Source organism: Rhodocyclaceae bacterium, assembly GCA_020248265.1.
In the GTDB taxonomy this organism is placed as follows: Bacteria; Pseudomonadota; Gammaproteobacteria; order Burkholderiales; family CAIKXV01; genus CAIKXV01.
In genome coordinates this window covers 172,401-226,589 of record JADCHX010000005.1, presented here as the reverse complement: position 1 = coordinate 226,589, position 54,189 = coordinate 172,401, and the positions used below count along the sequence as shown (strand labels likewise).

Annotated in this window: 62 protein-coding genes and 1 pseudogene (1 of these 63 cut by a window edge); 54 read left to right on the top strand and 9 right to left on the bottom strand. The window is 66.3% G+C overall.

Translation table 11 applies throughout. The annotated features are described in order from the left end of the window. The 30 genes from tuf to rplQ form a co-directional block, all read left to right on the top strand. Positions 1-154: elongation factor Tu (tuf, locus tag ING98_08350; GenBank protein ID MCA3101869.1), on the top strand; the 154-nt coding region annotated here is incomplete at its 5' end. A gap of 19 nt (positions 155-173) precedes the next feature. Beyond that, positions 174-482, top strand: a complete 309-nt coding sequence (rpsJ, locus tag ING98_08345; protein MCA3101868.1) for a 30S ribosomal protein S10 — start codon at positions 174-176, stop codon at positions 480-482. Positions 483-603: 121 nt separating this feature from the next. Next, positions 604-1,248 (top strand): 50S ribosomal protein L3, encoded by a 645-nt coding sequence (gene rplC / locus ING98_08340; GenBank protein ID MCA3101867.1) that lies wholly within the window; start codon positions 604-606, stop codon positions 1,246-1,248. Further along, positions 1,248-1,868 (top strand): 50S ribosomal protein L4, encoded by a 621-nt coding sequence (rplD, locus tag ING98_08335; GenBank protein MCA3101866.1) that lies wholly within the window; start codon positions 1,248-1,250, stop codon positions 1,866-1,868. The genes rplC and rplD overlap by 1 nt, the downstream gene beginning before the upstream one ends. Before the next feature lie 29 nt (positions 1,869-1,897). Next, on the top strand, positions 1,898-2,197 hold the full coding sequence (gene rplW, locus ING98_08330; protein ID MCA3101865.1) for a 50S ribosomal protein L23: 300 nt from the start codon (positions 1,898-1,900) through the stop codon (positions 2,195-2,197). Position 2,198: 1 nt separating this feature from the next. Then, complete coding sequence (gene rplB / locus ING98_08325; protein ID MCA3101864.1) at positions 2,199-3,029, top strand: 50S ribosomal protein L2; 831 nt, start codon at positions 2,199-2,201, stop codon at positions 3,027-3,029. Between the two features lie 6 nt (positions 3,030-3,035). Continuing rightward, positions 3,036-3,323, top strand: a complete 288-nt coding sequence (gene rpsS / locus ING98_08320) for a 30S ribosomal protein S19 (protein ID MCA3101863.1) — start codon at positions 3,036-3,038, stop codon at positions 3,321-3,323. A gap of 11 nt (positions 3,324-3,334) precedes the next feature. Beyond that, on the top strand, positions 3,335-3,670 hold the full coding sequence (gene rplV, locus ING98_08315; GenBank protein ID MCA3101862.1) for a 50S ribosomal protein L22: 336 nt from the start codon (positions 3,335-3,337) through the stop codon (positions 3,668-3,670). Positions 3,671-3,717: 47 nt separating this feature from the next. Then, complete coding sequence (gene rpsC / locus ING98_08310; protein MCA3101861.1) at positions 3,718-4,443, top strand: 30S ribosomal protein S3; 726 nt, start codon at positions 3,718-3,720, stop codon at positions 4,441-4,443. Next, on the top strand, positions 4,427-4,843 hold the full coding sequence (gene rplP, locus ING98_08305) for a 50S ribosomal protein L16 (GenBank protein MCA3101860.1): 417 nt from the start codon (positions 4,427-4,429) through the stop codon (positions 4,841-4,843). The genes rpsC and rplP overlap by 17 nt, the downstream gene beginning before the upstream one ends. 1 nt (position 4,844) lies before the next feature. Further along, complete coding sequence (gene rpmC / locus ING98_08300) at positions 4,845-5,066, top strand: 50S ribosomal protein L29 (GenBank protein MCA3101859.1); 222 nt, start codon at positions 4,845-4,847, stop codon at positions 5,064-5,066. A 23-nt stretch (positions 5,067-5,089) separates the two neighbouring features. After that, positions 5,090-5,359 (top strand): 30S ribosomal protein S17, encoded by a 270-nt coding sequence (gene rpsQ, locus ING98_08295; GenBank protein MCA3101858.1) that lies wholly within the window; start codon positions 5,090-5,092, stop codon positions 5,357-5,359. Positions 5,360-5,830: 471 nt separating this feature from the next. Further along, positions 5,831-6,199, top strand: coding sequence for a 50S ribosomal protein L14 (gene rplN / locus ING98_08290; GenBank protein MCA3101857.1), 369 nt, complete (start codon positions 5,831-5,833; stop codon positions 6,197-6,199). A gap of 24 nt (positions 6,200-6,223) precedes the next feature. Then, the gene (gene rplX, locus ING98_08285; protein MCA3101856.1) at positions 6,224-6,538 is read left to right on the top strand and encodes a 50S ribosomal protein L24; all 315 of its coding nucleotides are present in this window, start codon (positions 6,224-6,226) and stop codon (positions 6,536-6,538) included. Between the two features lie 62 nt (positions 6,539-6,600). Continuing rightward, complete coding sequence (rplE, locus tag ING98_08280; protein ID MCA3101855.1) at positions 6,601-7,140, top strand: 50S ribosomal protein L5; 540 nt, start codon at positions 6,601-6,603, stop codon at positions 7,138-7,140. Between the two features lie 10 nt (positions 7,141-7,150). Further along, positions 7,151-7,456 carry a 30S ribosomal protein S14 gene (rpsN, locus tag ING98_08275; GenBank protein MCA3101854.1) on the top strand — a complete coding sequence of 102 codons (306 nt, stop codon included), beginning with the start codon at positions 7,151-7,153 and terminating at the stop codon, positions 7,454-7,456. A gap of 10 nt (positions 7,457-7,466) precedes the next feature. Beyond that, positions 7,467-7,862 carry a 30S ribosomal protein S8 gene (rpsH, locus tag ING98_08270; GenBank protein MCA3101853.1) on the top strand — a complete coding sequence of 132 codons (396 nt, stop codon included), beginning with the start codon at positions 7,467-7,469 and terminating at the stop codon, positions 7,860-7,862. Positions 7,863-7,889: 27 nt separating this feature from the next. After that, entirely contained in the window at positions 7,890-8,423 is a 534-nt protein-coding gene (gene rplF, locus ING98_08265; GenBank protein ID MCA3101852.1) for a 50S ribosomal protein L6, read from the top strand. Positions 8,424-8,438: 15 nt separating this feature from the next. Beyond that, a complete protein-coding gene (gene rplR / locus ING98_08260; GenBank protein ID MCA3101851.1) occupies positions 8,439-8,795 on the top strand; it encodes a 50S ribosomal protein L18 in 357 nt (118 codons plus the stop codon). A 62-nt stretch (positions 8,796-8,857) separates the two neighbouring features. Then, positions 8,858-9,394 (top strand): 30S ribosomal protein S5, encoded by a 537-nt coding sequence (gene rpsE / locus ING98_08255; protein MCA3101850.1) that lies wholly within the window; start codon positions 8,858-8,860, stop codon positions 9,392-9,394. 14 nt (positions 9,395-9,408) lie between these two features. Continuing rightward, the gene (gene rpmD / locus ING98_08250) at positions 9,409-9,597 is read left to right on the top strand and encodes a 50S ribosomal protein L30 (protein MCA3101849.1); all 189 of its coding nucleotides are present in this window, start codon (positions 9,409-9,411) and stop codon (positions 9,595-9,597) included. Between the two features lie 4 nt (positions 9,598-9,601). Continuing rightward, on the top strand, positions 9,602-10,057 hold the full coding sequence (gene rplO, locus ING98_08245) for a 50S ribosomal protein L15 (protein ID MCA3101848.1): 456 nt from the start codon (positions 9,602-9,604) through the stop codon (positions 10,055-10,057). Positions 10,058-10,152: 95 nt separating this feature from the next. Then, positions 10,153-11,445, top strand: a complete 1,293-nt coding sequence (gene secY / locus ING98_08240; GenBank protein ID MCA3101847.1) for a preprotein translocase subunit SecY — start codon at positions 10,153-10,155, stop codon at positions 11,443-11,445. Positions 11,446-11,488: 43 nt separating this feature from the next. Beyond that, positions 11,489-11,707, top strand: coding sequence for a translation initiation factor IF-1 (gene infA, locus ING98_08235; protein MCA3101846.1), 219 nt, complete (start codon positions 11,489-11,491; stop codon positions 11,705-11,707). A 96-nt stretch (positions 11,708-11,803) separates the two neighbouring features. Further along, positions 11,804-11,917 (top strand): 50S ribosomal protein L36, encoded by a 114-nt coding sequence (gene rpmJ, locus ING98_08230; GenBank protein ID MCA3101845.1) that lies wholly within the window; start codon positions 11,804-11,806, stop codon positions 11,915-11,917. Positions 11,918-12,031: 114 nt separating this feature from the next. After that, on the top strand, positions 12,032-12,406 hold the full coding sequence (gene rpsM / locus ING98_08225) for a 30S ribosomal protein S13 (GenBank protein ID MCA3101844.1): 375 nt from the start codon (positions 12,032-12,034) through the stop codon (positions 12,404-12,406). A gap of 15 nt (positions 12,407-12,421) precedes the next feature. After that, positions 12,422-12,811 carry a 30S ribosomal protein S11 gene (gene rpsK, locus ING98_08220; GenBank protein MCA3101843.1) on the top strand — a complete coding sequence of 130 codons (390 nt, stop codon included), beginning with the start codon at positions 12,422-12,424 and terminating at the stop codon, positions 12,809-12,811. A gap of 15 nt (positions 12,812-12,826) precedes the next feature. After that, complete coding sequence (gene rpsD / locus ING98_08215) at positions 12,827-13,453, top strand: 30S ribosomal protein S4 (GenBank protein ID MCA3101842.1); 627 nt, start codon at positions 12,827-12,829, stop codon at positions 13,451-13,453. Positions 13,454-13,619: 166 nt separating this feature from the next. After that, positions 13,620-14,603 (top strand): DNA-directed RNA polymerase subunit alpha, encoded by a 984-nt coding sequence (gene rpoA, locus ING98_08210; GenBank protein MCA3101841.1) that lies wholly within the window; start codon positions 13,620-13,622, stop codon positions 14,601-14,603. Positions 14,604-14,708: 105 nt separating this feature from the next. Next, complete coding sequence (gene rplQ, locus ING98_08205) at positions 14,709-15,092, top strand: 50S ribosomal protein L17 (GenBank protein ID MCA3101840.1); 384 nt, start codon at positions 14,709-14,711, stop codon at positions 15,090-15,092. A 48-nt stretch (positions 15,093-15,140) separates the two neighbouring features. Here the strand turns inward: rplQ and uvrA are convergent, their stop codons facing one another. Then, on the bottom strand, positions 15,141-18,089 hold the full coding sequence (gene uvrA / locus ING98_08200; GenBank protein ID MCA3101839.1) for an excinuclease ABC subunit UvrA: 2,949 nt from the start codon (positions 18,087-18,089) through the stop codon (positions 15,141-15,143). A gap of 149 nt (positions 18,090-18,238) precedes the next feature. Here uvrA and ING98_08195 point away from each other — a divergent pair, with 149 nt between their 5' ends. The 4 genes from ING98_08195 (at position 18,239) to ING98_08180 (ending at position 22,359) form a co-directional block, all read left to right on the top strand. Next, positions 18,239-19,534, top strand: coding sequence for an MFS transporter (locus ING98_08195; GenBank protein ID MCA3101838.1), 1,296 nt, complete (start codon positions 18,239-18,241; stop codon positions 19,532-19,534). Between the two features lie 34 nt (positions 19,535-19,568). Further along, positions 19,569-20,081, top strand: coding sequence for a single-stranded DNA-binding protein (ssb, locus tag ING98_08190; GenBank protein ID MCA3101837.1), 513 nt, complete (start codon positions 19,569-19,571; stop codon positions 20,079-20,081). Positions 20,082-20,160: 79 nt separating this feature from the next. Then, entirely contained in the window at positions 20,161-21,123 is a 963-nt protein-coding gene (locus ING98_08185; protein MCA3101836.1) for a tripartite tricarboxylate transporter substrate binding protein, read from the top strand. 189 nt (positions 21,124-21,312) lie between these two features. Further along, a complete protein-coding gene (locus tag ING98_08180; protein ID MCA3101835.1) occupies positions 21,313-22,359 on the top strand; it encodes an ABC transporter substrate-binding protein in 1,047 nt (348 codons plus the stop codon). A 9-nt stretch (positions 22,360-22,368) separates the two neighbouring features. On the opposite strand, the gene ING98_08175 is transcribed toward ING98_08180, so the two are convergent. The 3 genes from ING98_08175 to ING98_08165 form a co-directional block, all read right to left on the bottom strand. Next, positions 22,369-22,818 carry a DUF2721 domain-containing protein gene (locus ING98_08175; GenBank protein MCA3101834.1) on the bottom strand — a complete coding sequence of 150 codons (450 nt, stop codon included), beginning with the start codon at positions 22,816-22,818 and terminating at the stop codon, positions 22,369-22,371. 44 nt (positions 22,819-22,862) lie between these two features. Beyond that, on the bottom strand, positions 22,863-24,116 hold the full coding sequence (locus tag ING98_08170) for a lytic murein transglycosylase (protein MCA3101833.1): 1,254 nt from the start codon (positions 24,114-24,116) through the stop codon (positions 22,863-22,865). Positions 24,117-24,301: 185 nt separating this feature from the next. Continuing rightward, positions 24,302-25,735, bottom strand: coding sequence for a UbiD family decarboxylase (locus tag ING98_08165; protein ID MCA3101832.1), 1,434 nt, complete (start codon positions 25,733-25,735; stop codon positions 24,302-24,304). A 153-nt stretch (positions 25,736-25,888) separates the two neighbouring features. Between ING98_08165 and ING98_08160 the strand changes: the two genes are divergently transcribed. Both ING98_08160 and ING98_08155 read left to right on the top strand, forming a co-directional pair. Next, positions 25,889-27,355 (top strand): UbiD family decarboxylase, encoded by a 1,467-nt coding sequence (locus tag ING98_08160; protein MCA3101831.1) that lies wholly within the window; start codon positions 25,889-25,891, stop codon positions 27,353-27,355. An 82-nt stretch (positions 27,356-27,437) separates the two neighbouring features. Beyond that, positions 27,438-28,418 carry a tripartite tricarboxylate transporter substrate binding protein gene (locus ING98_08155; GenBank protein ID MCA3101830.1) on the top strand — a complete coding sequence of 327 codons (981 nt, stop codon included), beginning with the start codon at positions 27,438-27,440 and terminating at the stop codon, positions 28,416-28,418. Between the two features lie 45 nt (positions 28,419-28,463). Here the strand turns inward: ING98_08155 and ING98_08150 are convergent, their stop codons facing one another. Further along, complete coding sequence (locus ING98_08150) at positions 28,464-29,450, bottom strand: tripartite tricarboxylate transporter substrate binding protein (GenBank protein ID MCA3101829.1); 987 nt, start codon at positions 29,448-29,450, stop codon at positions 28,464-28,466. A gap of 104 nt (positions 29,451-29,554) precedes the next feature. Between ING98_08150 and ING98_08145 the strand changes: the two genes are divergently transcribed. The 13 genes and pseudogenes from ING98_08145 to ING98_08085 all read left to right on the top strand — a co-directional run bounded on the left by ING98_08145 (position 29,555) and on the right by ING98_08085 (position 44,821). Then, positions 29,555-30,436 (top strand): helix-turn-helix transcriptional regulator, encoded by an 882-nt coding sequence (locus tag ING98_08145; GenBank protein ID MCA3101828.1) that lies wholly within the window; start codon positions 29,555-29,557, stop codon positions 30,434-30,436. Between the two features lie 127 nt (positions 30,437-30,563). Beyond that, positions 30,564-31,418, top strand: coding sequence for a dihydroorotate dehydrogenase electron transfer subunit (locus ING98_08140; GenBank protein MCA3101827.1), 855 nt, complete (start codon positions 30,564-30,566; stop codon positions 31,416-31,418). After that, positions 31,412-32,359 (top strand): dihydroorotate dehydrogenase, encoded by a 948-nt coding sequence (locus tag ING98_08135; protein ID MCA3101826.1) that lies wholly within the window; start codon positions 31,412-31,414, stop codon positions 32,357-32,359. The genes ING98_08140 and ING98_08135 overlap by 7 nt, the downstream gene beginning before the upstream one ends. 13 nt (positions 32,360-32,372) lie before the next feature. After that, positions 32,373-33,449, top strand: coding sequence for a dihydroorotase (gene pyrC / locus ING98_08130; protein ID MCA3101825.1), 1,077 nt, complete (start codon positions 32,373-32,375; stop codon positions 33,447-33,449). A 58-nt stretch (positions 33,450-33,507) separates the two neighbouring features. Next, entirely contained in the window at positions 33,508-34,143 is a 636-nt protein-coding gene (locus tag ING98_08125) for an SRPBCC family protein (GenBank protein MCA3101824.1), read from the top strand. Further along, entirely contained in the window at positions 34,140-34,997 is an 858-nt protein-coding gene (locus tag ING98_08120; GenBank protein ID MCA3101823.1) for an FAD binding domain-containing protein, read from the top strand. Before ING98_08125 ends, ING98_08120 begins: the two co-directional genes overlap by 4 nt. 4 nt (positions 34,998-35,001) lie before the next feature. Then, positions 35,002-35,499: a (2Fe-2S)-binding protein gene (locus ING98_08115; GenBank protein ID MCA3101822.1), complete on the top strand. Its 498-nt coding sequence runs from the start codon at positions 35,002-35,004 to the stop codon at positions 35,497-35,499. A gap of 20 nt (positions 35,500-35,519) precedes the next feature. Beyond that, entirely contained in the window at positions 35,520-37,871 is a 2,352-nt protein-coding gene (locus ING98_08110; GenBank protein ID MCA3101821.1) for a xanthine dehydrogenase family protein molybdopterin-binding subunit, read from the top strand. A 74-nt stretch (positions 37,872-37,945) separates the two neighbouring features. Then, positions 37,946-38,935 carry a tripartite tricarboxylate transporter substrate binding protein gene (locus ING98_08105; GenBank protein ID MCA3101820.1) on the top strand — a complete coding sequence of 330 codons (990 nt, stop codon included), beginning with the start codon at positions 37,946-37,948 and terminating at the stop codon, positions 38,933-38,935. Then, a complete protein-coding gene (locus ING98_08100; GenBank protein MCA3101819.1) occupies positions 38,932-39,987 on the top strand; it encodes a tripartite tricarboxylate transporter substrate binding protein in 1,056 nt (351 codons plus the stop codon). Before ING98_08105 ends, ING98_08100 begins: the two co-directional genes overlap by 4 nt. A 21-nt stretch (positions 39,988-40,008) precedes the next feature. Continuing rightward, positions 40,009-41,427: pseudogene (locus ING98_08095) on the top strand (FAD binding domain-containing protein). Continuing rightward, on the top strand, positions 41,424-43,817 hold the full coding sequence (locus tag ING98_08090) for a xanthine dehydrogenase family protein molybdopterin-binding subunit (protein MCA3101818.1): 2,394 nt from the start codon (positions 41,424-41,426) through the stop codon (positions 43,815-43,817). The pseudogene ING98_08095 and the gene ING98_08090 overlap by 4 nt, the downstream one beginning before the upstream one ends. Next, positions 43,814-44,821, top strand: a complete 1,008-nt coding sequence (locus ING98_08085; GenBank protein MCA3101817.1) for a tripartite tricarboxylate transporter substrate binding protein — start codon at positions 43,814-43,816, stop codon at positions 44,819-44,821. The genes ING98_08090 and ING98_08085 overlap by 4 nt, the downstream gene beginning before the upstream one ends. 18 nt (positions 44,822-44,839) lie before the next feature. Here ING98_08085 and ING98_08080 read toward each other — a convergent pair whose 3' ends face one another. Beyond that, positions 44,840-45,706: an amidohydrolase family protein gene (locus tag ING98_08080; GenBank protein MCA3101816.1), complete on the bottom strand. Its 867-nt coding sequence runs from the start codon at positions 45,704-45,706 to the stop codon at positions 44,840-44,842. An 89-nt stretch (positions 45,707-45,795) separates the two neighbouring features. Here ING98_08080 and ING98_08075 point away from each other — a divergent pair, with 89 nt between their 5' ends. From ING98_08075 to ING98_08060, 4 genes are all read left to right on the top strand, one after another. Beyond that, positions 45,796-46,368: a carboxymuconolactone decarboxylase family protein gene (locus ING98_08075; GenBank protein ID MCA3101815.1), complete on the top strand. Its 573-nt coding sequence runs from the start codon at positions 45,796-45,798 to the stop codon at positions 46,366-46,368. Between the two features lie 8 nt (positions 46,369-46,376). Continuing rightward, on the top strand, positions 46,377-47,477 hold the full coding sequence (locus ING98_08070; protein MCA3101814.1) for a hypothetical protein: 1,101 nt from the start codon (positions 46,377-46,379) through the stop codon (positions 47,475-47,477). 27 nt (positions 47,478-47,504) lie between these two features. Beyond that, a complete protein-coding gene (locus ING98_08065) occupies positions 47,505-48,512 on the top strand; it encodes a tripartite tricarboxylate transporter substrate binding protein (protein ID MCA3101813.1) in 1,008 nt (335 codons plus the stop codon). Between the two features lie 112 nt (positions 48,513-48,624). Then, positions 48,625-49,431, top strand: a complete 807-nt coding sequence (locus ING98_08060; protein ID MCA3101812.1) for a class II aldolase/adducin family protein — start codon at positions 48,625-48,627, stop codon at positions 49,429-49,431. A gap of 53 nt (positions 49,432-49,484) precedes the next feature. Here ING98_08060 and ING98_08055 read toward each other — a convergent pair whose 3' ends face one another. The 3 genes from ING98_08055 to ING98_08045 form a co-directional block, all read right to left on the bottom strand. After that, positions 49,485-50,639 (bottom strand): 4-oxalomesaconate tautomerase, encoded by a 1,155-nt coding sequence (locus ING98_08055; protein MCA3101811.1) that lies wholly within the window; start codon positions 50,637-50,639, stop codon positions 49,485-49,487. 87 nt (positions 50,640-50,726) lie between these two features. Beyond that, positions 50,727-51,692, bottom strand: coding sequence for a tripartite tricarboxylate transporter substrate binding protein (locus ING98_08050; protein MCA3101810.1), 966 nt, complete (start codon positions 51,690-51,692; stop codon positions 50,727-50,729). Positions 51,693-51,787: 95 nt separating this feature from the next. Next, on the bottom strand, positions 51,788-52,804 hold the full coding sequence (locus ING98_08045) for a tripartite tricarboxylate transporter substrate binding protein (protein MCA3101809.1): 1,017 nt from the start codon (positions 52,802-52,804) through the stop codon (positions 51,788-51,790). 93 nt (positions 52,805-52,897) lie between these two features. Here ING98_08045 and ING98_08040 point away from each other — a divergent pair, with 93 nt between their 5' ends. Next, positions 52,898-54,189 carry the 5' portion of an MmgE/PrpD family protein gene (locus ING98_08040; protein MCA3101808.1) on the top strand. It continues 49 nt past the right edge of the window, so the window shows 1,292 of its 1,341 coding nt (coding positions 1-1,292); its start codon is at positions 52,898-52,900; its stop codon lies beyond the right edge, outside the window.

The window sequence follows — 54,189 nt, the reverse complement described above, 5'->3', positions numbered from 1 at the left end:
GCCGGAAGGCACCGAGATGGTGATGCCGGGGGACAACATTTCGATCACGGTCACGCTGATCCAGCCGATCGCGATGGAAGAGGGGCTGCGCTTCGCGATCCGCGAAGGTGGCAAGACCGTTGGCGCGGGTGTCGTCGCCAAAGTGATCGCGTAAGACTTCGAGCAGGCGAGAAATGTCAAATCAGAAAATCAGGATCCGCCTCAAGGCGTTCGACTACCGGCTGATCGACCAGTCGGCAATCGAGATCGTGGACACCGCCAAGCGCACCGGCGCGGTGGTCAAGGGCCCGGTGCCACTGCCCACCCGCATCGAGCGCTTTGACGTACTGCGTTCGCCGCATGTCAACAAGACCTCGCGCGACCAGTTCGAGATCCGTACCCACCTGCGCCTGATGGACATCATCGACCCGACCGACAAGACGGTCGACGCGCTGATGAAGCTGGATCTTCCGGCTGGCGTGGACGTCGAAATCAAGCTCTGATTGCAGGACGGTCCGCTCTGGCGGACCGAGCAGCGGCACCGCAGTTGCAGCAATGGTGGCACCGGTAGCAGCTACACCAAACCTTCGCTGGTCAATCGTAACCGGCATACGGAGAAACAAGATGAGCATCGGACTCGTCGGCCGCAAGGTCGGCATGACTCGCATCTTCACCGATGACGGAGATTCTGTGCCCGTCACGGTGGTCGATGTTTCCAACAACCGTGTCGCGCAGGTGAAGTCGGTCGAGAACGACGGCTACTCGGCGGTGCAGGTTGCCTTCGGCTCGCGCCGCGCCAGCCGTGTGATCAAGCCGGCTGCCGGCCATTTCGCGAAGGCCGGCGTGCAGGCCGGGACCGCGCTGAAAGAGTTCCGCCTGGCAGCGCCGGTCGCCGACGATATCAAGCCCGGTTCCGTGATCGACGTCGATCTGTTCAAGGTCGGCCAGCTCGTCGACGTGTCAGGCACGACGCACGGCAAGGGTTTTGCCGGCGCGATCAAGCGCCATCACTTCTCGTCGAACCGTGCCAGCCACGGCAACTCGGTTTCGCACAACAGCCCGGGTTCGATCGGCCAGAACCAGGATCCGGGTCGTGTGTTCCCCGGCAAGCGGATGGCCGGCCACCTCGGCGATGTCCGCCGTACGGTGCAGAACCTCGAGATCGTGCGCATCGACGCCGAGCGCAAGCTGCTGCTGCTCAAGGGTGCCGTCCCCGGTGCCAAGGGTGGCCATCTGATCGTCCGCGCCGCGGTCAAGGCAGGTGCCTGATGGAACTGAAACTCATCGATTCGCAGGGTAATTCGAGCTCGACGCTGGCGGCCAGCGACCAGCTGTTCGCGCGCGAGTTCAACGAGGCACTGGTACACCAGGTTGTGGTGGCCTACCAGGCCAACGCGCGCCAGGGTACCCGTGCCCAGAAAGAACGCAGTCAGGTCAACAAGAGCACCAAGAAGCCGTGGCGCCAGAAAGGTACTGGCCGTGCGCGTGCAGGCCGTGCCTCCAGCCCGCTGTGGCGTGGCGGCGGCAAGGTGTTCGCATCGCAGACCGACGAGAACTTCACCCAGAAGGTGAACCGCAAGATGTACCGCGCCGGCGTGGCTGCGATCCTCTCGCAGCTCGCACGTGAAGACCGCCTGTGCGTGGTCGACGCGTTCACCGTCGACTCGCCGAAGACCAAGATGCTGGCCGACAAGGTCAAGGGCATGGGCTTCGACGACGTGCTGATCGTGACCGACCAGCTCGACGAGAACCTGTTCCTGTCCTCGCGCAACCTTTCGTATGTGGGTGTGTTGCGCGTCGAGCAGACCGACCCGCTTTCGCTGTTGCAGTTCGACAAGGTGCTCTTCACCCGGAACGCAATTGCCCGCCTCGAGGAGATCCTCAAGTGAGCCTTCCCGCTACCCGCGAAGAGCGGTTGATGCAGATCCTCCTGGCGCCGCTGGTGTCGGAGAAGAGCACGATGGTTGCCGACAAGCACAACCAGATCGTGTTCGAAGTGGTGAAGAACGCGACCAAGCCGGAAATCAAGGCCGCAGTCGAGATGATGTTCAGCACCAAGGACAAGAAGATCGAAGTCGTATCGGTGCGTACCCTGAACTACGACGGCAAGGAGAAGCGCTTCGGCCGCTTCGTCGGTCGTCGTCGGAGCTGGAAGAAGGCCTACGTGCAGATCAAGGAAGGCCAGGAAATCGTGTTTGCTGGCCTGGAGGCGCGCTGAAATGCTGGTCAAGGTAAAACCCACATCCGCCGGCCGACGCGCCGTCGTCAAGGTCGTCAATCCCGAGTTGCACAAGGGCGAGCCTTTCGCGCCCCTGCTCGAGAAGCAGATCCAGAACGCCGGCCGCAACAGCAAGGGCCACATCACCACCCGGCACAAGGGCGGTGGGCACAAACACCACTACCGCGTGATCGATTTCAAGCGCAACAAGGACGGCATCGAGGCGAAGGTCGAGCGGCTCGAGTACGACCCGAACCGCAGCGCGAACATCGCGCTGCTGTGCTACGCCGACGGCGAGCGTCGCTACATCATTGCGCCGAACGGCGTGGCGGTCGGGGCGAAGCTGGTGAGCGGTTCTGAGGCGCCGATCAAGGCTGGCAACACCCTGCCGATCCGCAACATCCCGGTTGGAACGACGATCCACTGCATCGAGATGCAGCCTGGCAAGGGTGCGCAGATGGCGCGTTCGGCAGGCGCCTCGGTCCAGTTGCTGGCGCGCGAAAGCAGCTACGCCCAGCTGCGGCTGCGTTCCGGCGAGATCCGCAAGGTGCACGTCGATTGTCGAGCCACCATCGGTGAGGTCGGCAATGCCGAGCACAACCTGCGCTCGATCGGCAAGGCGGGTGCCATGCGCTGGCGCGGCGTGCGCCCGACGGTACGCGGCGTGGCGATGAACCCGGTCGATCACCCGCACGGTGGCGGCGAGGGCAAGACGGCCGCCGGCCGTCACCCGGTGAGCCCGTGGGGTCAGCTGACCAAGGGCTACAAGACCCGCAAGAACAAGCGCACGAGCAGCATGATCGTGCGGCGGCGCAACTCGACCAAGGGGTAAAACGAGATGGCACGTTCAGTAAAGAAAGGCCCCTTCGTCGATCATCACCTGTTCGGCAAGGTGGAAAAAGCGCGTTCGAACAACGACAAGCGTCCCATCAAGACCTGGTCGCGGCGTTCCACGATCCTCCCGGATTTCGTCGGGTTGACGATCGCGGTGCACAACGGGCGCCAGCATATCCCGGTGTTCGTTTCCGAGAACATGGTCGGGCACAAGCTGGGCGAGTTCGCGCATACGCGCACGTTCAAGGGGCACTCTGGCGACCGCAAGGCCGCCAAGGGCCCGGGCAGGTAAGGAGCATACTCATGCAGACCAAGGCCACATTGCGTGGTGTACGCCTCTCGGCACAGAAGGGTCGCCTGGTTGCAGACCAGATTCGCGGCCTGCCGGTCGAGCGTGCGCTCAACCTGCTCACGTTCAGCCCGAAGCGTGGCGCTGTCATCATCAAGAAGGTGCTCGAGTCGGCGATCGCAAACGCCGAGCACAACGATGCGGCAGACATCGACGAGTTGAAGGTCACGCTGATCCACGTCGAGCGTGGCACCAGCCTCAAGCGTTTCATGCCGCGCGCCAAGGGGCGTGCGTCCAGCATCACCAAACCGACCTGCCACGTCTATCTGGCAGTGGGCGACGGCAAGTAGCCGCCGCTTCCATGGACTGAACGACAGACGGGGCAAAGAGGGCACATATGGGACAGAAGATCCATCCGATCGGCTTTCGGCTCGCAGTCCAGCGCAACTGGACTTCGCGCTGGTATGCCAATCACAAGAATTTCGCCGGGATGCTGGCGGAAGACATCAAGGTTCGCGACTTCCTCAAGCAGAAGCTCGCACACGCTGCGGTAGGCCGCGTCCTGATCGAGCGTCCCGCGCGCGATGCGAAGATCACCATCTTCAGCGCGCGCCCGGGCGTGGTCATCGGCAAGAAGGGTGAGGACATCGAGGCGCTGCGCAGCGCGTTGCGCAAGTTCATGGGCGTGCAGAACGTCCATGTGAACATCGAAGAGATCCGCAAGCCGGAACTCGACGCGCAACTGATCGCCGACTCGATCTCCTCCCAGCTCGAGAAGCGCATCATGTTCCGCCGCGCGATGAAACGCGCGATGCAGAACGCGATGCGGCTGGGCGCCCAGGGCATCAAGATCATGAGCTCGGGTCGCCTGAACGGCATCGAGATCGCCCGTCGCGAATGGTATCGCGAGGGTCGTGTTCCGCTGCACACGCTGCGCGCCAACATCGAGTACGGCGTGTCGGAAGCCAAGACGACCTATGGTGTCATCGGCATCAAGGTCTGGGTCTACAAGGGCGATGTCCTTGGCAAGAACGAAGTGGCGCCGGAAGTTGCACCGGCGCCCGCGGTCGAGCCGGAACGCAAGCCGCGCAAGTCCGGAGTGAGAAATGCTGCAGCCAGCTAGAAGAAAATACCGTAAAGAGCAGAAGGGCCGCAATCGTGGCATCGCCACCCGTGGCAACAAGGTGAGCTTCGGCGAGTTCGGCCTGAAGGCTCTGGATCGTGGACGTCTGACGGCCCGCCAGATCGAAGCCGCCCGCCGCGCGATGACGCGCCACATCAAGCGCGGTGGCCGTATCTGGATCCGGATCTTCCCGGACAAGCCGATCTCGCAGAAACCCGCCGAGGTGCGGATGGGTAACGGCAAGGGTAACCCCGAGTACTACGTCGCCGAGATCCAGCCCGGAAAGATGCTGTACGAGATGGACGGGGTCGACGAGACGCTGGCCCGCGAGGCGTTCCGTCTGGCATCGGCCAAGTTGCCGCTGCGCACTGCCTTCGTCGCACGCCAGGTGGGAGGTTGAGATGAAATCCAAGGAACTCCGTGAACGTACGCAGGCTGAACTGGGCGACGAGGTGAAGAGCCTGTTGCGTGCCCAGTTCGGGCTTCGCATGCAGCACGCAACCCAGCAACTGGGCAAGACGAGCGAGCTGCGCAAGGTGAAGCGGGACATCGCCCGCGTGCGCACCATCGCAACTGAACTCGCCAACGCCGCGCCGGCTGCCACGCCGTCCGGCAAGGCCTGAAACCAATTCCAGGGACAGTCCCCATGACCGAAGCCGAAACGTCGTCTGCGCGCGTCCTCACGGGCCGCGTGGTCAGCGACAAGATGGACAAGACGGTCACCGTGCTGGTCGAGCGCAAGGTCAAGCACCCGCTCTACGGCAAGGTGATGGTCCGTTCGAAGAAGTATCACGCCCACGACGAGACCAATGAAATCGCCGAGGGCGACCTGGTCGAGATCGCGGAGACCCGGCCGATTTCGAAGACCAAGGCGTGGAAGGTTGCAAGGCTGGTCGAGAAGGCGCGTACGGCCTGATCATCGGTTCCGCTGAATTAGTGCTTGGCATCGAAGCGGTTAACGTGCATAATTTAAGGCTATCCTGATTTCAGGCGCTTTGCCTGGCATCGGGGACCGGCAGCGGCGTGGCATCTCGCGCGCCGCGGTACAGGAGGCGGTGGTCGCATCAGCGCGAGCGCCGGCTTCGGAAGCCGGGTGGCACTCCCTGCGTTGGCAGGGTCCAAGACTGACCGTGAGGCGGCGTGCACGGGCCCGGCGAAAGCCGGTCGGTGCAGCGGCAGTCGGCGCAAGCTGACGAAGCCCGCGGTAAAAGTTGGAACGCGTTTCACGGATCGGCCGCGCGTCGATCCGGTCGATCAGCGGCATGGAAGGGGCGGTGCCTGAGGGTGCCGGCGCTTCGACAGACAGATTCGGCCTGCCCGGAAACGTTCGGTCAGGCCTGGCGATTCCCCGGCCGCACCATGCGGCCCGGTCGGACAGGAGAAGAAGATGATCCAGATGCAGTCGGTCCTCGACGTGGCCGACAACACCGGTGCACGGTCGGTCATGTGCATCAAGGTGCTCGGCGGCTCGAAGCGGCGCTATGCCGGCATCGGCGACGTGATCAAGGTCAGCATCAAGGATGCGGCCCCGCGTGGGCGTGTGAAGAAGGGCGAGGTCTACAGCGCCGTGGTCGTGCGTACCGCCCATGGCGTGCGCCGCCAGGATGGTTCGCGCGTGCGCTTCGACAAGAATGCCGCCGTGCTGCTGAATGCGAAGCTGGAGCCGATCGGCACCCGCATCTTCGGACCGGTCACCCGCGAACTGCGCACCGAGCGATTCATGAAGATCGTCTCGCTTGCGCCGGAAGTCATCTAGGACGTTCGGTCAGGAGACCCAGCGATGAACAAGATCAAGAAAGGCGACGACGTCATTGTGCTAACGGGCCGCGATCGCGGCAAGCGGGGCACGGTGCTCAAGGTACTTGCCGAGCACGTCGTGGTCGAAGGCATCAATCGTGTCAAGAAGCACCAGAAGCCGAATCCCATGAAGGGGACCACCGGCGGCATCGTCGAGAAGGAAATGCCGATCAACGCTTCGAATGTGGCGGTTTTCAATCCCGCGACCAAGAAGGCGGATCGCGTCGGTTTCCGCGTGCTGGAAGACGGCCGCAAGGTTCGGTTCTACAAGTCCAACGGCGAACTGGTAAGCGCCTGATCCACGGGATCCACGGGCGCCCGCGCCCGCCGTGATCCGTCCCCGAAGAGGTTTTGCGAAAAATGGCCCGGCTCAAAGAACACTACCGCGAGAAAGTAGTCCCCGACCTGACTGCGAAGTTCGGCTACAAGACGCAGATGCAGGTCCCGCGGATCCTCAAGATCACGCTGAACATGGGCGTGGGCGAAGCCGTCGCGGACAAGAAAGTCCTCGAGAACGCGATCGGCGACATGCAGAAGATCGCTGGCCAGAAGCCGGTCGCGACCAAGTCGCGCAAGTCGATTGCCGGCTTCAAGATCCGCGAGGGCTATCCGATCGGTTGCATGGTTACCCTGCGCGGTGAGCGCATGTATGAATTCCTGGATCGCCTCGTTTCGATCGCGATGCCGCGTATCCGCGATTTCCGCGGCATTTCCGGCAAGGCATTCGACGGGCGCGGCAACTACAACATGGGCGTGCGTGAACAGATCATCTTCCCCGAGATCGACTACGACAAGGTCGATGCAGTGCGCGGGATGAACATCACGATCACCACCACGGCACGCACTGACGAGGAAGGGCGCGCGCTGCTGGCTGCCTTCCAATTCCCGTTCCGGAACTGAGGACCCACAGATGGCAAAGCAGTCCCTCATCAATCGCAACCAGAAGCGGATCGAGACGGTCGCGAAGTTCGCGGCCAAGCGCAAGGAACTGATGGCGCAGGCGCGCGACCCGCAGTTGTCCGATGAAGAGCGCATGGCGGCGCGGGAAAAGCTGCAACGCCTTCCGCGCGATGCATCGCCGGTGCGCGTGCGCAACCGGTGTTCGCTCACCGGACGTCCGCGCGGCGTGTACAGCAAGTTCGGCCTCGGCCGCAACAAGCTTCGTGAAATCGCCATGCGCGGAGAAGTTCCGGGCGTGACCAAGGCAAGCTGGTAGGAGCTTTCGTATGAGCATGAGTGATCCGATCGCCGACATGCTGACGCGCATTCGCAACGCGCAGATGGCGGAGAAGACGTCCGTTGAGATGCCGTCGAGCAAGCTCAAGGTTTCGATTGCCAAGGTGTTGAAGGACGAAGGCTATATCGACGACTTTGCGGTGCGCCCGAACGACGGCAAGCCGGTGCTGGACATCGCGCTGCGTTACTACGCAGGCGAGCCGGTCATCGAGAAGATCGAGCGCGTGAGCCGTCCGGGGCTGCGCGTGTACCGCGGCACGCATGACCTGCCGCGCGTGATGAACAACCTCGGGGTTGCGATCGTGTCCACGTCCAAGGGCGTGATGACCGACCGCCAGGCGCGCCAGCACGGTATTGGCGGCGAAGTCCTGTGCGTTGTGCACTGACCCTGATAGATCGGACGGAGTCGGCAAATGTCTCGAATCGGTAAGTCTCCTGTCGCGGTGCCCGCTGGCGTCGAAGTCGCCATCGCCCCTGACTCGATCAGCATCAAGGGCCCGTTGGGTACCGCTCAGCAGGCGGTGACCGGCGGCGTGGCGGTGGAGAAGGAGGGCAGCGAGCTTCGGATCAAGGTGCTCGACGGTTCCACCCAGGCCGCTGCCATGTCCGGAACGTTGCGTGCACTGGTCAGCAACATGGTGACCGGCGTCACCAAGGGGTTCGAGCGCAAGCTTCAGCTCGTCGGCGTCGGGTATCGCGCACAAGCGCAGGGCGACAAGCTCAACCTGACGCTCGGCTTCTCGCATCCCGTCGTGCATCAGATGCCCAAGGGCATCACGGTTGCCACCCCGACGCAGACCGAGATCCTCATCAAGGGGATCGACAAGCAGGTGGTCGGGCAGGTCGCGGCCGAAGTGCGCAGCTACCGTCCGCCGGAGCCTTACAAGGGCAAGGGCGTACGCTACTCCGACGAAGTCGTCGTGATCAAAGAAACGAAGAAGAAATAAGGCGAGGCCGACACCATGTTCGATCGCAAACTCTCCCGCCTGCGCAGGTCGAAGCAGACCCGCCGCAAGGTCGCGCTTTCGCGTGCAGTACGCCTCGCGGTGCACCGTTCAAACAACCACATCTATGCCCAGGTGATTGCCGCTTCCGGCGATCGCGTGCTGGCGACCGCGTCGACGCTCGACGAGTCGATCCGCAGCGCCAATCCGAAGACGGCAACCATCGCTGCAGCCAGCCTCGTAGGCAAGGCTATTGCCGAAAAGGCGAAGGGCCTGGGAATCGAGGCTGTCGCGTTCGACCGTTCGGGTTTCCGCTATCACGGCCGGGTCAAGGCCGTGGCCGAAGCCGCACGCGAAGCCGGCTTGAAGTTCTGACCGGTCGTCCTGACCGCAGCCACTGAAACACTGACCGACTCAAGACCAAGCGAGAGACTCGAATGGCGCAAAACAGTAACCGGCGCGACAACCGCCGGCAGGAAAAGCAGGACGACTCCGAGGGAATGCGCGAGAAGATGATCGCGATCAACCGCGTGACCAAGGTGGTCAAGGGTGGTCGGATCCTCGGTTTTGCGGCACTCACGGTGGTGGGTGATGGTGACGGCGGCATCGGCATGGGCAAGGGCAAGGCACGCGAAGTGCCGGTTGCCGTGCAGAAAGCCATGGACGAGGCTCGTCGCAAACTTGTCAAGGTGAACCTCAAGAACGGCACGCTGCAGCATTCGGTGGTGGGACGCCACGGCGCGTCGGTCGTATTGATGCTGCCCGCGTCCGATGGTACCGGCATCATCGCTGGTGGCCCGATGCGTGCGATCTTCGAAGTGATGGGCGTGACCAACGTGCTTGCAAAGTGCCTTGGTTCGACCAATCCATACAACGTCGTACGCGCCACGCTCAACGGCCTTGCGTCGATGAATACCCCGGCCGAGATCGCCGCCAAGCGCGGCAAGACGGTCGCCGAAGTCACCGGCGCCTGAGAGAAAGTACTGCCATGTCGACGACAGCAAAGAAACTGAAGGTCACGCTGGTGAAGAGCGTGATCGGCACGCGCGAGTCGCATCGTGCCTGCGTTCGCGGGCTCGGCCTGAAGCGCCGGGAGCACACGGTCGAGGTCGAGGACACCCCGGCAGTGCGCGGGATGATCAACAAGGTGTCCTATCTTCTGAAGTGCGAGGGCTGAGACCATGCGGCTGAATCAACTGAGCCCGGGAATCGGGTCGAAAAGCGAACGCAAGCGCGTTGGACGAGGGATCGGCAGCGGCACAGGCAAGACCGGTGGCCGTGGGCACAAGGGTCAGAAGTCGCGTTCGGGGGGCTTCCACAAGGTCGGTTTCGAGGGCGGGCAGATGCCGTTTCAGCGGCGCCTTCCGAAGCGTGGTTTCACGCCACTCCAGCCCAACGCGGTGGCGCAGGTGCGCCTGGGCGACCTGGCGCTGGTCGAGGCCGAGGTGATCGACTTTGCGGCGCTGGTGGCGGCGAGACTGGTGCCGTCGTCCGCGAGGCGCGCCAAGGTGTTCCTGTGCGGCAAGCTCGAGAAGAAAGTTGCTGTATCCGGGCTGGGCGTGACCAAGGGCGCGAAAAGTGCGATCGAAGCACTGGGCGGTTCGGTGACGATGCCGGAAGCGCCGGTTTCGGCCTGACGTTGGCTGGCAGGTTGTGCGATATCGGCCGTTTACGGCCGGTCTACAAGGGATAGCGCGTGGCTACAGCAGCATCGGCAATCGGCGGGAGCAAGATGGGGGACCTGAAGCGGCGTCTCCTGTTTCTGCTTGGCGCGTTGGTCGTGTATCGGATCGGTACGCACGTGCCGGTACCGGGTATCGACCCCGACCAGCTGGCCCAGCTGTTCAACCAGCAGCGCGGCGGCATCCTCGACATGTTCAACATGTTTTCGGGTGGCGCGCTGTCGCGGTTCTCGATCTTCGCGCTCGGCATCATGCCGTACATCTCCGCCTCGATCATCATGCAGCTGATGACCGTGGTCTCTCCGCACCTCGAAGCCCTCAAGAAGGAAGGCGAGGCGGGGCGCCGCAAGATCACTCAGTACACCCGCTATGGCACTGCAGTGCTGGCCTTGTTTCAGGCGATGGGTATCTCGGTTGCCCTGCAGGCACAGCCCGGACTGGTGATTGCGCCTGGCGCGATGTTCATGTTCGTGACCGTGGTCACGCTGGTCGCCGGCACCATGTTCCTGATGTGGCTTGGCGAGCAGATCACCGAGCGCGGCATCGGCAACGGTATTTCGCTGATCATCTTCGCGGGCATCGTCGCAGGACTGCCCCAGGCCATCGGCGGCACGCTGGAACTGGCGCGCACCGGGTCTTTCTCGATCGCGTTCGTGGTCATCCTGTTGATTCTCGCGATTGGCATTACCTGCTTCGTGGTGTTCGTGGAGCGCGGACAGCGCAAGATCCTCGTCAACTACGCGAAGCGCCAGGTCGGACGCAAAGTCTACGGGGGCCAGAGTTCGCACCTGCCCCTGAAGCTGAACATGGCCGGGGTGATCCCACCGATCTTCGCTTCCTCGATCATCCTTTTCCCGGCGACTATCTCCGGCTGGTTCGGGGCGGGAGAGGGGATGAACTGGCTGAAAGACCTTTCGGGGATGCTCCATCCCGGGCAACCCGTCTACGTGATGCTGTACGCCGCAGCGATCATCTTCTTCTGTTTCTTCTACACCGCGTTGATGTACAACCCGAAGGAAACTGCGGACAACCTGAAGAAGAGCGGTGCCTTCGTACCGGGCATCCGTCCCGGCGACCAGACTGCGAAGTACATCGGTGACATCACTACACGTCTGACGCTCATCGGCGCGATCTACATCACGGTGGTCTGCCTGATCCCTGAATTCCTGATCGTGCGGTTCAACGTGCCGTTCTACTTCGGAGGTACCAGCCTGCTGATCATCGTCGTGGTGACGATGGACTTCATGCAGCAGGTGCAGGCCTACATGATGACCCATCAGTATGAGAGTCTCCTGAAGAAGGCGAACCTCAAGGGCGGCGGGATGTTCCCGACGCGCCAGTAACTGCTGCATACCACCGCAATTCCCAGACAGGCGCTCCGACCGGATGGCGAAGGAAGAAACAATTCAGATGCAGGGCGAGGTCCTCGAGACGCTGCCCAACGCGACGTTCCGCGTGAAGCTCGAGAACGGGCACGTGGTCCTGTCGCACATCTCCGGGAAGATGCGGATGCATTACATCCGTATCCTCCCGGGCGACAAGGTGACGGTGGAGGTCAGTCCGTACGATCTCTCCCGCGCGCGGATCACGTTCCGCGCACGCTGAGTCGGGCAGGCGCCGGCTTCAACGCAACAATCCTAACGATCAGCAGAAGGTCGCCCGGGCGGCCTGCAGTCCAGACAGCTCTCTCCAGGGGTCAACATGAAAGTACAGGCTTCCGTAAAGAAGATTTGCCGCAAGTGCAAGGTGATCCGGCGCCACGGTGTGGTTCGGGTGATCTGCACGGATCCGCGGCACAAGCAGCGCCAGGGTTGATCCGGGCTTCAACGGCTCGACCCTCCGGCCCGTCCGGAGCATCAGGCATCCTCAGGTTGCTACAGATGCTTCCGGCGGATATAATCAGCGGTTTTTCGTTCTGAGCACAATCGCATGGCTCGTATTGCTGGCGTAAACATTCCCAACCATCAGCACGTGGTGGTGGCCCTGACTTCGATCTATGGCATCGGCCCCTCCCGGTCGAAGGCCATCTGCGAAGCTTCGGGGATCAAGCCGACCACGAAGATGAAGGAACTCACCGACGCGGAAATGGACAAGCTCCGTGACCACGTCGGGCGGTTCACCGTCGAGGGCGATCTGCGCCGCGAGGTGAACATGAGCATCAAGCGGCTGATGGACCTCGGCTGCTACCGTGGCTTGCGGCATCGCCGCGGCCTGCCGGTTCGCGGGCAGCGTACCCGTACCAACGCACGTACCCGCAAGGGGCCGCGCAAGGCAATCCGGGCGACGTCCGGCAAGCCGGGTTAAAAGGATTCGATAGACATGGCTAAGACCGCAACGCGGACTCGCAAGAAGGTCAAGAAGAACATCGCCGAGGGTGTTGCACACATCCACGCGTCGTTCAACAACACGATCGTGACGATCACCGACCGGCAGGGCAATGCGCTGTCTTGGGCGTCCACCGGAAGCTCCGGCTTCAAGGGCTCGCGCAAGAGCACTCCGTTTGCTGCGCAGATCGCCGCCGAGCAGGCTGGGCGGGCCGCGCAGGAGTGCGGGGTCAAGAACCTCGAAGTCCGCATCAAGGGCCCGGGACCGGGCCGCGAGTCGGCCGTACGTGCGCTCAACGCCGTCGGCTTCAAGATTCTCAGCATCTCGGACGTGACTCCGGTGCCGCACAACGGTTGCCGCCCGCCCAAGCGCCGTCGCGTCTGACCAGGAGACATTACCGTGGCTCGCAATACCGATCCGAAATGCCGCCAGTGCCGTCGCGAAGGCGAAAAGCTCTTCCTGAAGGGCGAGAAGTGCTTTACCGACAAGTGCTCGATCGAGCGCCGCACTAATCCCCCGGGCCAGCACGGCCAGAAACAGAACCGCATGTCCGACTATGCACTCCAGCTGCGTGAAAAGCAGAAGGTGCGCCGGATCTACGGCATCCTCGAGCGTCAGTTCCGTCGCACCTACGCGGAAGCCGATCGGCGCAAGGGCATCACGGGCCAGAATCTGCTCGCGCTGCTCGAGTGCCGCCTCGATAACGTAGCGTTCCGCATGGGCTTTGGTGCTTCGCGCAGCGAAGCACGGCAGGTCGTGCGCCACAACGGCGTCACGGTGAACGGCCGCCGCGTGAACATTCCTTCGTTCCAGGTCCGTCCGGGCGACGTGATCGGGCTGTCCGCCGGTGCACGTGAGCAGTTGCGAGTCAAGGCGGCGATGGAAGCCGTCGAACAGCGTGGCGTGCCCGAGTGGCTGTCGGTTGACGGCAAGGAAGGCAAGGGCGTGTTCAAGAGCATTCCGTCCCGTACCGACCTGCCCAGCACGATCAACGAATCGTTGATCGTCGAGCTCTACTCCAAGTAATCGACCCGCGCGCGTGGCGGGCCGGGAAGCGCTCCCGCCCCCCTCGCGCGCTGTTGTCCCTGCAGTACTGCAGTACCGTACACCCAAGCTCCAGTTCGCGGCCCGGTTTCTGCGTGCGACACGCAGGTGCCCGCGCCGCCATCTTTCCCGGTCGAGAGGTCAATTCATGCAAAGCAGCTTCCTGAAGCCGCGCATCATCGATGTACAACCGGTGTCGGCCGTGCAGGCGAAGATCACGATGGAGCCGTTCGAGCGGGGCTACGGCCACACGCTTGGCCACGCGCTGCGCCGCGTGCTGCTGTCGAGCATGCCCGGCTTCGCCGCCACTGAAGTCCACATCACCGGCGTGCTGCACGAATACTCGGCGCTCGACGGTGTGCAGGAAGACCTGGTCGACATCCTGCTGAACCTCAAGGGAATCGTGTTCAAGCTGCACGACCGCGACGATGTCACACTGACGCTCAACAAGACTGGCGCAGGCGCGGTGACGGCCGGTGACATCGCAGTCGGCCATGACGTCGAAGTGATCAACCCCCAGCACGTGATTGCGCACCTGACGCCTGGTGGCAAGCTCGAGATGACCATCAAGGTCGAGAAGGGCCGTGGCTATGTGCCGGCGTCGTCGCGGCCGGCTGCGCGTGAAGGCCGCGCGATCGGCAGCATCCTGCTCGACGCGTCATTCAGCCCGGTGCATCGCGTCAGCTATGCGGTCGAGAGCGCCCGCGTCGAGCAGCGCACCGACCTCGACAAGCTGATCATCGACATCGAGACCAATGGTGTTATCGAGCCAGAAGAGGCGATCCGCTACGCGGCACGCGTGCTGGTCGATCAGCTCGCGGTGTTCGCAGACCTGCAGGGTACCCCGGGTGCGCGCGACGATCGTAAGGAGCCGGCGGTCGATCCGGTCCTGCTCCGCCCGGTCGACGACCTCGAGCTCACGGTCCGTTCGGCCAACTGCCTGAAGGCCGAGAACATCTATTACATCGGTGACCTGATCCAGCGCACAGAGACCGAGCTGCTGAAGACGCCGAACCTGGGGCGCAAGTCGCTGAACGAGATCAAGGAAGTTCTTGCTTCGCGTGGCCTCATGCTCGGCATGAAGCTCGAGAACTGGCCGCCGGTCGGGCTCGAGAAAGTTGCCGGGCACTGAGTCGACGGGCGTCGACTCGCCGACCACTGACTCGCCGGACACTGGACTCGCCGGACGCTCCCCCGGCTTCGAAACGAACATCATCTGCCGTACTGAGGTATCGCCATGCGTCACCGCCAAGGCCTGCGAAAACTGAACCGCACCACCAGCCACCGGCTGGCGATGCTGCGTAACATGACCAACTCGCTGCTCAAGCACGAGACGATCCAGACGACCCTGCCGAAGGCCAAGGAACTGCGCCGCGTGGCGGAGCCCCTGATCACCCTCGCCAAGACCGCGACCGTCGCCAACCGCCGGCTTGCGTTCAATCGCTTGCGTGATCGCGACATGGTGGTCAAGCTGTTCGATGAACTCGGGCCGCGCTACGCCACCCGCAATGGCGGCTATCTGCGCATCCTGAAGGCCGGTTTCCGCCAGGGCGACAATGCGCCGATGGCGCTGGTCATGTTGATGGACCAGCCGGAAGCGTCGGTTAGCGACGCGCAGTAAGCGCATCGAGCAGCCGCCGGCAGCTGCCGGCGGCTGGTGGTCGCTGGATCACCCCGTGGCGGCAATCAGTCCGGCACTGGGCGCAAGCGGTTGCGAGCGGTTTGCGATCTCTAGCAGCGGCGCGAGGTAGCGGCCAGTCTGGCTCGCTGCAGTTGCAGCGATCGTTTCTGGCGTACCCGTGGCGACGATCTGTCCGCCGCCCGAGCCGCCTTCCGGACCAAGGTCCACGACCCAGTCGGCGGTCTTGATCACATCGAGGTTGTGTTCGATCACCACGACGGTATTGCCGTGGTTGCGTAGTCGATGCAGTACCTTCAGCAGCAGGTCGACGTCGTGGAAGTGCAGGCCGGTGGTCGGTTCGTCCAGGATGTAGAGGGTGCGCCCGGTATCCCGCTTGGACAGTTCGAGCGCAAGCTTCACCCGCTGCGCTTCGCCGCCCGACAACGTGGTCGCGCTCTGGCCCAGGCCAATGTAGCCGAGCCCGACATCGGCGAGCGTGCGCAGCTTGCGAGCGATCATCGGTACTGCGCTGAAGAAGCTGGCAGCCTGCTCGACCGTCATCGCGAGGACATCGCTCACGCTGGCACCCTTGTAGCGGATCTCGAGCGTTTCGCGGTTGTAGCGGCTGCCATGGCAGACATCGCAAGGCACGTAGATGTCGGCCAGGAAGTGCATCTCGACCTTGATCACGCCATCGCCCTGGCAGGCCTCGCAGCGGCCACCCTTGACGTTGAACGAGAAGCGTCCGGGACCGTAGCCTCGGGCCCGTGATTCCGGGACTCCGGCGAACAGGTCGCGGATCGGTGCGAACAGGCCGGTATACGTGGCGGGATTCGAGCGCGGTGTACGACCGATCGGGCTCTGGTCGACGTTCACCACCTTGTCGAACAGGTGCAGCCCGTCGATCGTGTCGAATGGCGCCGGCTCGGCGCCAGTGCCGGGCGGCAAGTGGTTCACATGCTGGTTGACTGCTGGGTAAAGCGTATCGTTCACCAGCGTCGACTTGCCTGAACCCGAGACGCCGGTGATGCAGACGAACAGTCCGGCCGGCAGTTCCAGCGTCACGGCCTGCAGGTTGTTGCCGCGCGCGCCGGACAGGGTAAGCCACTGGCCGCGCTGCGGCTGGTTGCGTCGGACCGGGACCGCGATGGCGCGCCGTCCGGACAGGTAGAGTCCGGTCACCGAGTCGGGGTTGGCCTTCACCTGCGCCGGCGTGCCTTCGGCCACCACCAGGCCGCCGTGCACCCCGGCGCCGGGGCCCATATCGACCACGTAGTCGGCCGACAGGATCGCGTCCTGGTCGTGCTCGACGACGATCACCGAGTTACCGATGTCGCGCAGGTGCGCGAGGGTGCCGAGCAGCCGCTCGTTGTCGCGCTGGTGCAGCCCGATCGACGGTTCGTCGAGCACGTACATGACGCCGGTCAGGCCCGATCCGACCTGGCTGGCCAGGCGGATGCGCTGGGCCTCGCCGCCGGACAGGGTGTCGGCGGAACGGTCGAGCGACAGGTAGTCGAGACCGACGTTGACCAGGAACCCCAGCCGGTTGCCGATCTCGCGGTTGATGCGCTCGGCGATCGCCTGCCGCGCACCCTCCAGTTCAAGCGTGTTGAAGAACTCCACCGCCTCGCGCAGGGGCATGTGTCCGATATCGTAGATCGCGCGCCCGGCGATGCGCACGCAGCGCGCCTCCTTGCGCAACCGGGTGCCGCCGCAGTCTGGGCAGGCGCGCACGCTCTGGTACTGGGCGAGCTCGTCGCGGACCACCGGCGACTCGGTCTCGCGGTACCGGCGCTCGAGGTTGGGCACGATCCCCTCGAATGGATGCTCGCGGTGCTGCTTCGCGCCTTTTTCGGCCGGGTAGTGGAAGCGGATCGCCTCCTCGCCCGACCCGAACAGGATCTTCGTCCGCACGTCCTCGGGCAGCGAGTCGAACGGCGCCTCGAGGTCGAACGCGTAGTGCCTGGCCAGGCTCTGCAGCATCTGGAAGAAGAACGCGTTACGCCGGTCCCAGCCCTTGATCGCGCCCGAGGCCAGTGAGAGTTCGGGGAAGGCGACTACCCGGCGCGGGTCGAAGAAGGGCTCGGTGCCCAGGCCGGTGCAGCGGGTGCATGCGCCGACCGGGTTGTTGAACGAGAACAGCCTCGGTTCGAGTTCCGGGATGGACCAGCCGCAGACCGGGCATGCGAAGCGCGCCGAAAAGAGGTGCGCGCGGCCGGAGTCGATCTCGAGCGCGATCGCGCGGCCATCGGCATGGCGCAGCGCCATTTCGAACGATTCCGCCAGCCGCTGGCGCTGGTCTTCCCGCACCTTGAGCCGGTCCACCACGATGTCCACCGTATGCTTGCGGTTCCTGGCGAGCCTCGGCGCTTCATCGAGATCGAACACCTCGCCGTCGATGCGCACCCGCACGAACCCCTGCGCCCGCAGTTCGGACAGCAGTTCGCGCTGCTCGCCCTTGCGATCGGCCAGCAGCGGGGCGAGGATCATCAGTCCGGTCTCGGCCGGCAGCGCCAGCACATGGTCGACCATCTGCGCCACGCTCAGCGCAGCCAGCGGCGCATCGTGCTCCGGGCAGAACGGCTGGCCCGCCCGGGCATAGAGCAGGCGCAGGTAGTCGTGGATCTCGGTGATCGTGCCGACGGTCGAGCGCGGGTTGTGGCTACCCGATTTCTGTTCGATCGAGATCGCGGGCGACAGGCCCTCGATCAGGTCGACGTCGGGCTTTTCCATCACCTGCAGGAACTGGCGGGCGTAGGCCGAGAGCGACTCGACATAGCGCCGCTGGCCTTCGGCGTAGAGCGTGTCGAACGCGAGCGACGACTTGCCCGAGCCCGACAGCCCGGTGATGACGACCAGCCGGTTGCGCGGCAGGTCGAGGCTCACGTTCCTGAGGTTGTGCGTGCGTGCCCCGCGGATGCGGATGAAGTCAGTGCCCGACGTTCTGGTTCCCGACGTTCTGGTTCCCGACGTTCTGGTACCCGACGTTCCGGTCATTCGCGCACTTCCGGTGTTGGTTTCGCCTGCCATGCCACCCCTGTCCGCAACGCCGTATGAAAAAGGCAACCTGTTACTATAACCGAGTCATCACGCTGTCCGTACCCATTGACCGTCAACGTCTGCTCAACCGTCCCTCCGGACTGCCGATGAATGCCCTCGAATGGCGCGCGAGCCTGGCCCTGTCCACGCTATACGGGCTTCGCATGCTCGGCCTGTTCATCATCCTTCCGGTGTTCGCCGTGCATGCCGAGCATCTCCACGGGGGCGACAACCGGATCCTGATCGGCATCGCGATTGGCATCTATGGCCTGACGCAGGCGATCCTGCAGATCCCGTTCGGCTGGGCGTCCGACCGCTACGGCCGCAAGCCGGTCATGTATGCCGGGCTAGCGCTGTTCGCGCTCGGCAGCTTCGTCGCGGCCTCGGCGTCCGGCATATGGCTGGTAATCCTCGGCCGCACGCTGCAGGGGGCCGGCGCGATCTCGGCGGTGGTGATCGCGCTGACCGCCGACCTCACCCGGGACTCGCAGCGATCGAAGGCGATGGCGATCATCGGATCGACGATCGGCATCGCCTTCGCTGCATCGTTGATCGCCGGGCCGCTGCTCAATGCCGCGATCGGCGTCAGCGGCATCTTCGCGATGACCGGGGTGCTGGCGCTGCTCGCGGTCGGGGTCGTGCGCTGGCTGGTGCCCGATCCGTCCGAGATGCCGGTCGATGCCGGCACCGCCACGGATGCCGATGCCCGGCGGCCGGTGCGCGGCCGCTTCTGGACTGACCTGTGCGCGGTCTTCGCCAACCCCGATCTGCGCCGGCTCAACTTCGGCGTGCTGGTGCTCCATGCGCTGCTGACCGCACTGTTCCTCGTGGTTCCGGTGTCGTTGCGCGATGCCGGCATGCCAGTGGCCGCACACTGGCATGTCTACTGGCCGGCGATGCTGGCCAGCTTTGCCGTACTGGTGCCCGCGATCGGCTACGCCGAGGGCCGCCAGCGCCTGAAACTGGTGTTCCTCGCGAGCGTCGCGCTCATGCTGGCCTCGCTCGGCGGCTTCCTGCTGACGCTCGACTCGGTGTTCGGCACCGGTATCGCGCTGGCTGCTTTCTTCATTGGATTCAATGTGCTGGAGGCGCTGCTGCCGTCGCTGGTCTCCCGACTGGCACCGCGTCCCTTGCGCGGGACGGCAATCGGGGTATACAGCAGTATTCAGTTCCTCGGGATCTTTCTGGGAGGTGCGGTCGGCGGCATCCTTGCGCAGACTGCAGGCTTGTCTGCCGTGCTCTGGTTCGGCACGCTGCTGACCGCCGCATGGCTGGCCGTCGCGCGCGGCATGCATGTGCCGGGCCGCCCGGCCGGCAGTGCTGGCGCGGGCGCCGCGGGCGGCCCGGACGAATCGCACGCGAGCGCCGGCGACATCCGCAACGTCCATCCCAGCAAGGCCTGATCACCCAACACCACGCCCGTAGCGGAGGAATCCAATGGCATCTGTGAACAAGGTAATCCTGGTCGGTAACCTCGGTCGCGACCCCGAAGTGCGATACATGCCCGATGGCAACGCGCTGTGCAACCTGAATCTGGCCACGACCTACTCGTGGAAAGACAAGGCGTCCGGCGACAAGAAGGAAGAGACCGAGTGGCATCGGGTCACGCTGCGCAACCGCCTGGCCGAAGTCGCCGGCGAATACCTGAAGAAGGGTTCGCCGGTCTACATCGAGGGCCGGCTGCGCACGCGCAAGTGGACCGACAAGGAGAACATCGAGCGCTATACGACCGAGATCGTTGCCGACAGCATGCAGTTGCTGGGCAGCCGCGGTGGCTCCGGAGCACCGGGCGGCGACCGGATGGGCGGTGGCGACGCGATGGGCGACGGCGATACGCCGCGCTCATCCGGCGGCGGGGCAGGCAGCTCGCCGCGTGGCAAACCGGCCCCGGCCGCGGGCAAGGGTGGCGGTGCGGGTTTCGACGATTTCGAGGACGACATCCCGTTCTGACCTTTCGGAGGGCACCACCATGCGGCAAGCGAACGAATGCGCAACCAGCCATGCACGCCGCGCGACGAGCGTCGTTCCGATGCTCGCCGTCATGGCCGTGGTCCTGCTGCCGGGTGAGGTGCACGCACAGTCGCGCGCAGCCGAGGCTTACCCGAACCGTCCGATCCGGATGATCGTCGACTTCTCGGCGGGCGGGCTGTCCGACCAGCTGGTCCGGGCAGTGGCGCCGAAGATGAGCGAGGCGCTCGGTCAGCCGATGGTGATGGACAACCGCCCGGGTGCGGCTGGCGCGCTCGCCTACAGCATCGTCGCCAAGGCGGTGCCGGACGGCCATACCCTGGTCACGCTGTCGACCGGGTTCTCGCTGAACCTCAACCTGGTGTCGAAACTGCCGTTCGATACCGATCGCGATTTCATCCCGATCGGCCTGATCGGCACCACGCCCAACGTGCTGGTCACCAGCAGCAAGGGTGCGAAGACCGTGGCGGAACTCGTCGCGCTGGTGCGTTCGAAGCCGAACGCGACCAATGCAGCGTCGACCGGCATCGGCTCCACGCCGCACCTGACGCTCGAACTGTTCAAGAGCGTTGCGAAGATCGATCCGACCCATGTCCCGTTCAACGGCAGCGGCCCGGCGATCGCCGACATGCTCGGCGGCCGGCTCGACTTCATGTTCGTCAACATGCCGGCAAGCCTCGGGCACATCAAGGGCGGACGTATCCAGGCGCTGGCAGTCGGTAGCGAGAAGCGGTCGCCGCAACTGCCCGACGTGCCGACGATGGACGAATCCGGCTACAAGGGCTTCCGCTCGACCAGCTGGGCGGGCATCGGCGGGCCGGCCGGGCTGCCGAAGACGGTCGTTGCCCGGCTGAGCAAGGAGACGATCGCCGCCGTCGAATCCCCCGAGGTACGCGACCGCATCACGGCTGCCGGCGGCGAAGCGCGGTCGTCGACGCCGGAGCAGTTCAGCGCATTCATCAAGGACGAGATCGCAAGGTGGGGCCGCGTGATCAAGGCGGCCGGTGTGCGCGTCGACCGCTGACCCGCCCGACCAGCCGAAGTCTGTCGCCCGCCCTGCGCTCGCCAGTGGCTTTCCGCGCCCGGGCCGGAACTGCACGACCGTGCCGCCCGCGCGCGCAGTTCGGGTACGACGCTTCGGTTCCGGCCAGGTGATAAAGCGTTACGCTTGGGGCCATCCATCAACAGGCGCCAGGCGCCGGACGGAGGAGCCATGACCGAGCGGATGCAACCGACGATCCACAGTGAGCGGCGCAGGACACTCGCGCTTGCAGCGTCCCTTGCCCTGGCGCCCTTCGGTGCCGGGTTTGCAGGGTTGGCCAGAGCGGCCACGCCGCTGCAGCCGATCGAGGTGATCGTGTTCGCCGGTGCCAATGCGATGCCGTCCTATGTAGCCCAGGAAAAGGGGTTCTTCGCGCGCGAGGGCCTGGTGGTGAACATCACTGCAACGCCCAACTCCGGCTTCCAGATCAGCAGCCTGGTGGCCGGCAAGTTCCATGTCGCAAGCACCGCCATCGACAACCTGATCGCCTACCAGGAGGGGCAGGGCACCGCGAAGCTCGACCGTGAGCCTGACATGGTGGCCTTCATGGGCATTTCTTCGGCCGAACTGTCGCTGTTCGCGCTGCCCGAGATCCGTACCATCGCCGACCTCAAGGGCCGGGACCTCGCACTCGACTCGCTGTCCACCGGTTATGCCTTCGTGCTGCGCTACATGCTGGAGAAGGGCGGGCTCGGCCCCGCCGATGTCCGCTTTGTCGCCGTGGGCAACTCGCGCGCCCGGCTGCAGTCGCTGCGCGACGGCAAGTTCGCGGCGGCGCTGATCACCGAGCCGTTCACCGGCGTGGCCCGGCAGGAAGGTTTCGCCCTGCTCGGCGAGGGCGTGTCCACGCTGGGTGGCTACCAGGCCAACGTGCGTATCGCCAATCGCGCCTGGGCCCGTGACAACCCGAAGGCGATGGTCGGCTACATCCGGGCGCTGCGCTCGGCGATCGACTGGATCTACGATCCGGCGAACCGCGACGAAGCGGCGCGCATCCTCGCGTCGCGGGTGAAGGTGGGCGAGGCTGCCGCGCTGGGCAGCATCGACGGCATGACACGGGGGCCGTCGGCGCTTCAGCGAAGTGGCGAGATGGACCTGCAGGGCCTGCGCAACGTGATCATGCTGCGTGAGCGCTACGGCGTGCCGCAGAAGAAGATGGGACCGCCGTCGAAGTACTACGATGCCTCCTGGTACGAGCAGGCACGCGCGCGGCCCTAGGCCGCGCAGTCACTCCAGTGGCGGGTGGTCGCGGAAGCGCAGCGTGTAGCCGGCCAGCAGGGTCTCCAGCAGGAAGCCGACCAGCGCGAGCACGAAACAGACGACGCCGGAGAGGAAGGTGACCGAGACCAGCGGGCTGATCCGGGAATCCGTCGTCTCGCCGAGGAACAGCGACAGCACCGTCGCGCCGATCATCATCGCCGCCAATGCAAGCAGGCCGACCGAGGCGTTGACGACCCGGCCGCGCACCTTCAGCCGGCGCAGTTCCAGGTAGGTGGCCTCGACTGCGGGCTGGTCGACCAGCCTGCCCTCGCGGATGCGCTCTTCCAGGCTGCGTGCGCGATCGATGATCCGGCCGAGTCGCGTGGCGAGCGCCCCGATCAGCCCGGCAATGGCGGTCAGCATGAACACCGGCGCAACTGCCAGCTGGATCGCGTGCGAGATGCCGTCGGTGATCATCAGTGAAAGGCGCGTGGCGATCGTTGCATCATTTCAACGTACGCTCATTTCGCCAGTGGTGCCACGGCAGGGCTCGATGTCGACGCCCGCAATGCCTGCAAGACTCGGGTGCCCGCGCGACCGTCCTGCGTCAGTCCGGCCGACGCCTGGAACGCCCTGATCGCGGTGCGCGTGCGCGCGCCGACGATACCGTCGGGCACGCCGACATCGAAGCCGCGGTCGAGCAGGCGCTGCTGCACCTCGCGGCGCTCGGCTCGGCCGATGCCCGGATCGTCGGTCGGCCAAGGCGTGCGGAAAGCACCCGCGCCGCGCAGCCGATCGGCGAGGTGCGCGATGGCCAGCGCATACGATTCGGCCGCGTTGTAGGCGAAGATCGCATCGAAGTTGCGGAACACGATGAATGCCGGACCCTTCGCGCCCGAGGGCAGCAGCAGGCCGGCCGGGCCGGTACCGGTGAGCGCGCTGCCATCGGCCTGCCGGATGCCGAGTTCGCTCCACTGGGTGAGCGACTGCTTCGCGCGCCGCCCGACCGGACCGGCGTAGCCCGCCGGCAGCCGCACCTCGTATCCCCACGATTGGCCGGTGACCCAGCCGGCACGCTTCAGGTAGTTGGCGGTGGAGCCCAGCGCATCGGGCACCGAACCGATGATGTCGCGCCGACCGTCGCCGTCGAAATCGATCGCGAGCCGCTGGTAGGTCGACGGGATGAACTGGGTCTGTCCGAATGCACCCGCCCAGGAACCGACCAGCGAGCCGATCGGGATGTCGCCGCTCTGCACGATGCGCAGCGTCGCCAGCAGTTCGCCGCGGAAGAACGCCTGGCGCCGACCGGAGCAGGACAACGTGGTCAGCGAGCGCACCAGTTCCCGCTTGCCCATGATTCGACCGTAGTCGGATTCGACGCCCCAGACGGCTGCGATCACGAAGCGGTCGACGCCGAACTTCTCCTCCGCCTGGGCCAGTACCGCTGCCCACTTCTCCATCAGCGCACGGCCATCGGCTACCCGTTCCTCGTCGACCAGTCCGGACAGGTAGTCCCAGATCGGGATCGTGAATTCCGGCTGGTTGTCGAAGGCCTTGAGGATGTCTGCGTCAGGCTCGACCCCCGCCAGCGACGCGTCGAAGACCTGTGCATCGATGCCCTTGCCGATGGCGATCGTACGCAGCTCCCTCACGCAGGACGCCCACTCGTTCGCGAGGGCCGGCGCGGGGACGGACAGCAGGAAGGCTGCGCCGACCAGGACCCGGAGGGCAGACTGCGTCGAGGTCGGCGCGACAGGGGAAACCGTTGGCTGCATGTGATCGTTGCTCCGTCTTCAGCGGGCGCGCTCCGCGGTGGTGCGCACCCATGGGTGTTCGCCATCGGGCTGATCTACATGTACCCGCAGATCGCGTTGTGGCTGCCCAAGGCGATCTGCGGGCAGGTCCGACCCCGAAAGAATCAGGGCACGAATCAGGGTCGGACACCGGTTCCTTTCCCGGGTCAGGCGCCTTTGGGCAGCACGTGCGCAAACTTCTCACGGATACGCGCATCGAGCCCAGCGCTGGAGCGTGCGACCGCCGGGAAGGTGTCGCGCTTGATCCACGGCCGGCAGGCGTCTATCACCATGCGCGAGTTCAGCACCGGCTGGTCTTCCGGGTACGACATCGGGTCGAGCCGGGTGCTCCAGCAGCCCTTGAGGATCTCGACGTCTTCGCGCGGGTCGACCCTGGTGCACATGGCCCACACGACTTCATCCATGTTGGCCGGGTTGATGTCGTCGTCGACCACGACCACGTAGCGGTTGCAGTAGGCGGCTGCGTGCACCTGCCCGGCGACCAGTCCGACCTGCTTCGAGTGCCCCGGATACATCTGTTTCACCGCCACCGTGAGCCAGTAGCGGCCGCCACCGGCCTCGTGCGACCAGACGCCGGTGACGCCCGGGATGCCGGCACCCTCGAGTTGGCGCCAGACCGCGCCGGCCCGGAAGTGCCCGCGGTAGTAGCTGTCGTCGTTCGGCGGCACCGCCGGTACCACGCCCAGCAGCACCGGGTCGTTGCGGTGGAGCATCGACTCGACCCGGATCACCGGCTGCGGAGACTTGCCGCTGCAGTAGTAGCCGGTCCATTCGCCGAGCGGACCTTCATCGATCTTGTCCCCCGGCGAGACGAAGCCTTCGTAGGCGATCTCGGCGTGCGCCGGGATCGGCAGCCCGGTGATCGGACCTTCGATCACCTGCACCGGCTCGCCGATCAGCGCACCGGCTGCCTCGTATTCATTCTTGCCGTAGGGGATCTCCAGGCCGGCGACCATGAACAGCGCCGGATGCACGCCGACCACCACCGCGATCGGGCAGCGCTCGCCGCGCTGGAAGTACTTCTGCATCAGCAGGTCGCCGTGCTTGCCCTTCGAGCACATCACGGTGGCGATGGCCTTGTCGAACACCTGGCCCCGGTAAGCGCCGTAGTTGATCCAGCCCGAGTCGGGGTCCTTCATGATGACCATGCAGCCAGTGCCGATGTACGGGCCGCCGTCATCCTCGTGCCACTTGGGCGTCGGGATCTTCAGCAGGTCGATGTCCTTGCCGTACAGCACGTTCTCGAGCAGTTTGCCGGTCTTCACCACCTCGGGCTTGTGCGTGTTCGCGCCACCGATGTAGTTGCGCCAGTAGCGCACGAGGTCCATCTCGGTGGAATCGTCGGGCAGGCCGAGCGTCATCGCGATGCGGCGTACCGAGGTGAGCACGTTGGCGAGCACGCGGTAGCCGCGCGGATAGCCGGGCACGTCGTCGAACAGCAGTGCCTGGCGGCCCATCTTGCGCTGGTAGATGTCGACGATGCCGCCGATCTCTTCCATCCGCTCGGCGCCGCTCACATGCTGCAACTCGCCTGCGGCTTCCATCCGCGCGAGCCAGCGCCGGAGGTCCTGGTTTTCCATCGACATCTCTCCTGTGTCTGTCGTGCCCGATACCTTGGCCGAGCATAGCGCCGGGGCGCGCCCGGCGACGCATTGCGACGCCCTGATCGATCTGTTACTTTTATGAGAACGGTATCAGAAATTAGACACCTGTTCGACACCCCGGAGAGTCAGATGACCAAGTCCACCCTCGATGAAACCGTAGGCTACCGCGGGCTGCGCGAATGGCTCGAGCGCAGCGAAGGTTTCGGCGAACTGCTGAAGATCGACGGGGCGCACTGGGATACCGAGATGGGTGCGATCACCCACATGATGACCGAGAAGAGCCGTGGCCAGGCGCCGGCCATCCTGTTCGACAACATTCCCGGCTATCCGGCGGGCTTTCGTACGCTCTACGGGCAGTTCTCGTCGATCAAGCGGGTGGCGCTGACCCTCGGCCTGCCGCTCGAACATGCGCGCAAGGTCGACATCGTGAAGGCCTACCATGAGCGTATCCGCACGCTGAAGCCGCTGCCGCCGAAGATCGTCGAGACCGGGCCGATCCTCGAGAACGTGATCACGGGCGATGCCTGCGACGTGCTGATGTTCCCGGTGCCGCGCCACCACGAGGCGGACAAGGCACGCTTCATCGGCACCGCCGACGGTGTGATCACGCTCGATCCGGACGAGGGCTGGTACAACGTCGGTGCCTACCGCAGCCAGGTCTACGACGGCAAGACGATCGGCTGCCAGATCACCGAGGGCAAGCACGGCCGCATCCACCGCGACAAGTATTTCGAGCGCGGCGAGTCGATGAAGGTCGTGATCCTCTGCGGCCAGGATCCGCTGCTGTTCATGCTGTCGGCCAGCCCGCTGCCCGACGGCATCAGCGAGATCGACTTCATGGGCGGCCTGCGCGGCGAACCGGTCGAGTGCGTGCGCGGGCCGTTCACCGGCTTTCCGATCCCGGCCGATTGCGAGATCGCGATCGAGGGCGAGATGGTCCCCGGGCAGGTGCTGCCGGAAGGACCGTTCGGCGAGTGGATGGGGTATTACTCCGACGACTCGGTGCCGCGTCCCTACGTGAACGTGAAGACCATCCTGCACCGGAACAACCCGATCCTCTGCTGCGCGCCGCAGCACAAGCCGGTCGACGAGACCGGCCTGCTCAAGGGCATCGCGGGCGCGGCCGAGGTCTGGCGCGCACTCGACGCCTGCGGCATCCCGGACGTGCTCGGCGTCTGGAACCACGAGGCAGGCCCGGCGACGCGGTTCACGGTGGTGCAGATCATCCAGCGCTATCCCGGACACTCGCGCAACGCGCTGCACATCGCGGCCAACTGCCAGGGTGGCGCGTATGCCGGCAAGTGGACGGTGGTGGTCGACGAGGACATCGACGCTGGCGACCTCGATCAGGTGCTTTGGGCGATGAGCACCCGCTTCGACCCGATGACCGACATCGACCTGATCCAGAAGGCCTGGGCCTCCAAGCGCGATCCGCTGTGGCTACCGGGCAACTTCAACAACCGCATCCTCGTCGACGCCTGCATCCCGTACGACATGAAGCTGAAGAAGACCTTCCCGACGGTGGTCGACGTCAGTGCCGAGCTGCGCGCGAAGATCAAGGCGAAGTGGACCAACCTGCAGTTCCCGGGTTTCTGAGCGCTGGCCCGGCTGTCATCCATGTCCTGACTGTCCACCGTGAACGGGAGGGTGTTGAATCGTGCGTGCATCCGTGCTGTCGATGTCGTCACTGCTGGTTTCCCTCCCGGCCGGCCTTGCTGCAGTGGTGGCTACGCCCGTGCATGCGCAGCAGGCCGCTGCTGCATGGCCTTCGCGAACGGTTCGCATCGTGGTGCCGTTCGGGCCGGGCGGCAGTGCCGACCTGGTCGCGCGCATCCTCGGCCAGCGGCTGACCGAATCGCTGGGCCAGCCGGTGATCGTCGAGAACCGGCCCGGTGCCGGTGCCATGCTCGGTAATGAGCTGGTGGCGAAGTCGCCCCCGGACGGCTATACCCTGACCATCGGCACCTTGGGCCCGTTCGCGGTGAACCAGAGCCTGTTCCGCAAGGTGCCCTACGACAGCCAGCGCGACTTCGCGCCGATCACGCTGACCGGTGCCTCGTCCCATGTGCTGGTCGTGCATCCGTCGATGCCGGTGAAGTCGATGCCAGACCTGATCGCGCTGGCGAAGCAGCGTCCCGGGCAGATGACCTTCGCCTCCAGCGGCATTGGCAATGCGACCCACCTCACCGGCGAGCTGTTCAAGTCGATGGCGGGGGTGGACGTGGTGCACGTCCCGTACAAGGGTGGTGGCGCCGCGGTGGCCGACCTGATCGGCGGCCATGTCGGTTTCTCGTTCGCGAGCATGCCCTCGGCGCTGCCGCACGTGCGCGCTGGCAAGCTGCGCGCGCTGGCGGTGGCGCCAGCCCAGCGCGTGCCGAGCGCGCCGGAACTGCCGACCGTCGCAGAATCGGGCCTGCCCGGTTTCTCGTCGGAGGACTGGCAGGGCGTGCTGGCACCGGCGAAGACGCCCCAGGATATCGTGACGCGCCTCAATGGCGAGATCCACAAGGTCCTCGGTGCTGCCGAGGTCAGGGAGAAGCTCGATGCGCAAGGCTTCCAGGTGCGCCTGTCCACGCCGCAGCAGTTCGCCGAACTGATCCGCAGCGAGTCGACCAAGTGGGCGAAGATCGTCAAGGAAGCCAACATCCGCATCGATTGATGCGGTCGGCGAGGCGGGCGCGTCTGCAGCGTGCCGGCAGTGGGGCTATTCCGCCGTGATCTTCGACTTCTTCACCACCGCTGCGTACTTGGCGGTATCGGCCTTCAGGAACGTCGTGAACTCCGCCTGCGGCATCACCTGCACGTCGATCGCCTGCTTCCCGAGCGTCTCCCGGAACTCGGCTATCGCGACCACGCGCCGCACCTCGGCGCGCAGCCGCTCGGCCGCCTCGCGCGGGGTCTTCGCCGGGGCCATCAGCGTGTACCAGGAAGGTACCTCGACGTTGAAGATACCCTGCTCGTTCAGCGTGGGCACTTCGGGCGCGAGCGGCGAGCGCTTCGGGCTGGTCATTGCCAGTGCGGTGACCCGTCCCGCGCGTGCCAGCGGCAGTGCCGCCGTGATCGACGAGAACAGCAACTGCGCTTCGCCGGCAAGCACCGCGGCAGCTGCGGGGCCGGCGCCCTTGTACGGGATATGCACGAGGTCGGTGCCAGTGGCCATCTTGAACAGCTCTCCCGAAAGGTGCAGGTTCGCGCCCGAGCCGCTCGATGCATAGTTGAGGCGCCCCGGGTTGGCCTTGGCATGGGCGACGAGTTCCTTGACCGTCCTGACCGGCACCGACGGATGGGCGATCAGCAGGTGATAGGACGACGCGAAGAAGTCCAGGCTGATGAAGTCCCGCACCGGATCGTAGTTCACCTTCTGCATCGTCGGGGAGATCGAGAACGGGCCGATGAAGCCGAGAAGCAGCGTATAGCCATCGGGCTGCGCACGTGCCGCCAGTTCGGTCGCAAGCAGGCCGCCGCCGCCAGCCCGGTTGTCGACCAGCACCGGCTGGCCGAGGCCTTCGGACAGGCGCTGCGCCAGCGTGCGGGCGATGAAATCGTTTCCGCCACCCGGTGCGAACGGCACGAGGAAGCGCAGCGGGCGCGTCGGGAAGGTGCCCTCGGACGGCTGTGCCAGCGCGGCGGCCGGTGCGAGCGCCGACGCGGCAACGGTTGCGGACAGGGCGAGCAGGGTTGCGATCTTCATGCATGATCCTCGATCAACATCGGGCCTGGTGACGATGGCTGACACCAGCGAGAACATTACCCGATTCGCGTACCATCAGTCCGGTCATAAACCTGCTCCCTTCGATGGCGATCCGATTCGACGATATCGGCAACCGGCTGCGTGCCTTCCGTCTCGGGTCCGGCCTTTCGGCCGACGAGATTGCACGCCGCCTCGAGATCTCGCGCGCCGCGCTCTATCGTTTCGAGAAGGGCGAACTGGCGAAGATCGAAACGCTGGGACGACTGTCGGAACTGCTCGGCGTATCGGTGCCGACCCTGCTCGGCGTCGGCGTCGAGTACATCGCCTCGGCGGTGGCCTACTTCGAACGGCTGCGGCAGAATGAGGAGACGGCCGAACAGATCATCGTGCTCGCCGGCCCGATCTCCTACCTGCTGGCGTCGGAATCGTTCGACGCGACACTCGTCGAGGTCCTGACCGAGAGCATCCCGGCCGACCTGCCGGCGCATGACCGCGCGATCGCCGAAGTCGGCGAGATCATGGCCATCCTGCAGGCGCGCAAGGCGCAGTACCAGCGGCGCCAGCCGGCGGTGGTCAACCTGATCTCGGCCAGCGAGATCGAGCGTTTCCTGCACAACGGCCTGGTCGGCCGCCTCGACCTCGACGAGGCGATCCGGTCCGAGCGCCGCGCGCAGGCAGTGCGCGAGGTCACCCGCTTCGCGAAGCTCACCGAAGAGCAGCCGATCGGCATCCAGATAGGCATCGTGCCCGACACGCTGCCCCACGCGAGCTTCCAGATCCTGCGCCAGCCCGACCGGCAGGTACTCGTGCTGTCGCCGTTCCGCCTGGGCGAGCAGCCAAACGTGCGCATCGGGGTGGCGATGATCACCTCGGCGCCCGAAGCGCTGGCGCTGCACCAGAAGGCGGCGGAGGAAATGTGGAGCCGGGCGCTGAAGGGGGCTGCCGCCGCGAAGTTCCTGCGCGGGCTGATCGCGAAGTACCGCTGAGGGGATTGGCCGACTGTCTCTTTTTTGGGAAAAGCCTTGCTTTTTGGACACGCGCCCAGTCTAATCCGGGGCTTGCGCGGCTCCCGCGGTTGACCCGTTTCCAGGAGGACAGTCGATGTCGCAAGGTATGTTTGCCACCGCCGCCGTGAAGGTGGGCGAACCCGGGACCGGCCATTCGCCGCCGCAGTGCCCGGCCGAGGAATCGATCGTCCCGGTCGTTGCCCACGAGTGGGTGAACGAGGAATACAAGCACCTGGTAGTCAAGGCCACGCCGAAAGCGCTCGCCGCCCAGCCTGGCCAGTTCTTCCACCTGCTGTGCCCGTCGCCGGACGAGGGGGAGCTGTGGTTCCGCCGCCCGCAGTCGGTGTACCGTATCCAGCGCTCCAGCGGCCGTCTCGAGTTCCTCTACAAGGTGGTCGGTCGCGGCACCAAGGGCCTGGCCATGCTCAAGCCCGGCGACGAGCTGAACATGGTCGGCCCGCTCGGCGTCGGCTTCCACCTGAAGCCCGAGTGGAAGAACATCGTCGTGCTTGGACGCGGCGTTGGCCTGGCGACGATGGCGCCGATCTCGCAGTTCGCCGGCGAGAAGGGCGTGCGCGTCACGGCCATCCTGTCGGCGCGCAGCCCCGACCTGGCGCTGGCAGCCGACCTGTTCGAGAGCGTTGGCAGTGTGGTCAAGGTGCTCGACACCGACGGCACCAGCAACATCGACAACGTCGAGAAGATCCTGCGCCAGCTGATTGCAGAGAAGCGCGCCGATGCGTTCTTCACCTGCGGCTCGAACCGGCTGATGCAGTTGATGAAGAAGCTGGGCCGCGAGTTCGACATCCCCGGGCAGATGGCGATGGAGCAGATCATGGCCTGCGGCCTCGGTCCCTGCTACATCTGCGTGCGTACCTTCGAGCGCAACGGCCAGAAGGAGATGCGCCGGGTTTGCGTGGAAGGCCCTGTGTTCGACCTGCAGGAGTGCCTGGGATGGTAGATCTCTCGGTCAACATCGGCAGCGTGAAGCTGGCCAATCCGGTGATGCCCGCCTCGGGCACCTTCTCGGTCGAGTTCTCGCAGATCATCGACCTCAACCGTCTGGGCGCGCTGGTTGCCAAGACCGTTTCGCGTGGCTACCGCGCGGGCAATCCGCCGCCGCGCGTGTCGGAGATCGACTCGGGCATGATCAACTCGATCGGCCTGCCGACCAAGGGGCTCAAGTACTTCCAGGACGTGCAGGTTGCCGAGTACAAGCGCTTCACGCCGCCGCTGGTCTGCAGCATCTCGGCCGAGAGCATCGAGGACTTCGCCGCGATGGCGCGCGACGTGTCGGTGCCCGGCGTCGAGGCGATCGAGATCAACATCTCGTGCCCGACGCGCGCACCCGGCGGCGGCAATTTCGCGCTGAACGAAGAGCACACCTACAAGGTGGTGAAGCTCTGTCGCGAGGCGACCGAACTGCCGATCTGGGCAAAGCTCTCGCCCAACGCGGGCGAGATCGGGGCGGTGGCCGAGGCGGCCGAAAAGGGTGGTGCGAATGCCATCACCGTGTCCAACACCATCCTCGGGCTGAAGATCAACATCGAGAGCCGGCTATCGCACATCGGCAACGGCTATGGCGGCATCTCCGGCCCGGGCGTGCGGCCGATCATCATGCGCATGGTCCATCAGTGCTCGAAGTGCGTGAAGATCCCGATCATCGGCGTCGGCGGCATCTCGCGCGCGGAAGACGTGATCGAGTACATGATGGCCGGTGCCACGGCGGTGCAGGTCGGCTATGCCAGCTTCCGCAACCCCACGGCGATGATCGCGATGATCGACGGCATCGAGCAGTGGTGCGAGGCGCATGGTGTCGCGAAGGTGTCCGAACTGACCGGATCCATGATCGACCATCCGCCGCGCGATACCTACGAGGCCGGTATGATGGGTATCAGCTGAACGCGAGGCCGCGATGCCAACGAACACTCCTGCTCCTTCCGTCGACCGTATCACCATCCGCAAGCCGGATGACTGGCACCTGCATGTCCGCGATGGCGCGATGCTCAAGGCATCGCTGCCGTTCACCGCGCGCAACTTCGGACGGGCGATCATCATGCCCAACCTGCTGCCGCCGGTGACCACGGTCAAGGAGGCAGTCGCCTACCGCGAGCGCATCCATCAGGCGCTGCCGGAGGGATCGACGTTCCAGCCGATGATGACCTGCTACCTGCATGACATGACCGATCCGGACGAGGTCGAGGCAGGGTTCAGGGACGGCGTGTTCACGGCGGTCAAGCTGTATCCCGCAAATGCCACCACCAACTCGGCGGCGGGCGTCACCGACTACCGGAAGATCCGGCCGGTGATGGCGCGCATGGAAAAGATCGGTATTCCGCTGCTGATGCATGGCGAGGAAGTCGATCCCGAGGTCGACGTGTTCGACCGCGAGGCGGTCTGGATCGAGCGACGCCTGCAGCCCTGGACGAAAGACTTCCCCGGCCTGAAGTTCGTGCTCGAGCACATCAGCTCGAAGATCGCCGTCGATTACATCCGAAGCGCGGCACCGCAGGTCGGCGCAACCATCACGCCGTACCACCTGACGCACAACCGCACCGACTGGCTCGGCTGGGGCAATCGCCCCTACCTGTACTGCATGCCGGTGATCAAGACCGAAGCCGACCGGCGCGCGCTGGTCGAGGCGGCCACCTCGGGCGACAAGTGCTTCTTCCTCGGTACCGACTCCGCACCGCATCCGGTCGAGCGCAAGCTGGCTGTGGTCGGTTCGGCAGGGCTGTTCAATGCACCGGTGGCGATCGAGCAGTACACAAAGGTGTTCGAGCAGGCCGGGGCACTCGACAAGCTCGAAGGCTTCACCTCGCTCAACGGGCCGCTGCACTATGGCCTGCCGCCGAACGCCGGGATGATCACGCTGGAACGCAGCTCCTGGACCGCGCCGGAAGAGATCAAGATCGACGGCCCCGACGGGCGCGCGCTGGTCTACCGTGGCGGCGAACAGATCGAGTGGCGGGTGACGGACACGGTCGGCTGACCGCGCGGCCACCCACCGAGCAACCCCAACAGCGCGCGCTGGCCGCGCACGAGCATCCATGGAATTCGACAACGCGTTCGATGTACCGCTGCCGCCGGCCGAGGCCTGGACCTGGCTGCTCGACATCGAACGGATCGCCACCTGCCTGCCCGGCGCCGAGCTCACCGAGGTGGTCGACGCCCAGACCTACAAGGGCAAGGTCGGTGTCCGCCTCGGTCCCGTCTCGCTTTCCTTCGTCGGCCAGGCGAAGCTGGAGGAGACCGACGCCGCCGCGCACCGCGCCCGCATGCGTGCGACCGGTGCCGATTCGAAGGGACGCGGCAGTACGTCGGCGCTGATCGATTTCTCGTTGCAGCCGATCGGCGATGGCAGCGCGACCAGGGTGGACATCCACAGCAACGTGACGCTGACCGGCTCGGTCGCACAGTACGGCCGGGGCTCCGGCATGATCCAGAGCGTGGCCGCGCAGCTGATCGGCCAGTTCGGCGAATGCCTTCGCGCACGCATCCTTGAAGGCAAGGCGGTGGCTGCTGCCACCCATGCTTCAGCAGCGGTCGATGATGCAGCGGCTGCGGATGCTCCAGCAGCCCGACCGGCACCAGCCCAGGCGGCGAAGCCGATCTCCGGCTTCTCGCTGCTGTTCGGTGCCCTGCTCGCGTCGTTGCGCAACCTGTTCGGCGGGAAGAAACCATGAAGGCAGGGTCGTTCGAGTGGCACCCGGCGCGCAGCGCCGATGAAGCGGTCGCGCTGCTGGCCGAGTACGCGCCGCAGGATGGCCGGGTGATCGCCGGCGGGCAGAGCCTGGTGCCGAGCATGGCGTTGCGCCTGGCGTTCCCGTCGCACCTGATCGACATCAACGGCGTCGAGGAATTCTCGCGCGTGCGCGTCGAAGGCACCGACCTGGTCATCGGCGCCTGCGTGCGCCATTCCGCTTTCCATGCGCCGGTCGAACCCGGCCCGCTGGGGCGGCTGCTGACGCAGGTCGTGCACAACATCGCGCACTACCCGATCCGCCAGCGCGGCACCTTCTGCGGCAGCCTTGCCAATGCCGATCCAGCGTCCGAATGGTGCCTGGTCGCGGCGACCCTCGGCGCGCGCATGGTCGCGCGCAGCGTGCGCGGCGAACGGGTGATCGAAGCGTCCGAATGGTTCCAGGGCATCATGACCACCGCGCTCGAAGAAGACGAACTGCTCGCCGAAGTGCGGCTGCCGCTGCTGCCCGCCGGCAGCCGCGCCGGGTTCTACGAATTCAGCCGGCGCGCCGGCGACTATGCACTGGCGATGGCACTGGTGGCCTGGAGCGACGACCGCGGCACGATGCGCGACGTGCGCATCGGCACCGGCAGCGTCGAGGTGCAGCCGCGTCGCATCGCGGTGGCCGAAGCGCTGCTCGAGGGGCGCGCGGCCAGCCCGGAGGCGATCGCCGCCGCGGCGGCGGCGGTGTCGGCGGACGTCGATCCGCTCGAAGACATCCATACCAGCGCCGACTATCGCCGCGACCTGGTCGGCACGGCAGTGCGGCGCGCGCATGCGCAGGCAGGGGACTGATCCGATGGCATCGAAGATGGCGATCACGCTCGACGTGAACGGAACCGAGCACGAGATCCGCGTCGAACCGCGCAAGACGCTGTCCGACGCGCTGCGCGGCGACTGCGGCCTCACGGGTACCAACGTCGGTTGCGAACACGGCGTCTGCGGCGCCTGCACCGTACTGATGGACGGCGCACCGGTACGCTCATGCCTGATGTTCGCGGTGCAGGCGCAGGGGCGCAAGCTGCGCACGGTCGAGGGCCTGGCAGCTTCGTCGAAGGATGGCGGCAAGTTGCATGCGTTGCAGCAGGCGTTCATCGACAACCATGCGTTGCAGTGCGGCTTCTGCACCTCCGGTTTCCTGATGCTGGCCGCCGGCACGCTCGAACAGCAGCCGGATATCGATGACGCGTCGCTGCGCGAGGTGCTGTCGTCGAACCTCTGCCGCTGCACCGGCTACCAGAACATCCTGCGCGCGGTGCGTCAGGTGCGCGATGCCGGCAACGGAGGTGCGCGGTGAGCACGCATGGCCCGAGCAGCCTGAAGCACGGCGAGCGCCACAACGGCGATGCCAACCCGCGCCGCAGGTTCGTCGGCCAGCGCGTCACCCGGCTGGAGGATCCGCCGCTGGTCACCGGCCGCGGCACCTACGTCGGCAACCTGAACTTCCCGCACCAGCTGCACATGCGCGTGGTGCGCTCCACCTACGCGAACGCGATCATCCGCTCGATCGACACCTCGGCTGCGCTGGCGCATCCGGGTTGTCGCGGCGTGTGGACCGGTGCCGACGTCGCCGACATCCCGCCGATCACCTTCCGGCCGACCAGCATCCAGGGCCTCGAGCCCTATCGCCAGTTCATCCTCGCGCGCGAGCGCGTGCGCTACGTGGGCGAGCCGATCGCGGTGGTGTTCGCGGACGACCCGTATGTCGCCGAAGACCTCGCCGACCTGGTCACGATGGACGGCGAGCAGTTGCCGGTGATCCTGTCGGCGGATACGCCGCCGGGCGAATTCGCCACCGGCCTGTCCACCGAGGCGCTGGTGCTGCGCAAGAACTTCGGCGACATCGAGGCGGCGCTGCGCGGCGCGTTCAAGGTCGTCGAGGTCGACGTGCAGGTCGGCCGGCACTCCGGCGTGCCGATGGAGAATCGCGGCGCGCTCGCGCGCATCGATCACTCGCGCGACGTGCTCGAGTGCTACGGCCAGGGCAAGCGTCCGCATGCGCACCGCGATGCGGTGGCGACGCTGATCGGGCGCAGCCCCGCCAGCATGCACTTCTACGAAGGTCACATCGGTGGCGGCTTCGGCGTGCGCGGCGAGATCTACCCCGAAGACGTGCTGGTCTGCCTCGCGGCACAGCGCTTCGACCGTCCGGTGAAGTGGGTCGAGGATCGGCGCGAGAACCTGCTCGCCTGCAACCACTCGCGCGAACAGCGCCATGTGGTGCGCGGCGCGTTCGACGAACAGGGCCGACTGCTCGGCATCGATGCGAAGCTCTGGCACGACCAGGGTGCTTATGTACGCACCCACGGGGCGCGCGTGCCCGACATGGCAATGGGCACGCTGATCGGTGCCTACCATGTGCCGTCCTACCGCACGGTCGGTTACGTACGCATGACCAACAAGACGCCGGCGGCCACCTATCGATCGCCGGGCCGGTTCGAATCCACCTACGCCTGCGAGCGGCTGATGGATGCTGCGGCGGAACAGTTCGGGCTGTCGCGCATCGAGATCCGCCGGCGCAACCTGATCCCCAAGGCCGCCTATCCGTACGCGCGGGCGATGGAGATCCTCGACCATCCGGTCGAGCTCGACTCCGGCGATTTCGCCGGCCTGCTTGACAAGACACTGGTGGATATCAGGTGGGACGAACTGCAGGCGCAGGTCGCCGCCCGGCGTGCGAAGGGTGAGCTTGTCGGCGTCGGCATGGGCTTCTTCATGGAGAAGGGCGGCCTCGGGCCGGTCGACGGCGCGAAGGTCACGGTCGACACCCGCGGCAAGGTGCAGGTGATCACCGGCGCATCCTCGATCGGGCAGGGCGTAGAGACCGTGATGGCGCAGATCGCCGCCGACGCGCTCGGCGTCGAGTACCGCGACGTGAAGGTGATCCACGGCCGCACCGACGTGCTCGAGTACGGCATCGGTTCGCATGCCTCGCGCGCGACGGTGATGACCGGCGGGGCGACGCGCATGGCCGCGCTCAACGTGCGGCGCAAGGCGCTCGAGTTCGCGTCCCGGCACCTGGTCGAGGCACCGGTCGAGATGCTCGATATCGTCGAGGGACAGGTGGTGCGCGTCGACCGGCCAGGCGAGCCCGGCATCCCTATCGGCAAGGTGGCTGCCGCGCTGGCGCCCAGCCCGGCTACGGTCGAGTTCGGCAATCCGGGCCTGACTGCCGAGGGCTGGTTCGAAACCGCCGGCATGACCCATCCGTACGGCATCCACACCGCGGTGGTGACGGTCGATCCCGATACGGGCGCGACGAAGGTCGAGCGCTTCCACGTTGCCTACGACATCGGCTGCGCGATCAACCCGATGCTGGTGGAGGGCCAGATCGTCGGTGGCGTCGCCCAGGGTCTGGGTGGCGCGCTGTTCGAGGAGTTCGTCTACGACGAGCGTGGCGAGCCGCTGTCGGTGACCTTCGCCGATTATCTGATGCCGACCGCCAACGAAATGCCGCCGGTCGATGTGCTGTTGACCGAGGATGCACCCAGCCCCAACAACGCGCTCGGCATGAAAGGTGCCGGCGAGGCAGGCATCACCGGCGTCGGTGCGGCGATCGCAGCGGCCATCGACGATGCGATCGGCATCCCGAATGCGATCACGCGGTTGCCGGTGACGCCGCAGCGGTTGAAGGCGCTGCTGAAGCAGCACGCTGCCGCTTCGAAGTAACCTCGTCGCGGCGTGCGGTTCGCGGTTTCCGATCCATCCCGGGCAGCAAGGCCTGCCCCGAAAGGAGGTCTTCAATGATGACGAAACAGGCGCACAAGTCCCTGATGGTTGCCGCGGCGGTCGCCGGGTCCATGTTCGCGGGCCACGCGCTGGCCCAGGCCTGGCCGGCGAAGCCGATCCGCATGGTGGTGCCGTTCCCGGTGGGCGGCGGTTCCGACTCCACCGCGCGCATCCTGGCGCAGCGGCTGCAGGACCGGCTGAAGCAGCAGATCATCGTCGAGAACCGTACCGGTGCGGGGGGCGCGATCGGCACCGAATTCGCGGCCCGCGCGGTGCCGGACGGCTACACCATCCTGCTCGGCTCGGCCTCCGAGATCGTGATGCTGCCCGCGGTGGCGAGCAAGCTCAGCTTCGATCCGCTGAAGGATTTCGTCGCGATCGCACGCGTGGCCGACGTGCCGCTGCTGCTGGTGACCCATCCTGCACTGCCGGTGAAGAACACGCGCGACCTGATCGAGCTCGCGCGCAAGCGCCCCGGCGAGATCAACTACGGCTCGGCCGGCAACGGATCGACCTCTCACCTGTCGATGGCCCTGTTCAATTCCGTCACCGGCACGAAGATGGTGCACGTCCCCTACAAGGGCAGCGTGCAGGCGACCACCGACCTGGTGGGCGGCATGTTGCAGGCCGGCACCAACACGATGCCCGCGGCGCTGCCGTTCGTGAAGAGCGGCCGCCTGCGCGTACTGGCGATCACCACGCCGCGCCGCTCGCCGCTGCTGCCCGAGGTGCCTACTGTGTCCGAGTCGGGCGTGCCTGGCTATGAAGTGACCCTGTGGACCGGCGTGTTCGCCCCGACCGGCACGCCGAAGGAGATCGTCGCCCAGTACGGCCGGGAGATCGAGGCCTCGCTCGCCCAGCCCGACGCGAAGGAAGCGCTCGCCAAGCTGGGCTCGGAAGCCAACTTCTCCCCGCTCGAGCCGTTCACCGCCTTCCTCAAGGTCGACTTCGCGCGCTGGGTCAAGCTCACGCGCGAAGCCAATATCCGGCTCGACCCGCAGTGATCCTGCGGCCGCAGGCGGCACCCGCGGCCGGGGCTTCGGTACAGGCGCCGGCATGCGCGCCCCGCTGGCGTGCGCACCAGGCGCCCGCGCCCTTCGCGCTGCTTCTGTTGCTTGCGTCCACCCTGCTGCCGGCGCCCGCATCGGCGCAGGGCTATCCCGTCCGGCCGGTGCGCATGGTCGTCCCGTTTCCGGCGGGCGGCGGGTCCGACACCACGGCGCGCATCCTCAATGCCCGGCTGTCCGACCGGCTCAGGCAGCCGCTGCTCGTCGAGAACCGCACCGGCGCAGGCGGCACCATCGGCGCGGAATACGTCGCGCGTTCGGCCCCAGACGGGCACGTGCTGCTGCTCGGGTCGCCGGAACTGGTGATGCTGCCGGCCGTCGCACCGCGCGTCTCGTACGATCCGTTGAAGGATTTCGCCCCGATCGCCCGGGTGGCCGACGTGCCGCTGGTGCTGGTGGTGCATCCGGCGCTGCCGGTCGCCAGCGCGCGCGAACTGATCGCGCTCGCGCGCCGCCGTCCGGGCGAACTGGCCTTCGGCTCGGCGGGCAGCGGCACGACTTCGCATCTTGCGATGGCGCTGTTCAATGCGCTGACCGGCACCCGCATGCTGCATGTGCCGTACAAGGGTGCGGTGCTGGCCGTGCCCGACCTGCTCGCCGGTACCCTGCAGGCGGGCATGAACAGCACCCCGGCTGCGGTGCCCCTGGTGCGCTCGGGTCGCCTGCGTGCGCTTGCCATGAGCACCGTCCGCCGCTCGCCACTGCTGCCTGAGGTGCCCACGCTGGCCGAGGCCGGCGTGCCCGGCTACGAGGTGGCCCTGTGGACTGGCGTGCTGGCACCCGCCGGCACGCCGGCGGCGACGGTCTCCCTGCTCGCGCGCGAGATCGGGGGCGCACTGCAGTCGGCCGAGGTGCGCGACGGGCTGGCCAGGCTCGGCGCGGAACCGAACTTTGCGCTGCCTGAAGCGTTCTCGACCTTCCTGCAGTCCGAGTATGCGAAATGGATCAAGCTCACCCGCGATGCCGACATCCGCATCGACCTGCAATGACATCCGCGCCATGACCCGACGATGAAACCGCCAGCCTTTGCCTACCATGATCCCGGCACTGTCGAGGAAGCCTGCACCCTGATGGCGACCCTCGACAACGCGCGCCTGCTCGCAGGCGGGCAGTCGATGATGCCGATGTTGAACATGCGCTTCGTCATGCCGGACCACCTGGTCGATCTCGGCTGCATCCCGGCGCTGTCCGCGATCGAGGAACGCCCGGGGGGGCTGCGCATCGGCGCGATGACGCGCCAGCGCGACCTGGAGCACTCGGCAGTGGTGCGGGCGCGCTGCCCGCTGCTCGCCGATGCCATCCAGTGGGTCGGGCACCGGCAGACGCGTAACCGCGGCACCATCGGCGGCTCGCTCTGCCAACTCGACCCGGCCGCCGAGTTGCCTGCGGTCTGCGCAGCACTGGATGCCGTGCTGACGGTTCAGAGCGCGCGCGGCGTGCGCACGATGCCGTTCCAGGCCTTCCCCGCAGGCTACATGACGCCGTCACTCGAGCCCGACGAACTGCTCACGGACATTGAACTGCCCGACTGGCCGCAGGGCCATGGACATGGATTCGTCGAGTTCGCGCGGCGCCATGGCGATTATGCGGTAGTGCTGGCAGCGGCACTGCTCGTCGTAGACGCAGCCGGCAAGATCACGCGGGTATCGCTGACCCTGGGCGGCATCGGCCCGGCACCGGTGCGCGTGGCTGCGGTCGAACAGGCACTGGTCGGGCAGGTGGCCTCGGCGGCGCTGTTCCGCCAGGCGACCGAGGCCTGCCGCGCGCTGGAGGCGATGGAAGACATCCACGCGCCGGCCTCGTACCGACAGCAACTGGCGGTCGTCATGTCGCGGCGCGCGCTCGATGCCGCGCTGGCCAGCATCGCGCAGGGTGGGCGCGCGACCGGCGCGGCCGGACACTGAAACCGAGGCAGACGAATGGACTCGACGCTTTCCCGAAGCATCTCTCTGAAGATCAACGGCAGGGCCGTGCAGGCGACGGTGGATGTCCGGCATACGCTGGCCGACTTCCTGCGCCACCAGCTGGAGCTGACCGGCACTCACCTGGGCTGCGAACATGGCGTGTGCGGTGCCTGCACCGTGCTGGTCGACGGGCGATCCACCCGCGGCTGCCTGATGCTGGCGGTGCAGGCGAGCGGGCGCGAGGTGACGACCGTCGAAGGCATCGCCGCCCCGGATGGCACGCTGCACCCGCTGCAGCAGGCGTTCAAGGACCTGCATGGCCTGCAGTGCGGCTTCTGCACCCCCGGCATGCTGACCACGCTGGTGGAGCTGCTGGGCGACAACCCTGATCCGACCGAGGCCGAGGTGCGTGTCGCGATATCCGGCAACCTGTGCCGTTGCACCGGCTACCAGGCGATCGTCGATGCGACGCTGGCCGCGGCGAAGACGATACGCGGCACGGCTCCGGCAGGGGGTGTGCGATGAGCACGGCCGCCGCGACCGCCATGTCGCCGATCGTCGATCCTGCGCGCCCGGGCGACAGCCTGATCGGTGCCAGCGTCCCGCGGCTGGAGGACCATGCACTGCTCACCGGGCATGGTCGATTCGTCGACGACATCCACATGCCCGGCCTGTTGCAGGCGGCGTTCGTGCGCAGCCCGCATGCCCATGCAGCGATCCGGAGCATCGATGCCTCGGCCGCGCTGGCGCTGCCCGGCGTGCACGCGGTCTACACCTACGAAGACTTCAAGCCGCATTTCGCCACCGACCGTCTGGTGGTCGGCCTGCCCAGCTCGCACTACAAGCAGGACCACAACCGACAGGTGCTTGCTGCCGACGAGGCGGTCCATGTCGGCGAACCGGTCGCGATCGTGCTCGCCGACACGCGCTACATCGCCGAGGACGCGGCGACGCTGGTCGATGTGGATTTCGATCCGTTGCCGGCGGTATCCGACTGCCGGGCTGCGCTCGCACCCGATGCGCCACTGGTGCACCGTGAATCGCCGCACAACCTGCTCGCCGAGTTCGACATGAAGTACGGCGAAAGCGAGCGCGTGTTCGCCGAGGCGAAGCATGTGTTCAGCGAGTCGTTCTGGCAGCACCGCGGCGGCAGCCATTCGATCGAGTGCCGAGGCTGCGTCGCGCGCCACGACTCGCTCGAGGACCGCACGACGCTATGGACATCCACCCAGATGCCGCATGCGGCGATGCGCGTGATCTGCGAGATCCTCGGGCTGCACGAGAACCAGATCCGCGTGGCGACGCCGGATGTCGGCGGCGGCTTCGGCCCGAAGCTGGTCACCTACCCCGAAGAGATCTGCGTGACGCTGGCCGCGCGCCTGTGCGGCCGGCCGGTCAAGTGGATCGAGGATCGTCGCGAACACTTCATCGCGACCACCCAGGAGCGCGACCAGTACTGGGATACGGAAGTCGCAGTCGACGATGAAGGCCGGGTGCTCGGCATCCGCGGCTCGATCGTGCACGACCACGGGGCCTACACCGCGCGCGGCATCAACCTCGCGCACAACTCGGCCGAGAACGTGCCGCTCGGCTACGAGATCCCGCATTACGCGATGAACGTGAAGGTGGCGCTGACCAACAAGGTGCCGGTGACGCCGGTGCGCGGCGCCGGGCATCCGCAGGGCACGTTCGTGATGGAGCGGCTGCTCGACCGTGTCGCGCGCGAACTGAAGCTCGATCGCGCCGAGGTGCGCCGGCGCAACATGATCCCGCCGGAGAAGATGCCCTACCGCACGCAGCTGAAGGCGCGCGGCGGCCAGTGGGTGACGCTCGACAGCGGCGACTTCCCGGCGTGCTTTGCCGAGGCGCTGCAGCGCGCCGACTGGGAGGGTTTCCCGGCGCGCCAGGCCGCGGCGCGCGCAGAGGGCCGCTACGTCGGCATCGGTCTTTCGAACTTCGTCAAGGGCACGGGCCGCGGCCCGTTCGAATCGGTCACGGTGCGCATCGGCCCTTCGGGCAAGGTGCATGCGTATGCCGGCGCTGCCGCGATGGGGCAGGGCACGCGCACGATGCTGTCGCAGGTGGTGGCCGAGCAGCTCGGGCGCGATCTGTCGAATGTCACCGTCACCACCGGTGACACCGCAGCCACGGCGATGGGCCTGGGCGGATCGAACAGCCGGCAGACCGTGGTGGCGGGCTCTTCCGCCCATGTCGCCGCGCAGAACGTGCGTGCGAAGGTGCTGAAGGTCGCGGCAGTACTCCTGAAGGCGACGGAAGCCGAACTGGAGATCGTCGGCAACGAGGTCGTGGTGGTCGGCCAGCCGTCGCGCCGCGTCGAACTCGGCGCGATCGCGCGTTCGCTGGTCGGTACCGCGGGCTACTCGCTGCCTGGTGGCGTAAGCGCCGGCCTGGAGGCGACCGAGCAGGTGCTGATCGACGACATGGCATTCTCGAGCGGCTCGGCGGTCGTCGAGGTCGAGGTCGATCCGGAAACCGGTGGCGTGCACATCCTGCGCCTGGTTTTCGTGCACGACGCCGGGCGCATGATCAACCCGATGGTGATCGACGGGCAGCTTGCCGGCGGCATCGCGCACGGCATCGGCAATGCGCTGTTCGAATGGATGGGCTTCGACGAGAACGCCCAGCCGGTGACGACCAACCTGGGCGAATACCTGCTGGTCACCTCGACCGAGATGCCGCGGATGGAACTGCATCATCGGGAATCGCCGACGCCGGGCAATCCGCTGGGGGTGAAGGGCGTGGGCGAATGCGGCGTGATCCCGATGACCCCGGCGATCATGTCGGCGATCGAGGATGCACTGTCGCCGTTCGGGGTGCGCATCAACCAGACGCCGATCACGCCGGCGCAGCTCTATGCGTTGATCGAAAACGGCATGAAGGGGAAGCAGGCATGAACGACCGTTCCGACGAAATGCCGCGTGGCACCTTTGCTGGCAGGCGCCGGCTGCTCCAGGTGGCAGCCGGTGCCGCGGTGACCGGCAGCGCCGGCGCGCTGTTCGCGCAGTCGTCCTATCCGTCGCGGCCGGTGCGCCTGGTGGTCGCCTTCGGGGCTGGTGGCATCGCCGACACCATCGCGCGCACGCTGAGCAGCCGGTTGTCCGACCGGCTCGGGCAGCAGGTGATCGTGGACAACCGTCCCGGCGCCGCCGGTGCACTCGGCGCGAAGATCGTCAGCGCCGCCCAGCCCGATGGCCACACGCTGCTGGTGACGACCACTGCGGTATCGGTCAATGCGACCGTCGGCAAGGACGCGGTCGACCCCTCGCGCGGCCTGACGCCGATCGTCAATGCCGCCAGCACGCCCACGATCTTCGCGGTGCATGCGTCCAGCCCGGCGAAGGGGCTGGCGGAGTTCATCAAGGTCACCAAGGGCGGGCGCTTTACCTTCGCCACTGCCGGCGTCGGTACCACCGAGCACCTCACTGCCGAATTCGTGTTCCGCCCGCTGCCGGGGCTCGACCCGGTACATGTGCCCTTCGCCGGCGGCGTGGCACCGGTGTCTGCCACCGTCGCCCAGCAGGTCGACATGGCGGTCACTACCATCCCGACGGCGTTCGGCCAGATCAAGGCCAATACGCTGCGCGTGCTGGCGGTCGCCGCACGTTCGCGCATGCCGCTGCTGCCGGACGTGCCGACGCTGAAGGAGGCCGGGCTCTCCGACTTCGAGAACAGTTCATGGATCGGCGTGTTCGGCCCGCCTGGCCTGCCGCCCGCGCTCGGGCGCCGGCTGAACGAGGAGCTCAACCTAGCGCTGAAGCTGCCCGAGGTGCGCGATCGCCTGGTCACCCTCGGCTTCGATCCGCGCGGCGGCACGCAGGATGCGTTCGCCGCCTACGTGAAGAGCGAAGTGGACAAATGGGGCAGGGTGATCAAGGCGACTGGGATCACTCCCGCCTGATCGCAGGTCTTCCGGTTGCTACCGCCAGTACAGCCGTGCCGGGTTGTCGACCAGGATGCGCTGCCGATCTTCCGGGTCGGGAAAGTTGTGCATGAACAGGTCGATCAGCCCGCCGTCGTTGGGCATGTCGCCGGCGAGGTTCGGATGCGGAAAGTCGGTGCCCCACAACGTGCGCTCAGGCGCCGCCGCGTAGAGCGCGCGCACGAAGGGTGTCGCATCGTGGAAGGGCAGCCCGGCGGTCGATACCCGCTCCGAGCCTGACACCTTCACCCAGGCCCGAGGGTTGGTCGCAAGCAGGTCGACAAGTTGCCGGAACACGGGATGGTCGACACCGTCGGAGGCCTTCACTCGTCCCATGTGGTCGATCACGAACGGGATCGCGATCTTCGCGAACAGGTCGGCATGCTTCGGGATGTCCATCGCATCGAGGTGGATCTGCACATGCCAGCCGAGCGGCGCGATCCGCTCCAGCGTCTTCCAGAAGAAGCCCAGGTCGGGCGCACCGCCGAGGTGGGCGACGAAGTTGAAGCGCACGCCGCGGATGCCGCCGGCATGCAGCGCGGCGAGCTCGGCGTCGGTCGTGTCGGGCGCGACGATCGCGACGCCCCGGTAGCGGCCGCCGCTGCGTGCGATCGCATCGAGCATCGCGCCGTTGTCGCTGCCGTGGCAGCTAGCCTGCACCAGCACCGAGCGCTCGATGCCGAGGAAGTCGTGCAGCCCCCGCAGGCGTTCGAACGGGATCTCGGGCGGGGTGAAGCTGCGCGTGGGCGACAGGGGGAAGCGGTCGTAGGGACCGAACACATGGCAGTGGGCGTCGCAGGCGCCGGCCGGCATCGGCTGCATCGGGCGGGTCGGCTGGTCGTCTGGACCGCGGCAGGGTTTCATGGTCTGGGTTCTCTGTCGGACGGGATCGACCGGCATAATAGCGAACCTTCCTGTCCAACCCTGCATCCCTTCCAGCGCGAAAGACATCCATGGCACGGGTCAGCCTGATCGAGGAACACGAACACCCGGAACTCGCCGAACCGATCGCGAAGATCCGCGGGGGGCGCCGTGGCACGCTGTCGATGATCTACCGGCTGATGCTGCACAGCCCGGCTGCGGCGATGGCCTGGTACGAGCAGAACTCTTCGCTGCGCTGGGAGACCGAGCTCGACGGCTTCCTGCGCGAACTGGTGATCCTGCGCGTCGCGGTGGTGACCGGCTGCGAGTACGTGCGGCGCGTGCATGCCGGCGTCTATGCGCAAGAGGAGGGCTTCACGCCGGCGCAGGTCGCCGCAGTGGGCAACCGCGATGCGCGCTGGGACGATGCCGCTTCGCCGGAGGCCGCGCTGTTCGATCCGCGGCTGCGCGCGGCACTGTCCTACATGGACGCGATGACCCGCCAGGTCACCGTACCCGATCCGGTGTTCGCGGCGCTCAAGCCGCACTTCGACGAACGCCAGATCGTCGAGCTGACCATGCTGGTCGCCGCCTACAACATGCTGACCCGGGTGCTCACCGCGCTCGAGGCCGACTTCGAACCCCTGCCGCCGAAGAAAGGTTGAACCGCACCATGGCCGATTCCCGCCAGCCGCTGATCGTCGTCGAAGACGATCCGTTCCCGCGCATCCTGCAGGTCGTGCTCGACCCGACCGCCACGAAGGAGCGCACCGACGCGTTCATCGACTTCTTCGCGCATACCGCCGACTTTCCGGCCTGGTGCGACGACATCCGCTCGAAGGTCGGCACGATGTATCCCGCCACCGTGGTGACGGCGAAGACGCAGGAAGACCTGCGTGCGAAGTTGCCCGGCGCCGAAGCGATCGTCACCGAGTCGCTCGCCGTCGGGCTCGACGAGCTCGCCGCGGGCAATGACCTGAAGCTGGTGCAGAAGTACGGGATGATCACCCGCGCGATCGACGCGGCCGCCTGCCGCGAGCGCGGCATCCCGGTGGCCACGCAGCGCCGCCGCTCGAACATTGCCTGCGCCGAGCACTCTATCGCGCTGATGCTCGACATCGCGAAGAAGCTGCACATCACCCATGGCCTGCTCAGCATGGAGCAGTTGCAGGCTGCCGGCTACCAGCCGAAGATGTACGACCGCCGCCATACCGGCAACTCGAACTGGGCACGCATCCCGGGCATTCGCATGTTGTACGAGTCGACGCTGGGTATCGTCGGCTTCGGAGAGATCGGACGCGAGCTGTCGATCCGCGCCGCTGCGCTGGGCATGCGCGTGCTGTACTGGCAGCGCACGCCGGTGCCGGCCGCCGAGGCAGCGGTGTACGGTGCCGAGTACGCGCCGATCGAATCGATGCTGGCGCAGAGCGACTTCGTCAGCGTGCAGCTGCCGGGCAACGCCTCCACGCGGCATATCCTCGACCGTGGCCGCATCGCGCAGATGAAGCCGGGCTGCATCCTGGTGAACTCTTCGCGCTCCGACCTGATCGAGCGCGCGGCGGTACTCGATGCGCTGGCGTCCGGCCATCTCGGCGGCTTCGGGCTCGATACGCCTTACGATGAACCCGGCGCGGCCGATGATCCGATGCTCGCCTATCCGAACGTGACCATCACGCCGCACACGGCCGCGCAGCCGCGCACCAACGCGCTGAAGGACCTCGGCGAGATGATGATCGGCATGGCCGGGCTGCTCGGCCACGTGAAGGTTCGTTGAAGGTTCGTTGACCCAATGGGAGACACCATGCATCGTCCGTACTACAAGCCTGCTGCCACGCCGATCGCTCCTGCGGTGCTCGCTGCCGCGCTCTGCGTGCCCGCGCTGTTCGTCGCCGCGCCGGCAGCCGCGCAGGCGTGGCCGGCCAAGCCGATCCGCTTTATCGTCACCCTGGCCCCTGGGTCGGCGGTCGACATCGTCGCCCGACTCACCGGCGAGCCGATATCCAAGGCGCTTGGCCAGCCAGTGATTGTCGAGAGCCGTGTCGGCGGCGGTGGCGTGGTCGCGGCGGAGTTCGTGATGCGCGCGCCCGCCGATGGCTACACGATGCTGGTCGGCTCGATCGCCTCGCACGGCGTCAACCCGTCCCTGGTGCCGAAGATCCCGTACGACGCACTGAAGGACTTCGCGCCGGTGGTGAGCCTGGCCTCGAGCCCGAACGTGCTGATCGCGTCGAACTCTCTGCCGGTCACCTCGGTGAAGGAGCTGATCGCGCTGGCGCGCAAGCGTCCGGGCGAGCTCACTTATGCGTCCGGCGGCAACGGTACCTCGCACCACATGGGGGGCGAACTGTTCGGCCTGCTGTCGGGCACGAAGATGAGCCACGTACCGTACAAGGGATCGCCGCAGGCCGTCGGTGCGGTCGTGTCGGGCGAGGTGGCGCTGATGTTCCCGAACATCCCGAACGCGATGGGGCTGGCCAAGGCCGGCAAGCTGCGCATCCTCGGCGTGACCACGCCCAAGCGCCTGTCGTTCTGGCCCGAACTGCCGACGATCGCCGAGTCCGGTTTGCCAGGGTATGAAGTGATCGCCTGGTTCGGCCTGTTCGCGCCGGCCGGCACACCGTCGACGGTGATCGACCGGATGAATGCCGAGGCCAACAAGGCGCTGGCCATGCCGGCAGTGCGCGAGAACCTGGTCGCGCAGGGTTTCGAACTGATGGGCGGCAGCGTCGCCGAGTTCGCCGCCTTCGTGCGCAGCGAGATCGACAAGTGGGCGAAGGTGGTGAAGGCTACCGGCGCGAAGGCCGACTGATCGCTTTCCCTGCCGCGCGCGGCCGGGTATGTCGGCAGGTATACAATCAGGACACTTTTGTCCCCCTCACGAGGAGCCTACGATGGATCAGACCCAAGGTGCCGGCGCGGAGATGGCCGTGCCCGGCGGCGACGCGAAGATCGCCAATCGCAATGCATACGATCCGTCGCGCAGCGTGAAGGATCAGGTCAGCGAGGCCGAATGGAAGGCACGGGTCGACCTGGCCGCGTGCTACCGCCTGATGGCCCTCTACGACATGACCGAGATGATCGCCAACCACATCTCGTCGCGTGTGCCCGGCACCGAAGGAGAGTTCCTGATCAACCCCTACGGCATGCTCTACGAAGAGATGACTGCCTCGGACATGATCAAGATCGACATCGACGGCAACGTGCTGTTCAACGCGACGAAGTTCGGCGTGAACAAGGCGGGGTACGTGATTCACAGCGCAGTGCACAAGGTGCGGCACGATGTCGACTGCGTGATCCACACGCATACCATCGCCGGCATGGCGGTGTCGGCCATGAAGTGCGGCGTGCTGCCGATCGCGCAGACCTCGATGCGTTTCGGCGACATCGCCTACCATGACTACGAAGGCGTCGCGCTCAACATGGAAGAGCAGGAGCGCCTGTGCGCCGACCTGGGCGAGCGAGAGGCGATGGTGCTGCGCAACCACGGCCTGCTGACCGTCGGGCCGACCGTCGCCGAGTGCTTCAACAACATGTGGCGGCTCGAGCGCGCGTGCCAGATCCAGATCGCCGCCCTGTCGTGCAACACCGAGCTGTCGTTGCCACCGAAGGAAGTGGTCGACCAGACCACCCACCTGTACCAGCGCGGTACCCGGCGTCCGTTCGGCCTGCTCGAGTGGCCGACGATGCTGCGCAAGCTCGACCGCGAGAACCCCGGCTACGACGCCTGATCGGTCGCGTCGCGGTCGTGGGGTCTGACCCTGGGGTCAGACCCCAGGGTCAGCTATCGGTCCGCTTCCCTTTGCGCCGCCTTCTCGAGCCGTGCGTCGCCGAACGCGGCCGCCGGCACGAACACCTCCCCCGCGAACAGCAGCCGCGCGGTGCGCAGGAAGCTGCCGCCCTTGATCGTCATCGCATCGCCTGCACCGGCGGTCTCGATCGCCACGCCCATCGAGCCAGTCGGGTGTTCGATCATGATGTCTGCGAACGACCCGGCGGGTGCGGTGCACACCTGCCGGGCGACCGTGCCCGGTAGCATGATGGCCGAGCCCAGGCACAGTGCACCGGTGACCGCATGGGCCGCATGGCAGTTCCAGGGCACGAAGTAGCGCGAAGTGATCGTGCCGCCGGGCGCGCGCGGCGGCGACAGCAGTCCGACTTTGGGTACCACCGAAGCCGATACGTCGCCCATGCCCATCAACACGCCGGCCTGTAGCCGGATCTTCTCGAAGCGGGCGATCAGTTCCTTGTTTGCATCGAGCTCCGCTTTCGACTCGTAGCCGCTGATGCCGAAGTCGGACGCCTTCATCAGCACCATCGGCATCGCCACGTCGATGCAGGTCGCCTCGATACCGTCGATCACATCCATCGCCCTGCCGGTCGGGAACAGCCTGCCGGTCTTGCCACCGACGATGCCCGAGAACTCGAGGTAGACCGGTGCCGACGTGCCCGGGACGCCATGGATCGAGGCCTCGCCCTCGTAGTTCACGATGCCGTCGGGGGTCTGGATCGTCGCCGTGATCACCGCGCCGGTGTTCACGTTGTGGATGCGCACCCGCGTGGTCGAGCTCTGCGCGGTGACCAGGCCGGTCTCGATCGCATACGGGCCGACGGCGGCGAGCATGTTGCCGCAGTTGGGGCTGAAGTCGATCACCGGCTTGTCTACCGAGCATTGCGCGAACAGGTAGTCGATCTCGGCGTCGGGGCGCTTCGACTTCGAGATGATCGCGATCTTGCTGGTCAGCGTATCGGCACCGCCGATGCCGTTGATCTGGCGCGTGTCGGGCGAACCCATCGCGGCCAGCAGCACCTGTTCGAGCACCTTGCGATCGGACGGCAGGTCGTCTGCGAGGAAGAACGGGCCCTTGGAGGTGCCCCCGCGCATCAGGATGCAGGGGATGCCGATCTGGTGGGTCCGTGCGCGCAGCGGGGAAGGCATGGGGAGGCTCCGGAAACGTGGCTTCGAAGCCCGGATTCTAGTGCGGGCCGCCGCATCCGATGGCTGCCGGTTGCGCCCGGGTTGCGCCTACTCCGCCTTCGCGCCCGAGCTCTTCACGATGCGGGCCCACAGCGCGACCTCGTCGCGGAAGAACTGGGCGAACTGCTCCGGGCTGCTCTCGAGCGCATCGGCACCGAGCGTGGCCAGCCGCTCGCGAAACGCCGGGGTGCGCGCCACCTTCTGCAGCGAGCCGTTCAGGCGCTGCACCACTTCGCGCGGCGTGGCCGACTGCACGAACACGCCCAGCCAGGTGCTGGAATCAATCCCGACGAAGCCCTGCTCGGCGAGCGTCGGCACCTCCGGCAGTACGCCGGAGCGCTTGGCGCTGGTGACCCCGAGCACCCGCACCTTGCCGGCGCGGATGAACGGCAGCGAGGAACTGAGCTGGTCGAACATGCTGTCCACCTGCCCGCCGACCAGGTCTCCGAGTGCGGCCCCGCTGCCCTTGTACGGCACATGGATCAGTTCGATCTTCGCCACCGAGCGGAACAGCTCGCCGGTCAGGTGGTTCGACGTGCCGGTGCCAGCCGAGGCGTAGGTGATGATGCCCTTGCGGGTGCGGGCGAGCGCGACGTATTCCTTCGCGTCCTTTGCCGGCACGCGCGGGTTCACGGTGAGCACCAGCGGCACGTTCGACACCGGAGCCACCGCCACCAGGTCCTTCAGCGGGTCGAACGGAAGGCTCGCATACAGGCTCACGTTCACCGCCAGCGAACTCGCCCCGAGCAGCAGGGTGTAGCCGTCCGGCGCCGAGCGGGCGACCACCTCGGCACCGACGTTACCGCCAGCCCCGGCGCGGTTCTCGACCAGGATCGGCTGGCCGAGCTGTTCGGACAGCACCGGGGAGAGCGTGCGTGCGGTGATGTCGACGTTGCCGCCCGGCGCGAAGCCGACCACCAGCCGCAGCGGCCTGGCTGGCCAGGCCTGCTGTGCCATCGCTGTCGGCAGCGCGGCGAACAGGCCGAACAGGCCCAGCGCGAAGGCGCTGGACATCAGGCCAGTACGGGGCGCGCGGGGATGTTGCCTGCCTGCGGCAGGAAGAAGCGGCGTGCTCGTGCGGGTCATGGATACCTCTCGTGCATCGGTCGTCATTCGGCGCGGATCGCGGCGTCGCGGATCAGCCGCGCGAAGCGGGCCGATTCGGTCTTCACCAGCGCCGTCAGGCTCTCCGGCGTACCGGTCATCGGTTCGGCGCCCTGCGCGGCGAGTCGCTCGCGGAAGGCGGGCGCGGCTGTCGCCTTCGCTACCGCCTGGGCGGCGCGATCAATGATCGGCGACGGGGTGCCTGCGGGTGCGAACAGGGCGAACCAGTTGCCGGCCTCGTAGCCGGGCAGTCCGGATTCGGCAACCGTCGGCAGGTCGGGGAAGGTGGCGGCGCGCCGGGCCGAGGTGACCGCGAGCGGGCGGGTGCGTCCGCTCTTCACGTGCGGCAGCGCGGTGATGAAAGTGTCGAACATCAGGTCGACCTCGCCGCCCATCAGCGCGGTCAGCGCCGGTGCTCCGCCCTTGTAAGGGATGTGCACCAGCTTGATTCCGGCCTGCGCGTTGAAGAGTTCGACCGCGAGGTGGGGTGCCGAACCGTTTCCAGAAGAGGCGAAGTTGAAGCGGCCGGGCGACTTCTTCGCCAGGGCGACCAGGTCCTTCACCGTCTTCACCGGTACCGACGGGTGCGCGAGGATCACGTAGTTGAGCGTCGCGAATGGCGCGATCGGCGCGAAGTCCTTCTGCGCATCGTAGTTCGGCTTCGACAGGTGCGGGATGATCGCGAACGCGGACGAGGTTCCGAGCAGGAGCGTATAGCCATCGGGCGGGGCTTTCGCGACGAATTCGGTGCCTACCGCGCCACCGGCGCCGGCCCGGTTCTCGACCACCACCTGCTGGCCGAACTGCTCGGTCAGTTGCTGGGCGATGGCGCGGCCCAGGATGTCGTTGGCGCCGCCCGGCGCGAAGCTGACCACCAGGCGCACCGGCTTCGCCGGCCATGACTGGGCGTGGACGCCGGCGATACCCCCCGCCAGCAGCAGTGCGGCGAGTGCGCGGGCAGGCAGCGCGTGGCACGGCGCACACGCACCGGTCGCGCGGGCGCGTGGATTATGATCGGTCATGCATCCTCCGGGTTGTTGCGGACCCGCCGGCTGTCTCCGGTTCCGGGCCGGTGCTACCATGCCACATTGTGCCGCTGACTGGAGGAGGCTGCGATGCTGCTTGAGAAACTGGCCGATTATGCCGTCCATGAGCAGGGGTCCCGGCTGCCGGACGAGGTCTGGCATCACGCGAAGCGCTGCGTGATCGACTGGAGTGCTTCGCTGCTGCCCGGCATGCTCTGCGCGCCGGCTACAGTACTGATCGAGGCGCTGGAAGACGAGATCGGACACGGCCGCTGCCGCCTGCCGGTGTACGGCAGCCAGGCTTCGACGCGTGCCGCCGCGATGATCATGGGTGCCGGCTCGCATACCGTCGAGTTCGACGACATCTACCGCGCGGGTGGTTACCACCCCGGATCGCCGACGATCAGCGCTGCGCTCGCCGCCGCGCAGTCGGTCGATGCCAGCGGTGAAGACTTCCTGCGCGGCGTCATCGTCGGCTACGAGATCTCCACCCGCATCTGCGAAGCGGTGATGCCTTCGCACTACGTGTACTGGCACACTACTGCCACCATCGGCTGCATCGGCGCGGCTGCGGCGGCAGCTACCGTGCTCAAGTGCAACCGCGAGCAGTTCATGAATGCGCTCGCCAACGTCACCACGCACATGGCCGGGCTGCAGCAGGCGTTCCGCTCCGAGTCGATGACCAAGCCCATGCATGCCGCGCATGCAGCCGACGTGGGCATGATGTCCGCGCTTGCCGCGAAGAAGGGGCTGACGGGCACGCTCGACATGCTCGAGGGCGAACTCGGCTTCGGTGCCGCGATGAGCAAGAACCCCGACTGGGGCAAGGCCACCGCCGGCCTCGGCGAGAAGTACAACATCACCGAGATCACCTTCAAGAACCACGGTTCGTGCGGCCATACCTTCGCCTCGATCGACGGCGCGCTGGTGCTGAAAGACCAGCACAAGCTCAACGCCGAACAGATCGCATCGATCCGCATCGAGACCTATGGCCAGGCAACCGACATCTGCGGCCGCGATACGGTGTCCTCCGCGTTCGAGGGGCGCTTCTCGCTCAGGTTCACCGTCGCCAGCGCGCTGATCCACGGCAGCGTCCGCCTCGATGCCTACACGCCCGAGCGGCTGAACGATGCCAAGGTGAAGGACCTGATGTCGCGCATCGAACTGGTCGAAGATCCGCTGCTGACCGCCGGCTACCCGACGCAGCGCGCATCGCGGGTGAAGATGACGCTGACCGACGGGCGCAAGCTCGAGTTCTTCCAGCCCTACCGCAAGGGCGATCCCGAGCAACTGCTGACCGATGCCGAGGTCGACGCCAAGTTCATGGAACTCGCCGAACCGGTGCTCGGCGCCGAGAAATCCAAGACTCTGCTCGCCGCCCT

Bases quoted from the DNA above. Each gene is read 5' to 3' on its own strand.
- ING98_08155 (MCA3101830.1), top strand. From the start codon at position 27,438: ATGTCGTCACTGCTGGTTTCCCTCCCGGCCGGCCTTGCTGCAGTGGTG.
- ING98_08185 (MCA3101836.1), top strand. From the start codon at position 20,161: ATGCTCGCCGTCATGGCCGTGGTCCTGCTGCCGGGTGAGGTGCACGCA.
- ING98_08070 (MCA3101814.1), top strand. From the start codon at position 46,377: ATGGCCGATTCCCGCCAGCCGCTGATCGTCGTCGAAGACGATCCGTTC.
- ING98_08145 (MCA3101828.1), top strand. From the start codon at position 29,555: ATGGCGATCCGATTCGACGATATCGGCAACCGGCTGCGTGCCTTCCGT.
- ING98_08175 (MCA3101834.1), bottom strand. From the start codon at position 22,818: ATGATCACCGACGGCATCTCGCACGCGATCCAGCTGGCAGTTGCGCCG.
- rpsE (MCA3101850.1), top strand. From the start codon at position 8,858: ATGGCGCAAAACAGTAACCGGCGCGACAACCGCCGGCAGGAAAAGCAG.
- ING98_08165 (MCA3101832.1), bottom strand. From the start codon at position 25,735: ATGGAAAACCAGGACCTCCGGCGCTGGCTCGCGCGGATGGAAGCCGCA.
- rpsN (MCA3101854.1), top strand. From the start codon at position 7,151: ATGGCAAAGCAGTCCCTCATCAATCGCAACCAGAAGCGGATCGAGACG.
- ING98_08050 (MCA3101810.1), bottom strand. From the start codon at position 51,692: ATGTCCAGCGCCTTCGCGCTGGGCCTGTTCGGCCTGTTCGCCGCGCTG.
- rplN (MCA3101857.1), top strand. From the start codon at position 5,831: ATGATCCAGATGCAGTCGGTCCTCGACGTGGCCGACAACACCGGTGCA.
- ING98_08065 (MCA3101813.1), top strand. From the start codon at position 47,505: ATGCATCGTCCGTACTACAAGCCTGCTGCCACGCCGATCGCTCCTGCG.
- ING98_08120 (MCA3101823.1), top strand. From the start codon at position 34,140: ATGAAGGCAGGGTCGTTCGAGTGGCACCCGGCGCGCAGCGCCGATGAA.
- ssb (MCA3101837.1), top strand. From the start codon at position 19,569: ATGGCATCTGTGAACAAGGTAATCCTGGTCGGTAACCTCGGTCGCGAC.
- rplQ (MCA3101840.1), top strand. From the start codon at position 14,709: ATGCGTCACCGCCAAGGCCTGCGAAAACTGAACCGCACCACCAGCCAC.
- rpsH (MCA3101853.1), top strand. From the start codon at position 7,467: ATGAGCATGAGTGATCCGATCGCCGACATGCTGACGCGCATTCGCAAC.
- ING98_08085 (MCA3101817.1), top strand. From the start codon at position 43,814: ATGAACGACCGTTCCGACGAAATGCCGCGTGGCACCTTTGCTGGCAGG.
- ING98_08125 (MCA3101824.1), top strand. From the start codon at position 33,508: ATGGAATTCGACAACGCGTTCGATGTACCGCTGCCGCCGGCCGAGGCC.
- rpsS (MCA3101863.1), top strand. From the start codon at position 3,036: ATGGCACGTTCAGTAAAGAAAGGCCCCTTCGTCGATCATCACCTGTTC.
- rplR (MCA3101851.1), top strand. From the start codon at position 8,439: ATGTTCGATCGCAAACTCTCCCGCCTGCGCAGGTCGAAGCAGACCCGC.
- ING98_08045 (MCA3101809.1), bottom strand. From the start codon at position 52,804: ATGACCGATCATAATCCACGCGCCCGCGCGACCGGTGCGTGTGCGCCG.
- uvrA (MCA3101839.1), bottom strand. From the start codon at position 18,089: ATGACCGGAACGTCGGGTACCAGAACGTCGGGAACCAGAACGTCGGGA.
- ING98_08105 (MCA3101820.1), top strand. From the start codon at position 37,946: ATGATGACGAAACAGGCGCACAAGTCCCTGATGGTTGCCGCGGCGGTC.
- ING98_08080 (MCA3101816.1), bottom strand. From the start codon at position 45,706: ATGAAACCCTGCCGCGGTCCAGACGACCAGCCGACCCGCCCGATGCAG.
- ING98_08075 (MCA3101815.1), top strand. From the start codon at position 45,796: ATGGCACGGGTCAGCCTGATCGAGGAACACGAACACCCGGAACTCGCC.
- ING98_08135 (MCA3101826.1), top strand. From the start codon at position 31,412: ATGGTAGATCTCTCGGTCAACATCGGCAGCGTGAAGCTGGCCAATCCG.
- rplE (MCA3101855.1), top strand. From the start codon at position 6,601: ATGGCCCGGCTCAAAGAACACTACCGCGAGAAAGTAGTCCCCGACCTG.
- ING98_08115 (MCA3101822.1), top strand. From the start codon at position 35,002: ATGGCATCGAAGATGGCGATCACGCTCGACGTGAACGGAACCGAGCAC.
- ING98_08195 (MCA3101838.1), top strand. From the start codon at position 18,239: ATGAATGCCCTCGAATGGCGCGCGAGCCTGGCCCTGTCCACGCTATAC.
- rpsQ (MCA3101858.1), top strand. From the start codon at position 5,090: ATGACCGAAGCCGAAACGTCGTCTGCGCGCGTCCTCACGGGCCGCGTG.
- rplD (MCA3101866.1), top strand. From the start codon at position 1,248: ATGGAACTGAAACTCATCGATTCGCAGGGTAATTCGAGCTCGACGCTG.
- ING98_08180 (MCA3101835.1), top strand. From the start codon at position 21,313: ATGACCGAGCGGATGCAACCGACGATCCACAGTGAGCGGCGCAGGACA.
- rplF (MCA3101852.1), top strand. From the start codon at position 7,890: ATGTCTCGAATCGGTAAGTCTCCTGTCGCGGTGCCCGCTGGCGTCGAA.
- rplP (MCA3101860.1), top strand. From the start codon at position 4,427: ATGCTGCAGCCAGCTAGAAGAAAATACCGTAAAGAGCAGAAGGGCCGC.
- rpsK (MCA3101843.1), top strand. From the start codon at position 12,422: ATGGCTAAGACCGCAACGCGGACTCGCAAGAAGGTCAAGAAGAACATC.
- rpmD (MCA3101849.1), top strand. From the start codon at position 9,409: ATGTCGACGACAGCAAAGAAACTGAAGGTCACGCTGGTGAAGAGCGTG.
- ING98_08170 (MCA3101833.1), bottom strand. From the start codon at position 24,116: ATGCAGCCAACGGTTTCCCCTGTCGCGCCGACCTCGACGCAGTCTGCC.
- infA (MCA3101846.1), top strand. From the start codon at position 11,489: ATGGCGAAGGAAGAAACAATTCAGATGCAGGGCGAGGTCCTCGAGACG.
- rplV (MCA3101862.1), top strand. From the start codon at position 3,335: ATGCAGACCAAGGCCACATTGCGTGGTGTACGCCTCTCGGCACAGAAG.
- rpsJ (MCA3101868.1), top strand. From the start codon at position 174: ATGTCAAATCAGAAAATCAGGATCCGCCTCAAGGCGTTCGACTACCGG.
- rpmC (MCA3101859.1), top strand. From the start codon at position 4,845: ATGAAATCCAAGGAACTCCGTGAACGTACGCAGGCTGAACTGGGCGAC.
- ING98_08140 (MCA3101827.1), top strand. From the start codon at position 30,564: ATGTTTGCCACCGCCGCCGTGAAGGTGGGCGAACCCGGGACCGGCCAT.
- rpsC (MCA3101861.1), top strand. From the start codon at position 3,718: ATGGGACAGAAGATCCATCCGATCGGCTTTCGGCTCGCAGTCCAGCGC.
- rpmJ (MCA3101845.1), top strand. From the start codon at position 11,804: ATGAAAGTACAGGCTTCCGTAAAGAAGATTTGCCGCAAGTGCAAGGTG.
- ING98_08060 (MCA3101812.1), top strand. From the start codon at position 48,625: ATGGCCGTGCCCGGCGGCGACGCGAAGATCGCCAATCGCAATGCATAC.
- rplO (MCA3101848.1), top strand. From the start codon at position 9,602: ATGCGGCTGAATCAACTGAGCCCGGGAATCGGGTCGAAAAGCGAACGC.
- rplW (MCA3101865.1), top strand. From the start codon at position 1,898: ATGCAGATCCTCCTGGCGCCGCTGGTGTCGGAGAAGAGCACGATGGTT.
- rplB (MCA3101864.1), top strand. From the start codon at position 2,199: ATGCTGGTCAAGGTAAAACCCACATCCGCCGGCCGACGCGCCGTCGTC.
- ING98_08160 (MCA3101831.1), top strand. From the start codon at position 25,889: ATGACCAAGTCCACCCTCGATGAAACCGTAGGCTACCGCGGGCTGCGC.
- ING98_08150 (MCA3101829.1), bottom strand. From the start codon at position 29,450: ATGAAGATCGCAACCCTGCTCGCCCTGTCCGCAACCGTTGCCGCGTCG.
- ING98_08055 (MCA3101811.1), bottom strand. From the start codon at position 50,639: ATGCCTTCCCCGCTGCGCGCACGGACCCACCAGATCGGCATCCCCTGC.
- rplX (MCA3101856.1), top strand. From the start codon at position 6,224: ATGAACAAGATCAAGAAAGGCGACGACGTCATTGTGCTAACGGGCCGC.
- ING98_08090 (MCA3101818.1), top strand. From the start codon at position 41,424: ATGAGCACGGCCGCCGCGACCGCCATGTCGCCGATCGTCGATCCTGCG.
- rplC (MCA3101867.1), top strand. From the start codon at position 604: ATGAGCATCGGACTCGTCGGCCGCAAGGTCGGCATGACTCGCATCTTC.
- secY (MCA3101847.1), top strand. From the start codon at position 10,153: ATGGGGGACCTGAAGCGGCGTCTCCTGTTTCTGCTTGGCGCGTTGGTC.
- rpsM (MCA3101844.1), top strand. From the start codon at position 12,032: ATGGCTCGTATTGCTGGCGTAAACATTCCCAACCATCAGCACGTGGTG.
- pyrC (MCA3101825.1), top strand. From the start codon at position 32,373: ATGCCAACGAACACTCCTGCTCCTTCCGTCGACCGTATCACCATCCGC.
- rpoA (MCA3101841.1), top strand. From the start codon at position 13,620: ATGCAAAGCAGCTTCCTGAAGCCGCGCATCATCGATGTACAACCGGTG.